We start from the raw sequence: 57,671 nt of genomic DNA on the forward strand, positions 1-57,671 counted from the left end.
ATCAAACAGAACAATATTCTCAGTTGGAGTTATCGGATATTATCGAGGCTCGTGTAGAGGAAATTTTAATGTTTGTTCAAGATGAAGTACGTAAGTTAGGAGTAAAGCAAGTAGCTTCTGGGTATGTACTAACTGGTGGAATAGCTTCTATGCCAGGTGTTCTTGATCTTGCATATGATATTTTACATGAAAATGTTCGTGTAGCAACTCCTGACTATATTGGTGTGCGTGAGCCCCAATATACAAGTGGAGTTGGATTAATTAAACATTCATATCAAAAAGCTAAATTACGTGGGAAAAATGTGCAGGAAAAGCAAGAACATTTTGAACCAGTACCAGCACCAGCACCAATGCCGGTACAACAACAACCTGCGAAACAAAAAACCCGTAATCAAAACAATAATAATCAAAATGATGACCGTATGATGTCAAAAGTAAAACGTGTATTCCGTTATTTATGGGATTAAAATTGGACACGAAAAATGAGGTTCTAGGGGGATTTCGACATGTTAGAGTTTGATACTACTCAAGATCAATTAGCGAATATAAAAGTTATCGGTGTCGGCGGTGGCGGAAACAATGCTGTAAACCGTATGATTGAGCACGGTGTACAAGGTGTTGACTTTATCGCTGTGAATACTGATGCACAAGCGTTAAATCTATCAAAAGCTGAAACAAAAATGCAAATTGGTGGAAAATTAACGCGTGGACTTGGTGCAGGCGCAAACCCTGAAGTAGGGAAAAAAGCGGCAGAAGAAAGTAAAGAACAGATCCAAGAAGCACTTCGTGGTGCAGATATGGTATTCGTAACTGCTGGTATGGGCGGCGGAACTGGAACTGGTGCAGCTCCAGTTGTTGCTCAAGTTGCAAAAGAACTAGGTGCATTAACAGTTGGTGTTGTAACACGTCCATTTACGTTTGAAGGACGTAAGCGTGCAACACAAGCTGCGTCTGGTATTGCGGCATTTAAAGAAAATGTAGATACACTTATTGTAATTCCAAACGATCGCTTATTAGAGATTGTTGATAAAAATACGCCAATGTTAGAAGCGTTCCGTGAAGCAGATAACGTATTACGTCAAGGTGTACAAGGTATTTCTGATTTAATTGCTACACCAGGTCTAATTAACTTAGACTTCGCAGACGTAAAAACAATTATGTCTAATAGAGGTTCTGCTTTAATGGGTATCGGTTCTGGTAATGGGGAAAATCGTGCTGCTGAAGCTGCGAAAAAAGCGATTTCTAGTCCATTACTAGAAACATCTATTGATGGAGCTCAAGGTGTTATTATGAATATTACGGGTGGAGCTAACTTAAGCTTATACGAAGTACAAGAAGCAGCAGACATTGTAGCTTCAGCTTCGGATCCAGAAGTAAATATGATCTTCGGTTCTGTTATTAATGAAGGATTAAAAGATGATATCATTGTAACTGTAATTGCAACTGGTTTTGATGATAGTATTGCAACTCAACCACCAAAACCAATGATTCGTCCGAATGCGAATCACGCGCAACAACAGCAACAACCAGTAGCTCAGCCTTCAAAACAACGTGAAGTAAAACGTGAAATGAAGCGTGAAGAGCCGGTTGTACATGAGCGTCATTCAGATTCAGATGATATCGATATTCCAGCATTTTTACGTAACCGTCGTAGACGATAAAAAAAAGGGGCATTCATGCTCCTTTTTTGTTTCTGAATGGAAAAGACCTGCTGAGCAGGTCTTTTTTTATTTTGTATATTTAAATTTATCTCGCATTAACGGCCCGTAAAAGCTCGGTTTATGTGGGTTAAAAGGAACCGATTCTACTGATTAAAATTGCGCGTTAAAGTTGTAGTACAGGATTTTTAATTTTCGTTACATATAGTTCAGCCCATCTGTCGGTAAAAAATAAAAACATATCATTCTATGAAACTATACTTTTATTTTTTACCGACAGATTATGTCTAGAAATCACAAAATAACAAAAAAACACCTCCGCAAATTGACACACTTTCCCATTGGATATGCATTATACTAGTCTCAACTTAAAAAAAGAGGTGAATTGTTTGGTTGTTTACGCCGACGTTGTTTGGTTGTTAAACGCCTGCATTGATTTTCTTTTACTTTTATTAACAGCTACCGTGTTAAAAAAGAAGATCAAAAGATGGAGGCTTGTGTTAGGGGCATTTATAGGTTCCACCATTGTTATTTTTGCCTTTACTCCTTTTGCTTCTATGATGACACATCCGATTATGAAACTACTGTACTCGTTACTTATTGTGTATACAGCCTTTGGGTTTACAACGTTTAGAAATTATACACAAACTGTTTTTACTTTTTACTTTGTCACTTTTATGGTTGGTGGAGGATTAATGGGAACTCATTTCTTTTTGCAAACGAATGAGATGGTAAATGGATTGGTTCAATCTCAATCGATTTCTTACGGTGATCCAATTAGTTGGTTGTTTGTTATTTTAGGTTTTCCAGTAATTTATTATTTTTCTAAAAAGCGTATTGAAAGCGTAGAAATCACGAAAATACACTATGACCAAATCGTGAAAGTGAAAATTCAATTAGCTGAAGAAGAATTGGAACTAGCAGGTTTAATTGACAGTGGGAATCAACTTTACGACCCGTTAACAAAAACACCCGTAATGATTATGCATATTTCATCATTAGAACATTGTTTGCCATCTTGGTTAACAGAACAAATTTATTCCAAAACAGAAATTCCTCAAATACCAGAAAAAGATTCTGGATGGGCGACAAAATTACGCTTAATTCCTTTCCGAGCAGTAGGAGTAGAGAGTCAATTTTTGTGGGCAATTAAGCCTGATAGTGTGCAAGTTGATCATGAAGGTAGTTCAATCGTTGTAAACAAAGTATTGATTGGGTTAAATACACAACAACTGTCTACCAATGGAGAGTATCAATGCATTGTACATCCAAAAATGTTGATTTCGCAAAAAATGGTAATTGCTTAATTATGAGAGGCGGGATAATATGATGAAATTAAAATTTTATTTAGTATACCTTTGGTATAAAGTATTGCTGAAACTAGGAATTAAGACCGATGAAATTTATTATATTGGTGGAAGTGAAGCGTTGCCACCGCCGTTAACGAAAGAAGAAGAAGAAGTTCTTTTGAATAAATTGCCAAAAGGCGATCAAGCGGCAAGGTCATTACTTATTGAACGCAACTTACGGCTAGTTGTATATATAGCAAGGAAATTTGAAAATACAGGGATAAATATTGAAGATTTAATCAGTATAGGAACAATTGGCCTTATTAAAGCGGTAAATACATTTAATCCAGAAAAGAAAATAAAATTAGCAACATATGCATCTCGTTGTATAGAAAATGAGATTTTAATGCATTTGCGCCGAAATAATAAAAATCGTTCGGAAGTGTCTTTTGATGAACCGCTTAACATTGATTGGGATGGGAATGAACTGTTGTTATCAGATGTATTAGGTACAGATGATGATATTATTACAAAAGATTTAGAGGCTACTGTAGATCGTCATCTTCTAATGAAAGCATTGCACCAATTAAATGATCGGGAAAAACAAATTATGGAGCTTCGATTTGGGCTTGCTGGAGAAGAGGAAAAGACGCAAAAAGATGTGGCGGATATGCTTGGGATTTCACAGTCATACATTTCACGTTTAGAAAAAAGAATCATAAAAAGGTTACGAAAAGAATTTAATAAAATGGTGTAAAGAATAAGACCAGCCTTTATGTAGGCTGGTCTTATTCTGTTTAGTTGTAGAAGAAGGGGGAATTAAAATGAAAAATGAAGAGAAAACCACATGCATAAAATCCCCTTCAAAGGAAATACTTTACACTGTACAGCAACTCCCGATAGGAGGGAACACTTTGACGAGAAACAAAGTAGAAATTTGCGGTGTTGATACAGCAAAACTTCCAGTACTAAAAAATGAAGAAATGCGTAAATTATTTCGTGAAATGCAAAGTGGAGAGATAAGCGCAAGAGAGAAATTAGTGAATGGAAACTTACGTCTTGTATTGAGCGTCATCCAAAGATTTAATAACAGAGGAGAATATGTTGACGATTTATTTCAAGTTGGTTGCATCGGACTTATGAAATCCATTGATAACTTTGATTTAGGCCAAAATGTAAAATTTTCAACGTATGCTGTGCCGATGATTATTGGAGAAATACGCAGATATTTGCGTGACAACAATCCGATTCGCGTATCTCGCTCGTTACGAGATATTGCGTATAAAGCGTTGCAAGTAAGAGAAAAATTGATCGCAGAAAATTCAAAAGAACCAACAGCAATGGATATTGCAAAAGTGCTAGAAGTGACTCACGAAGAGATTGTATTTGCTTTAGATGCGATTCAAGATCCAGTGTCATTATTTGAGCCGATTTATAACGATGGGGGAGATCCTATCTTTGTTATGGATCAATTAAGTGATGAAAAACAAAAGGACGAGCAGTGGGTTGAAGAGTTAGCGCTGAAAGAAGGCATGAAGCGTTTAAATGATCGTGAAAAGATGATTATTCGAAAACGGTTCTTTCAAGGAAAAACACAAATGGAAGTTGCAGAAGAAATCGGGATTTCTCAAGCTCAAGTATCACGCTTAGAGAAATCGGCTATTAAACAAATGAATAAAACGATTCAAGGATAAGGTCTCACCATTTATGGTGAGGCCTTTTTATATGTACTATTATAGTTTGCGTTCATAGCAATGAGGTCGTGTTCATATAATGAAAATAATATGAACCTTAGTAGCGGTTACTTCCTGTTAATATGAAATACAGTAGTCTGTGTACTTCCAATTCGCCATATAAGGGAGAGGATGAGAGTGATACGGATTTCAGAGTTACAGATGAAGGATGTTATAAATATTTCAGATGGGAAAAGGCTTGGAAATATTGGAGATATTGAGATTGATATCGATACAGGGAAGATTTGCTCTATTATTATTTCCAAACAGGCACGTATGCTTGGGATTTTTGGGAAAGACGTAGAAATTATAGTTCCTTGGGAGGAAGTTATGAAAATCGGGGAAGATGTCATACTTGTAAGAGTAAATCCTGTTAATTCTGTAACAGAATCAATACAAACAACGACAATTTCATAAAGAATATTACAAATTCCTCTTTTTTTTCTGTTGGTATTATGAAAAAATAAAAGTATGGTAAAATAGACAGGAAGTACCATGCTTTTTTCTGTTATTTTAATTAAAAAGGAGCCGCTTTATGAGAGAACCATTTAAATATGTGGACGGTATACTGTATTTACAAGCGTGGAAAGAACTTGGAAACATTACTGCTGGATTTACGACAAAAGATGGTGGGATAAGTACGGGCTCCTTTCATGCGATGAATTTAGGATTACATGTGAATGATATCGTGGAGAACGTTCATGAAAACAGACGCATTTTAGCAAATAAGTTACAAAAACCATTGGAAAACTGGATTTGCTCTGAACAAGTTCATGATCACCAGGTTGAAAAAGTAGGACAACAAGAAAAAGGAAGTGGCGTCTATTCATATGAGGATGGCATTTCAAAAACAGATGGCATTTATACGACTAATAACGATGTTCTTTTAACGTCTTGTTACGCGGATTGTGTCCCACTCTATTTTTATGCACCATCACATGGTATGATAGGACTTGCGCATGCTGGGTGGAAAGGGACTGTAAAAGAGATTGCAAATGAAATGATTCAAAAATGGAGTGCAGAAGGGATTTCAAGTGATGAAATTCATGTTGCAATTGGACCGGCAATCGGATCTTGTTGTTATGTTGTTGATGATAGAGTGTTAACAGCGGCACAGCAAGTAGTAAACGGTTCTGTCCCATATAAAAAAATTTCTGATGGACAGTACGCAATTAATTTAAAAGAAATTAATCGTATATTATGTGTACAAGCAGGCATAAAAGAAGAGCATATTGTAATGTCATCTCTTTGTACAAGCTGTGAAGAACAACTATTTTTCTCTCATCGTCGTGATCAAGGGAAGACAGGGAGAATGTTGAGTTTCATAGGTTTTAAGGAGGAAGAAAACAAGTGACAGTACAAGAAAATTTAATAATTGTAAACGAAGCTATTAAAGAATCTTGCACACGAGCTGGACGTTCGTTGCAAGATATTAAACTTGTTGCAGTTACAAAAACTGTAGGGATTGAAAAAACAAACGAAGTAATGGAAGCTGGAATTATCGATTTAGGTGAAAATAGAAATGAAGGTTTCTTACAGAAATACGAGCATTTTGGCTCAAAAGTTAATTGGCACTTTATTGGCTCATTACAAACGAGAAAAGTAAAAGAAATCATTAATGAAATTGATTATTTACATTCGTTAGATCGTCTTTCTCTGGCGAAAGAAATTCAGAAACGTGCTGATAAGAAAGTGAAATGCTTTATTCAAGTGAAAACCTCATCTGAAGAATCAAAGCAAGGATTGGCAATAGAAGAAACAGTTTCTTTTATTCAAAGTTTGCAAGAATTGGATAAGATTGAAGTGGTTGGACTAATGACGATGGCGCCATTTACAGAAGAAGAGGAAGAAGTTCGTCGCTGCTTTAAGGACTTGCGCAAGCTACAAATAGAGGTGCAGGAGCTAAATCTATTACATGCGCCATGTAAAGAATTATCAATGGGAATGTCCAATGATTACACGATTGCAATTGAAGAAGGTGCTACATATATTCGTTTGGGAACGATTTTAGTAGGAAAAGCGTAAAAGGAAGGAGAATCTTATTATGAGTTGGTCAAAAGTAAAATACTTCTTTTTTGATACACCAGAAGAAAAAGAAGCAGCTCAATATAGCTATGAAAAGGAGCAAACGGATATGAAGAAGCAGCAAGATCCGCCGGAACAACAAGATGTTACGTTTCCGAAAGCACAACCGAAACAAAATGTTGTGAGCATTGAAACGGCAAAGCAATCTTCAAAAGTTGTTTTATTAGAACCACGCACGTATTCGGAAGCGCAAGGTATTGCGGACCATTTGAAAGGTAGACGAGCTGTTGTAATTAATTTGCAAAGAATGTCTACTGATCAAGCAGTACGTATCGTTGACTTTTTAAGTGGTACTGTATACGCTATAGGCGGGGACATTCAAAAAATAGGACCGAAAACATTTATGTGTACACCTGAAAATGTAGATATTGTTGGTGCAATTTCAGAATTATTCGGCGAAGAAGAAGAAACAAATATAAAGAGGTGGTAATACGCCATGACAACCGTTTTAAATGTTTTACTTACTGCTATCGAGATTTACTCGTGGGCACTTATCATTTACATCCTCCTATCATGGTTTCCTGGTGCAAAGGAATCAACTTTTGGAGATTTTCTTGCACGTATTTGTGAACCGTATTTAGAACCATTTCGCAGATTTATTCCGCCGTTTGGTATGATTGATATCTCTCCACTCGTTGCGATTTTTGCGTTAAAACTTGCTAAAAGTGGTTTGTTCAGTTTGTTCAGCTATTTCTTGTAATAAGAGGCTAAATACATGAGCATTTACGAACATTTCAGACCTGATGAAGAGGTCTTTGTAGATAAAGTGCTAGAGTGGAAGCGAGCAGCAGAGTACCATCAAGTGAAACTAACAGATTTCCTTGATCCAAGACAGCAACAAATTGTTTCTATGGTAATTGGACAAGGAGATGTTGCTGTGCAATTTGACGGTGCAACGCCTTACGCAGAGCGTAAAAGAGCACTTATTTATCCAGACTATCTAGAATTAAATGAAGAAGAATTTCAAGTAGAAGTATTAGAAATTGACTATCCTTCCAAGTTTTATACGCTAGAACATAGGCAAATATTAGGTACATTTATGTCACTTGGTTTAACGAGAGAAAAATGTGGTGATATTTTGCTTCAAGAAAATCGTGCCCAAATTGTAGTTGCGAAAGAAATCGTATCTTACATTGAGATGAACTTACAAGCAATAGGGAAAGTAAAAGTCTCCTTATCAGCAGTACAAGGAGAACAAATTCTACAGACTCATGAAACGTGGGGAGAGAAATCTGGAACGGTTTCTTCACTTCGCTTAGATGTTATGTTGGCTGAAATGTTACATATATCCAGACAGAAAGTGCAACCTTTCATAAAAAATGGTTTAGTAAAAGTCAATTGGAAAACAGTAGAGCAAACTTCTTATGAATGTTATCCAGGAGATGTGTTTTCGGTGAGAGGATATGGGCGAAGTAAATTGTTTTCTGTAGAAGGTAGAACAAAACGCGACAAATGGAGAATTTTGTATGGTATACTAAAATGATTGGTTTTTTAGAAGGAAATCCTCCTATTTTGTCGAAGAAAAGATATAATTGAAAGAGGAAATTTAGATAACTACTTGGAGGTGGCGTTGTGCCGTTAACACCATTAGATATTCATAACAAAGAATTTGGTCGCGGATTCCGTGGCTATGATGAAGATCAAGTAAATGAGTTTCTTGATCAAATTATCAAAGATTATGAATTAGTCATTCGTGAGAAAAAAGCTTTAGAAGAAAAAGTTGCGCAATTAGAAGGAAAGTTAGATCATTTTTCTAACATTGAAGATACGTTAAACAAATCTATCGTTGTTGCACAAGAAGCAGCGGAAGAAGTAAAACGTAATGCGCAAAAAGAAGCGAAATTAATCGTACGTGAAGCTGAAAAAAATGCAGATCGTATCATTAACGAAGCTTTAGTAAAATCAAGAAAAGTTGCTTTTGATATTGAAGAGCTAAAGAAACAAGCGAAAGTATTCCGAACTCGTTTCCGTATGTTATTAGAGACACAGCTTGAAATGCTAAACAACGATGATTGGGATAAACTAATTGAGTTAGAAGACGAAGTAGATGAGCTGTTGAAAAAAGAAGAAACAGTGTAAGCTTGACGTTTTTCTCATTATTACATATAATTTTAAACAACATATTTATTAAGAAAAACGAAGATAGGGATAAGTACCTTTTCAAACCTTATATAGCGAACTGAGGACGGTGTAAGCTCAGGATAAGGAGATTAGTGGGAATATCACCCTGGAGTTCCGCGCTGAACAAATAGAGTAAGCGTAGGCGTGTATTCGCGTTAAGAATATAAAGAGGGTTTTATACATATGTATAGAATCTACTAGGGTGGTACCGCGGGAGACTTTCTCGTCCCTTTTTGGGATGAGAAGGTCTCTTTTTTATTCCGTTTTTTAAGTATTTCTTTTATACATGTAAGGAGGAATTGAGCATGGAGTACAAAAATACATTACTGATGCCAAAAACAGAGTTCCCAATGCGTGGGAATTTACCAAAACGTGAGCCTGCAATGCAAGAAAAATGGGCTGAAATGAATATTTATGAAAAAGTACAAGAACATACAAAAGGGCGTCCTTTATTTGTATTGCATGATGGACCTCCATATGCGAATGGTGACATTCATATGGGACATGCATTAAATAAAGTGTTAAAAGACTTTATTGTTCGCTATAAGTCAATGACTGGTTTCAGTGCACCATATGTTCCAGGTTGGGATACGCACGGTTTACCAATCGAACAAGCGTTAACGAATAAAGGTGTAAAACGTAAAGAAATGACAGTTGCTGAGTTCCGTAAGTTATGTGCAGAGTATGCATATGAACAAGTAGAACGTCAACGTGAACAATTTAAGCGCCTAGGTGTACGTGCAGATTGGGATAATCCATATATTACTTTAGAGCCAGCTTATGAAGCACAACAAATTAAAGTGTTTGGTGATATGGCGAAAAAAGGTTACATCTATAAAGGGCAAAAACCAGTTTACTGGTCTCCAACAAGTGAGTCTGCTTTAGCAGAAGCTGAAATTGAATACCAAGATAAAAAATCAGCATCTATTTATGTAGCGTTCCCTGTAAAAGACGGAAAGAACGTATTAGAAGGTGATGAGAAATTTATCATTTGGACAACAACTCCTTGGACATTACCTGCGAACTTAGGTATTTCTGTTCATCCAGAGCTTGAATATAGCATTGTAAAAGTAAATGACGAGAAATATATTATCGCTTCTGAATTATTTGAGACAGTTGCAAAAACGTTAGAGTGGGAAAAAGCTGAAGTTGTGAAAACGGTAAAAGGTAGCGAACTTGAGTATACAGTTGCAAAACACCCATTCTACGAGCGTGATTCATTAGTTATGCTAGGAGATCACGTAACAACAGATGCAGGTACAGGTTGTGTTCATACAGCACCAGGACATGGGGAAGATGACTTCGTTGTTGGTAAAAAATATGGATTAGAAGTACTTTGCCCAGTTGATGATAAAGGTGTATTAACAAATGAAGCACCTGGATTTGAAGGCTTATTCTATGATAAAGCTAACAAGCCAATTACAGAAAAATTAGAAGAAGTAGGCGCGTTACTGAAACTAACATTCATTACGCATTCATACCCACATGATTGGAGAACGAAAAAACCAATTATTTTCCGTGCGACAGCACAGTGGTTTGCATCTATTGAAGCATTCCGTAAAGAGTTATTAGAAGCTGTTGCGGAAACGAAATGGGTACCAGCATGGGGCGAAACTCGTCTTCATAACATGGTTCGTGACCGTGGTGACTGGTGTATTTCTCGTCAGCGTGCATGGGGTGTGCCAATTCCTGTATTCTATGCTGAGAATGGTGATCCAATTATTACAGATGAAACAATTAACCATGTAGCAGATTTATTCCGTGAACACGGTTCTAACGTATGGTTTGAGCGTGAAGCGAAAGATCTATTACCAGAAGGATTTACACATCCAGGTAGCCCAAATGGTGAATTCCGTAAAGAAACAGATATCATGGATGTATGGTTCGACTCAGGTTCATCTCACCAAGCGGTATTAGAAGAACGCGATGACTTACAACGTCCAGCTGATTTATATTTAGAAGGATCTGACCAATATCGTGGTTGGTTTAACTCTTCATTATCAACAGCAGTTGCTGTAACAGGTAAAGCTCCATATAAAGGCGTACTAAGCCATGGTTTCGTACTAGATGGTGAAGGACGTAAAATGAGTAAGTCGATTGGAAACATCGTCGTACCGAAGAAAATTATGGATCAATTAGGCGGAGATATTTTACGTTTATGGGTATCATCTGTTGACTATCAATCTGACGTACGTATTTCAGATGATATTTTAAAACAAGTAGCAGAAGTGTATCGTAAAATCCGTAACACATTCCGTTTCTTATTAGGCAACTTAGATGACTTTAAGCCAAGTGAAAACACAGTAGCGGTAGCTGAACTTCGTGAAGTAGATCGTTACATGTTAGTGAAGTTAAATGACTTAATTACAAAAGTAAAAGAAGCATATGAAACATATGACTTTGCTGCTGTATATCATGCTATTCACAACTTCTGTACAATTGATCTAAGTTCATTCTACTTAGACTTTGCAAAAGACATTTTATACATTGAAGGTGCAAATCACGCGGATCGTCGTGCAATTCAAACTGTATTATATGACGTTCTTGTTGCATTAACGAAACTTGTAACACCAATCTTACCTCATACAGCTGATGAAGTATGGCCATATGTTCCAGGTGTAACAGAAGAAAGCGTACAGTTAACTAACATGCCGGAAGCTACAGAAGTAGAGGGTTCGGAAGCATTAAAAGCGAAATGGGATGCATTTATGACATTACGTGATGACGTATTAAAAGCGTTAGAAGTAGCTCGTAATGAGAAAGTAATTGGTAAGTCACTAAATGCGAGCATTACCCTTTATCCAACTGCAGAAATGAAAGTAATGTTAGAGTCTATTAGCGAAGACTTGAAGCAATTATTCATCGTTTCTGAATATAAACTTGGTGGTATGATGGAAGAAGCTCCAGCAGATGCGCCTAAGTATGAGCATACAGCGGTTGTCGTTTCTCAAGCAACTGGTGAAACATGCGAACGTTGTTGGGTAGTTTCAGAAACAATTGGTAAAGATGCTGAACATGAAACATTATGTGAGCGTTGTGCATCAGTTGTTAAAGAAAACTATGTAAAATAATAAAAAACTGACTGCTATGGATGCAGTCAGTTTTTTTATTGATGGTATATCGAAATAACTTTCAGGCTCTTTCCTGTGAAGGAAAAATGTGTGTGAGGTAAGCAAATAAATTTCGGACACACTAACTGTACATTACAGCTAGGAGGAATGTACACGTGAATGAAATTTACATGGAAATAAAAGAAGAATTGCAATTGATGAGAAAAGAGTTGCAAGAGAGACTAGCTAAAGAAGTAATGCACAAATATGATGCTGAGTTCAGCCAAGAGCTTGGATATGAAATTAAGGAAGGGATAAAGAAAAAATTGCTATTACATGATATAAAAGAGGACTTAAAGGATGTAGAACGCGCATTATTTAAAATGGAAATAGATATGTACGGTATTTGTGAAGAGACGGGGAGAGTAATTTCGACAAAGCAAATGAAAACAATGCCGACTGCCCGTACGATTCATGAATTTTTCTATGAAAAGGTAAATGTATGAATACGCACAACGATATTATATTACCTTTTTTTAATTTATTTTATTCTTCTATAAAGGTTCATTGTGAAAAGGTAGCAGCTATGCTAAAATTTTGAGGTACACTGTCTTTGTGGGGGAAATGAAAATGATATATTATGTAATAGCGTTATTTGTCATTGCCATCGATCAAATATCGAAGTGGCTAATTGTAAAGAACATGGAATTGGGTATGAGCATTCCGATAATCGATAATGTATTATACATAACATCACATCGAAATAGAGGAGCTGCCTGGGGGATTTTAGAAAATAAAATGTGGTTTTTCTACATTATTACGGTTGTCTTTGTAGTATTTATCGTAATGTATATGAAAAAATATGCAAAAACAGACAAGCTTCTAGGAATTTCATTAGGTCTAATTTTAGGTGGAGCAATTGGTAACTTTATTGATCGTGTATTTAGACAAGAAGTAGTGGATTTTATTCACGTGTATATTTTCTCGTACAACTATCCAGTATTCAATGTAGCTGATTCAGCGTTATGTATTGGTGTTGTATTAATTATTATTCAAACATTATTAGAAGGCAAGAAAACGAAGGAGTAATTGAATGAGTGAAGTAGTACAGGTAACAGTTGCAGAAGAACAAAAAAGTGAGCGAATCGATAAATTCGTTGCAGAAATTAACAGTGAATGGTCACGTTCACAAGTACAGCAATGGATTAAAGATGATGTTGTAACAGTGAATGGGAAATCGGTAAAAGTAAATTATAAAGTTAAAGAAAATGATGAAATTACAGTAACGATTCCTGATCCGGAAGAGTTAGATATTCAAGCGGAAGATATGAACTTAGAAATTTATTATGAAGATGCAGATGTACTTGTTGTAAATAAGCCACGTGGTATGGTTGTACATCCAGCACCAGGTCATACAAGTGGCACACTTGTGAATGGTCTTATGCATCATTGTACAGATTTATCAGGCATTAACGGTGTAATGCGTCCTGGTATCGTGCATCGTATTGATAAAGATACATCTGGTCTATTAATGGTTGCTAAAAATGATATGGCACACGAATCACTTGTAAATCAACTTGTAGCAAAAACAGTAACAAGACGTTACAAAGCGATTGTACACGGTGTTATTCCGCATGATAAGGGAACGATTGATGCTCCGATTGCTCGTGATAAGAAAGAACGTCAAAGTATGACAGTTGATGAAAATGGTAAGCATGCTGTTACGCATTTCCAAGTGTTAGAGCGTTTCAAAGATTTCACACTTGTAGAATGTCGCTTAGAAACAGGACGTACACACCAAATTCGTGTTCATATGAAATATATTGGCTATCCACTTGCAGGAGATCCAAAGTATGGACCAAAGAAAACATTAGACATGAATGGACAGGCACTTCATGCAGGTATTTTAGGATTTGACCACCCTCGTACTGGTGAATATATTCAGTTTGAGGCACCGATTCCAGAAGTGTTTGAAGAGACTTTAAATATTTTACGGAAATAGTATTGACAAATCATGAGAAAACTGAGATACTGACAACAGTTAAATAATGATCCTTTAACACAGCCCCGTGAGGTTGAGAAGGTAACGGTTTGAAATACTTAGGGTATGTTGTACCCTTTTTTCAAAAGTCCTCTCGCACACGCTGAGAGGACTTTTTTTATACCATTACTCTCACGCAAGAAAAATAGCTTGGAGGTGTAGAGCATGCAGGAAAAAGCTGTCGTTTTAGATGACCAAATGATTCGCCGCGCTTTAACACGAATTAGTCATGAAATCGTGGAACGAAATAAAGGTGTCGATAATTGTGTTCTTGTCGGAATTAAAACACGTGGAATTTTTATTGCACAACGTTTGGCAGAACGAATTGGTCAAATTGAAGGAAAAGAGATGGAAGTAGGAGAGTTAGATATAACTTTATATCGTGATGACTTAACACTTCAATCAAAGAATAAAGAACCACTAGTAAAAGGTTCAGATATTCCAGTAGATATTACGAAGAAAAAAGTAATCCTTGTAGATGATGTATTGTATACAGGAAGAACAGTTCGAGCTGCGATGGATGCTCTTATGGATTTAGGAAGACCATCACAAATTCAATTAGCTGTTCTTGTAGATAGAGGACATCGTGAATTACCAATTCGCGCTGATTATGTAGGAAAGAACATTCCAACATCAAGTGAAGAGCGTATCGAAGTTGATTTGCAAGAGACAGATCAACAAGATCGAGTAAGTATATACGATAAGTAAAGCCCTTTTAAATGTAGTCCTGTGAGGCTGCCAAAGGGTCTTGGCTTTCATATGTCGAATTTGGCATACGAAAGTATAGGACTCTTTGTGCACAGGCACAAAGAGTTTTTTTATTGCAAAGATTTAAACTGAAGGAGGATGTAACAATGGAACAAAAGCCAGTGTTAGACGTTAATGAAGTACCGAAACCGGGAAAATGGTTATTTTTAAGTATACAACATTTGTTCGCGATGTTTGGATCAACAGTGCTTGTTCCATTTTTAACAGGATTGAATCCGTCAGTAGCGTTAATATCAAGTGGATTAGGAACGCTAGCGTTTCTTCTTATAACGAAAGGTCAAGTACCTGCGTATTTAGGATCATCATTCGCCTTTATCGCACCGATTATTGCAGCAAAAACAGCAGGTGGCCCCGGAGCAGCGATGCTTGGTGGTTTACTTGCAGGACTGGTGTACATCTTAATTTCAATCGGAATTAAGAAATCTGGATCAGCGTGGATTATGAAATTACTTCCGCCAATCGTAGTTGGTCCGGTAGTAATGGTAATCGGTTTAGCTTTAGCGCATACAGCAGTGAACATGGCGATGAACGGTACGGATGGTAAGTATAGCATTACACACTTTTCAGTAGCACTAGTAACATTAGCAATTACAATCATTTGCTCCATATTTGGAAGAGGATTTTTCAGCATCATACCGGTGTTACTTGGAATCATCGGCGGATATATCTTCGCTTACTTCCAAGGGCTAGTAGATTTAAAACCGGTAGCTGAGGCGAAATGGTTTGTCGTACCTGATTTCACAGTACCGTTTGTAACATACACACCAGAGTTTTCGTGGAAGATTGTACTCTTAATGGTGCCAGTAGCACTAGTAACAATTTCAGAACATATCGGACATCAAATTGTACTTGGAAATGTTATTAAAAGAGATTTAATTGAAAAACCAGGTTTACACCGTTCAATCTTTGGGGATGGGGTAGCAACATTAATCGCATCACTAATCGGTGGACCACCGAATACAACATACGGTGAAAACATCGGTGTGCTAGCAATTACGAGAGCGTATAGTGTATACTTATTCATCGGTTCAGCAGTATTCGCAATCATGTTTGGATTTATCGGGAAGATTTCAGCACTGATCCACTCGATTCCAACACCAGTTATGGGTGGTGTATCAATCTTACTATTCGGTGTAATCGCATCAAGTGGTTTACGCATGATGGTAGATGATAGAACAGATTTAAGTGACAAACGAAACTTAATGATTGCATCAGTTATACTAGTAATTGGTATTGGCGGAGCGGTACTTCACGTAGGAGAATCGTTCCAAGTAGAAGGAATGGCACTAGCAGCAATTGTAGGTGTACTGTTAAATCTACTACTACCAGAAACGAAACAAATAAAACAATCTAAGCAGATTGCTTCATAAAAACAACCTTTTAATTCAGTCCTGTGAGACAGAAAAGGGTGGCTTCTTCCTTGCACCCTAGTCTCACATGACTAGGGTATTTTTATACAAATGTTGTTATAAATATCCATAAATGCTATCATAAAAATCAGAAAGACGAGGGATGACGATGAGCCATTTGTTAACGATGAGTGAATTATCGGAACTAGAAATTTCAGAAATCCTAAAAGACGCAGAAGATTTCGCGAATGGGAAAGAGAGCAAAACAACAGAGCAAACTTTTGTTGCGAACTTGTTCTTTGAGAATAGTACGAGAACGAGATTTAGCTTCGAAGTTGCTGAGAAGAGATTAGGACTTGACGTATTAAACTTTTCAGCAGATTCATCTAGCGTACAAAAAGGAGAAACGTTATACGACACGATAAAAACACTGGAATCAATCGGAACAAAAGCGGTAGTCATCCGCCACGAGCAAGATCGTTACTTCGATGAGCTAAAAGATCAAGTAAACATTCCAATCTTAAATGCTGGAGATGGATGCGGAAATCATCCAACGCAATGTCTGCTCGACCTTCTAACAATTAAACAAGAGTTTGGAAGTTTTGAAGGTTTAAAGATTGCAATTGTTGGAGATATTCGCCATAGCCGAGTAGCACGATCCAATGCTGAAACATTAACGAAGCTTGGGGCAACGATTTATTTTGCAAGCCCAGAAGAGTGGAAAGATGAAAAAAACACATTTGGAACGTACAAAAACTTAGATGAGCTAGTTCCAGAAGTTGATGTAATGATGTTACTTCGTGTACAGCATGAGCGTCATGATCATTATGAAACAGACATTATGAAAGAGTATCATGAAAAACACGGATTAACGCTTGAAAGAGAAAAACGTATGAAAGAAGGAAGCATTATTATGCATCCAGCTCCTTTCAACCGGGATGTGGAAATTGCAAGTGAACTTGTTGAGTGTGAGCGTTCACGCATATTTAAACAAATGGAAAATGGAGTTTACGTAAGAATGGCTGTACTAAAACGCGCCTTACCAAATGTATTAGGAGGAATGAAACATGAATTATTTGTTTAAAAATGGTCGTTATATGAATGAAGAAGGAATAATCGTAGCAACAGATCTTCTCGTACAAGACGGTAAAATTGCGAAAGTAGCAGAAAATATTACGGCAGATAATGCTGAAGTAATCGATGTGAACGGAAAGTTAATCGCACCTGGATTAGTAGATGTACATGTACATCTTCGTGAGCCAGGTGGTGAACATAAAGAAACAATTGCAACAGGCACACTAGCAGCGGCAAAAGGTGGATTCACTACAATTTGCGCAATGCCAAATACACGTCCAGTACCAGATTGCAGGGAACATATGGAAGACTTACAAAAACGTATTAAAGAAAAAGCACACGTAAATGTATTACCATATGGAGCAATTACAGTACGTCAAGCAGGTTCTGAAATGACAGATTTCGAAACGTTAAAAGAGCTTGGAGCATTCGCTTTCACTGATGATGGAGTAGGCGTACAAGATGCGAGCATGATGCTAGCTGCTATGAAGCGTGCAGCGAAGTTGAATATGGCAGTAGTTGCACACTGTGAAGAAAATACACTTATTAATAAAGGTTGTGTACATGAAGGGAAGTTTTCTGAGAAACACGGATTAAACGGTATCCCATCAGTATGTGAATCTGTACATATTGCAAGGGATATACTGCTTGCTGAAGCGGCAGATTGTCACTATCACGTATGTCACGTAAGTACGAAAGGGTCTGTACGTGTAATCCGTGATGCAAAACGTGCTGGAATTAAAGTAACAGCAGAAGTAACACCGCATCACTTAGTGTTATGTGAAGATGATATCCCATCAGCTGATCCTAACTTTAAAATGAACCCACCGCTTCGTGGAAAAGAAGACCACGCAGCGTTAATTGAAGGGCTATTAGATGGAACGATCGATATGATCGCAACTGACCATGCACCGCATACAGCGGAAGAGAAAGCACAAGGAATTGAAAGAGCACCATTCGGAATTACTGGTTTTGAAACAGCATTCCCACTTCTATACACAAACCTTGTGAAAAAAGGAATTATTACATTAGAACAGTTAATTCAATTCTTAACAGAAAAACCAGCTGATACATTCGGTTTAGAAGCAGGTCGCCTGAAAGAAGGTAGAGTAGCTGATATTACAATCATTGATTTAGAACAAGAAGAAGAGATTGATCCAACAACATTCTTATCAAAAGGAAAAAATACACCATTCGCAGGTTGGAAATGCCAAGGATGGCCGGTAATGACAATCGTTGGCGGTAAGATCGCATGGCAAAAGGAGAGTGCATTAGTATGAAAAGACAACTTATCTTAGAAGATGGAACAGTATTAATTGGAAAAGGTTTCGGAGGCGAAATCGAAAAGTCAGGTGAGGTTGTATTTACAACAGGAATGACTGGATATCAAGAAACATTATCTGATCCATCATATTGCGGTCAAATCGTAACATTTACGTACCCATTAATCGGAAACTACGGCATTAACCGTGACGATTTTGAATCCATTCACCCATCTGTAAATGGTTTAATCGTAAATGAAATTTGTGATCATCCATCAAACTTCCGTAATGAAATTTCGTTAAATGATTACTTAAAAGAAAGAAACATTCCAGGATTAGCAGGAATTGATACGAGAAAATTAACGAGAAAAATTCGTCAATACGGTACATTACGCGGACGACTTTGTAACATGGATGCAGATGTAGAGTACATTGTGAGCCAATTAAAAGCGACAGTATTTACAGATCATGTAAAACGCGTATCAACGAAAGACCCATACCCAAGCCCAGGCCGTGGTCATCGAGTTGTACTTGTAGACTTCGGAATGAAACATGGTATTTTAAGAGAATTAAATAAGCGTGACTGTGATGTAATTGTAGTACCTTACAATACAACAGCAGAAGAGATTTTACGCCTTAGCCCAGATGGAATTATGTTAAGTAATGGACCTGGGGATCCAAAAGATGTACCAGAAGCAATTGAAATGTTAAAAGACATTATCGGTAAAGTTCCTTTATTCGGGATTTGCTTAGGACATCAGTTATTCGCCTTAGCATCTGGTGCAAATACAAGTAAGTTGAAGTTCGGTCATCGTGGTTTAAATCATCCAGTAAAAAATCTTGCAACTGGAAAAGTAGCAATTACTTCTCAAAACCATGGATACGCAGTAGAAGAAGAGTCAGTTGAAAATACAAATCTTGAAATTACACATGTTGCTTTAAATGATGGAACAGTAGAAGGTCTTCGTCATACGAAGTTTCCAGCATTTACAGTACAATACCATCCAGAAGCTTCAGCGGGACCAGAAGATGCAAATGATTTATTCGAAGATTTCTTAGAAATGATTGAAAACTTCAAGAAAGAAGGGGAAGAGTTATGCCAAAACGCCTAGACATTAACACAATTTTAGTAATCGGATCAGGACCAATTGTAATTGGGCAAGCAGCAGAGTTTGATTACTCTGGTACACAAGCTTGTCAATCTCTTAGAGAAGAAGGTTACAAAGTAATCCTTGTTAACTCTAACCCAGCAACAATTATGACAGATACTGCAACAGCAGATAAAGTATATATAGAACCATTAACATTAGAATTCGTAAGCCGTATCATTCGTAAAGAACGTCCAGATGCAATCCTACCAACATTAGGTGGTCAAACAGGCCTAAATATGGCTGTTGAACTTGCGAAATCAGGCATACTTGAAGAATGCGGAGTTGAAATTTTAGGAACAAAATTATCAGCAATTGAGCAAGCGGAAGATCGTGATTTATTCCGTACATTAATGCAGGAATTAAATGAACCAATTCCATCTAGTACCATTATTCATACGCTAGAAGAAGCACATGAATTTGTAAAAGAAATTGGTTATCCAGTTATTGTTCGCCCAGCATTTACAATGGGGGGAACAGGTGGCGGAATCTGTAGTAATGAAGAAGAACTAATTGAAATCGTATCAGGTGGATTAAAACATAGTCCAGTAACACAATGTTTATTAGAAAAGAGCATTGCTGGTTGTAAGGAAATTGAATATGAAGTAATGCGTGATTCGAATGATAACGCGATTGTAGTATGTAACATGGAAAATATCGATCCAGTTGGGGTTCACACAGGTGATTCAATCGTTGTAGCACCGAGTCAAACATTAAGTGACCGTGAGTATCAAATGTTACGAAACACTTCATTACGAATTATTCGTGCATTAGGAATCGAAGGTGGCTGTAACGTTCAGCTTGCACTAGATCCGCATAGCTTCCAATACTATGTAATCGAAGTAAATCCGCGTGTGAGTCGTTCATCTGCACTAGCATCTAAAGCAACTGGATATCCAATTGCGAAGTTAGCAGCGAAAATTGCAGTCGGTTTAACATTAGATGAAATTGTAAATCCAGTAACACAAAAAACATACGCTTGTTTCGAGCCAGCATTAGACTATGTCGTTTCAAAAATTCCACGTTGGCCATTTGATAAGTTCGAATCAGCAAACAGAACGCTTGGTACACAAATGAAGGCAACTGGTGAAGTTATGTCAATTGGACGTAACTTAGAGCAATCATTATTAAAAGCGGTTCGTTCTTTAGAGCTAGGGATTTATCACTTAGAATTAGACCATTTAAAAGAACATGATAAAGAAACAATGAAAAAACGTATTATAAAAGCTGACGATGAGCGTCTGTTCGTTGTAGCAGAAGCAATCCGTCAAGGTGTAACGAAAGAAGAAATTAATTCATGGTGTGAAATGGACTTCTTCTTCTTACAAAAAATTGAAAACATCGTAAACATGGAACACGAAGTAAAAGAAAATGCAGGAAATATGGAAGTGTTACAATCTGCAAAAGAAATGGGATTCAGTGATCATTACATCGCCAATGCTTGGAACAAAACAGAGCGTGAAATTTACGATATGCGTAAAGAAAGTAATATGACTCCTGTTTATAAAATGGTAGATACTTGTGCGGCAGAGTTTGAATCTGCAACACCTTACTACTACAGCACATACGGTGACGAGAATGAATCGGTTATAACAGATCGTAAGAGTGTGGTTGTACTAGGGTCTGGTCCAATCCGTATCGGTCAAGGTGTTGAGTTTGACTACGCAACAGTTCACTCTGTATGGGCAATTAAAGAAGCTGGATATGAGGCAATCATTGTAAATAACAACCCAGAAACAGTTTCAACAGACTTCAGTATTTCTGACAAATTATACTTTGAACCATTAACGATTGAAGATGTAATGCACATTATCGATTTAGAAAAGCCAGAAGGTGTTATCGTACAATTCGGTGGACAAACGGCAATTAACTTAGCGGCGAAATTAGAAGAACACGGTGTGAAAATTTTAGGAACATCACTTGAAGATTTAGACCGCGCAGAAGATCGAGATAAATTCGAAGCTGCATTAACAAAATTAGGAATCCCGCAACCAGTTGGTAAAACAGCAACAACTGTAGAACAAGCGGTAGCAATCGCTGAAGAAATTGGTTACCCAGTATTAGTAAGACCATCTTACGTACTAGGTGGACGTGCGATGGAAATCGTATATCGTCAAGAAGAACTACTGCACTACATGAAAAATGCAGTTAAAGTTCATGCAGAGCATCCGGTATTAATCGACCGTTACATGGTTGGTAAAGAAATTGAAGTAGATGCAATTTCAGACGGTGAGAATGTGTTCATTCCAGGTATTATGGAACATATTGAACGCGCTGGAGTTCACTCTGGGGATTCAATTGGAGTATATCCACCACAAAGCTTATCTGACGAACTAAAAGAACAAATTATTGAACATACAATTGCACTTGGAAAAGGATTAAACATTGTTGGATTACTAAATATCCAGTTTGTAGTATTCAAAGATCAAGTGTATGTAATTGAAGTAAACCCACGTGCGAGCCGTACAGTACCATTCTTAAGTAAAATTACAGGCGTACCGATGGCGAATGTTGCAACGAAAGTTATTTTAGGTCAAAACCTAATAGAGCAAGGATACGGAACGGGCTATCACCCAGAAGAGAAAGAAGTGTATGTAAAAGCACCAGTATTCTCATTTGCGAAACTACGCTCAGTTGATACAACATTAGGACCTGAAATGAAATCAACAGGGGAAGTAATGGGGAAAGACTTAACGCTTGAAAAAGCATTATACAAAGGGCTAGTTGCCTCAGGAATTAACATCCCAACGCACGGATCCGTAATCATCACTGTAGCGGATAAAGATAAAGAAGAGGCGATGGAAATTGCAAAACGTTTCCATGAAATCGGCTATAACTTATTAGCAACAGCTGGAACGGCACAAACATTAGCAGAGCAAAATATCCCAGTACAAGTTGTAAACAAAATTGATTCTGAAGACTACAACTTACTAGATATTATCCGCCAAGGAAAAGCACAGTTTGTAATCAATACATTAACAAAAGGAAAACAACCAGCGCGTGATGGTTTCCGCATTCGCCGTGAATCAGTAGAAAACGGTGTGGCTTGCTTAACATCACTTGATACAACGAGAGCAATCTTACGAGTATTAGAATCTATGACATTCTCAGCTCATTCAATGAAAGAAATTACGCAAACAAAGCGTCACGAGGTGGTACATGCATGATGCAAAAGCAAAATATGATCGTCGTTAACCAAAAAGAAATCGCAAAAAACATTTACGAATTAGTGCTTCAAGGAACGTTAGTACAGCAAATGAACGAACCAGGGCAGTTTGTACACGTTAAGGTAGCAGAGGGCATTGCGCCCCTTCTGCGCCGCCCGATTAGTATTTGTAATGTAGATCAAGAGAAGAACGAGTTTACAATGCTATATCGTGCGGAAGGACAAGGGACAAAAACATTAGCAACTAGAAAACAAGGTGAAATGGTAGATGTACTAGGACCACTAGGACACGGTTTTCCTGTAGAAGAAGCAGAAACAGGACAAACGGCTTTATTAGTAGGCGGGGGAATTGGGGTACCACCACTTTATGAATTATCACAGCGCCTCGTTGCAAAAGGTGTACGTGTGATTCACATCTTAGGTTTTCAAACGAAAGATGTTGTTTTCTATGAAGAAAAATTTGCAGAACTTGGTGATACGTACGTTGCAACAGTAGACGGCACACACGGTACAAAGGGATTTGTTACAGATGTAATTGATAATTACGGAATCGACTTTGACATTCTTTATTCATGTGGCCCGTTAGCGATGCTTCGTGCATTAGAGGGACGTTACAAAGAGAAAAAAGCCTATATTTCATTAGAAGAACGTATGGGTTGTGGTATTGGAGCTTGTTTCGCATGTGTATGCCACTTACAAGAAGATCCAAGTGGACATTCTTACAAGAAGGTGTGTAGCGACGGACCGGTATTTCCAATTGGGGAGGTTGTACTATGAACAGATTGCAAGTTGAATTACCAGGATTGTCATTAAAAAATCCAATTATACCGGCATCTGGATGCTTTGGATTTGGTCGTGAATATGCACAGTTTTACGATTTAAGTGTACTAGGATCAATCATGATTAAAGCGACGACAGAACAACCACGTTATGGAAATCCGACGCCTCGTGTTGCTGAAACACCAGGCGGCATGTTAAATGCAATCGGACTTCAAAACCCAGGTTTAGAAAAAGTAATGAATTCTGAATTACCATGGTTAGAACAATTTGATCTTCCAATCATTGCGAATGTTGCGGGCTCACAAGCTGAGGATTACGTAGCAGTTGCAAAGGAAATTTCTAAAGCGCCTAATGTCCATGCACTAGAATTAAATATTTCTTGTCCGAACGTAAAAACAGGTGGTATCGCTTTTGGTACAAATCCTGAAATTGCTGCTGATTTAACGAAGCGAGTAAAAGAGGTTTCTGAAGTACCTGTATACGTGAAATTGTCACCGAACGTGGCAAACATTGTGGAAATTGCAAAAGCGATTGAAAATGCAGGTGCAGATGGTTTAACGATGATTAATACATTGCTTGGTATGCGTCTAGATTTAAAAACAGCTCAACCAATTTTAGCAAACCGTACGGGCGGACTATCAGGTCCTGCGATTAAGCCAGTAGCAATTCGTATGGTACATGAAGTAAGCCAAGCGGTTAACATTCCAATTATCGGAATGGGTGGTATTGAGTCAGCAGAAGATGTAATTGAGTTCTTCTACGCTGGTGCAAGCGCAGTTGCAGTAGGTACAGCAAACTTCATAGATCCGTTCGTATGTCCGACAATTATTGAAGAGTTACCAGCATTACTAGATGAATTAGGATTTGATCACATTTCGGAATGTCAAGGAAGGAGCTGGAAGCAAACATGTCACAGTCGTTAATCGTTGCACTAGATTTTCCGGGGAAACAAGATGTAGAACAATTCTTGCGCCACTTTGAAGGGGAAGAGTTATTTGTCAAAGTTGGTATGGAGTTATTTTACAAAGAAGGCCCTGCGATTATTACGTACTTAAAAGAAAAAGGACATAAAATCTTTCTAGATTTAAAACTTCATGATATTCCGAATACAGTAAAAAGCGCTATGCGTAGCCTAGCTAGTCTAGATGTTGATATGGTAAATGTTCATGCTGCTGGGGGAAGCAGTATGATGAAAGCTGCGATTGAGGGATTAGAGGAAGGTAAGCAAGAAGGAAAAGAGAGACCGATTTGTATTGCAGTTACACAACTAACAAGCACTTCGGAAGCTATGATGAAAAAAGAGATCGGCATTGAGAAAACGTTAGAAGAAGCGGTTGCTCATTATGCAAAATTAACGAAAGAAAGTGGACTTGATGGCGTTGTTTGCTCAACGCTTGAAGTTCCAAAATTACGTGAAGTATGCGGGAATGAATTTGTAACAGTAACACCGGGGATCCGTCTTGCAAGCGATGATGTGAATGATCAGGTGCGCGTAGCAACACCGAAACGTGCGAGGGAACTTGGCTCAAGCTACATCGTAGTTGGACGTAGTATTACAAAAGCAGAAAATCCGCTTGAAGCGTATAAAACAGTAAAACAACAGTGGGAAGGTGTAACAGTATGAAAAAAGAAATCGCATCGCATTTATTAGAAATTGGAGCAGTATTTTTACAACCGAATGATCCATTCACTTGGTCTTCAGGTATGAAATCACCAATTTATTGTGATAACCGTTTAACTTTATCTTATCCAAAAGTACGTCAAGCGATTGCAGCTGGATTAGAAGAGTTAATTAAAGAGCACTTCCCAACTGTAGAAGTTATTGCAGGAACAGCAACTGCTGGTATTGCGCACGCTGCATGGGTAAGCGATCGTATGAATTTACCAATGTGCTACGTACGTAGTAAAGCAAAAGGCCACGGTAAAGGGAATCAAATTGAAGGAAAAGCTGAAAAAGGTCAAAAAGTTGTAGTAGTAGAAGACTTAATTTCAACTGGTGGTAGTGCAATTACATGTGTAGAAGCACTTCGCGAAGCAGGCTGTGAAGTATTAGGAATCGTATCAATCTTCACATACGAGTTAGAAGCAGGAAAAGAAAAACTAGAAGCAGCTAACGTAGCATCATACTCTTTAAGCGACTACAGTGCATTAACTGAAGTAGCAGCAGAAAAAGGTATGATCGGACAAGCTGAAACGAAAAAATTACAAGAGTGGCGTAAAAATCCAGCTAACGAAGCTTGGATCACAGCGTAATATGAAAAAAGACGACTGCGGGGGAACGCGGTCGTCTTTTTATATAAATTCAAGCAAATTCCCATCAATATCAAAGCCCCTTACTACTAACTACTTAGTGCTTTCTACAAATTCATATCCTTTCACAAACAAGAGAGTCATATAAGAAACAATAAATGAGAAAATGCTATACATGCCAATCCAAAAGAAAAATTTTGGAGTAAAAGCGATGACACCTAGTATTAAAAAACTAGCAAACGTTACAATCGGCATTACGTAATATGTTTGCGTCTTGCGGGTTCCAATAACAGAAACGATAAAGATAAGTAATGGACAAATTAATAAGACAAAAATCAATTCATTCATAGTTATGTCCCCTTTTCGAATGGAAGTAATCTGTTTCTCGTAAACGTTTTGAAATAAATACTCTCCTAATATAACTTCGCTAACATATACATAATCCCTTTTGAAAGTCCGTAATAAATGATTGATTTCACAATAAAAAAGTAAGCAAGAGAACACCTGCTTACTTTATAGAATAAACATCGCAACGATTGTGGTGACAATTAAGCCAATTATAACTGGTAAAAAGTTTCGGCGTGCAAGTTCAAATGGATCTACTTTACAAATGGCAGCGGCAGGAATAAGCGCCCAAGGAATTAAAGTCCCGCCTCCGGTCCAGATTGCAGCAATTTGCCCAAGTGCTGTTAATGTAGCTGTTCCATTCCCCAGTGCTGTGCCGAAAAGATTGGCAATCGAACCAGCAAGTGATATACCGGAAAAGCCAGATCCATCTAACCCTGTTATGACACCAACGATAGTTAGTGTTCCCGCTGATACATATTGGTTTAAAGGAACAGTTTGAGATAAGGCGATTCCTAAGTCGTTAATGATTCCGTGTGAACCTTTCGGTAAATAGTCCCCGATAATTTTTACAAATCCGCTATCCCCTAAATAAAAAAGTGCAGCAATTGGGATAACTGGACCAAAGATTTTAAATCCAAATTGGAGCCCTTCTATAAAATAATCGGTCGTTTTATTCAGGCCATTTCCTTTGTAGGCGATGAGAGCAATAATGATAATCATAATAACAGTCGTCCCGCCAATAAGTGCTGTTGCATCGCTTCCTTGTAGTTTAAATTGAATCATGCAAAGGATATCAATGATATATACGATAGGGATACATATGGCGAGCCATTTCTTTATGTGAGGAGATAATAAAATGATAGTTTTGGATGGTTCAGTTGCTGAAGAAGAGTCTTGCAACGATAAGCCTGTATGAAATTCTTTTCGTAAGAAGAAAAAAGCAACAGAAGTTGTAACAACGCCCATAACGATAACGAGGGGGACACTTGCAGATACGACGCTAGAAACTGGTAAACCAGCTGCATCCGCTGTTAATTTCGGGGCACCTTGAATAACGAAGTCGCCGGATAAAGCAATTCCGTGTCCAAATAAGTTCATAGCAATTGAAACACCAATTGGTGGCAGGCCGACGCGTACAGCGACGGGTAATAAAATAGCCCCCATTAACGCGACAGCTGGGGAAGGCCAAAAGAAGAAAGAAATTGTCATCATTAAAAGGCCGATAATCCAGTAGGCAAGTGTAGGTGTACGAATCATCTTTGTAAATGGTGAAATCATCGTATCATTTATGCCAGTATGAACGAGTAGGTTACTCATCGATACGATAATGGAGATGATCAATATAGTTGGTAATAGTTCAGTTATGGCATAAATAAAACTTTGAAAAATACTGCTAACGGCAAGAGGGATAGAACTTGTAGCGGTTAATGCTAATAAAAAGATAAAAATGATACAAATAATCGTTGTATCTTTTCTAAAAATAAAAAAGGTAATAATAGTGAGTAAACAAAGAATATAGAGAGCATGTAAAAGCGTTAATTCAACTCCCACAACATTCACATCCTTTAGGCGTTCGTGTAGTTCATTGTATGAAAGCGGTGAATGTATGTGAGTATAGGGAAAAAATAAAATTTCATGTACTGTAATGGTAAGGGTATAAAATGGATTTTACAATACAATTAATCCTAAAAATGGAATTAGAGGAGGGCGTATGCGCAAAAAAAGTTGGTTTTTGGGGATTTATCCCGCATTAACGGGCAGTAAGATTCCCACTTTAAAAGTTGGCGAATGCGAGGGAGTTAGGGAGGAAATCAACTGCCCGTAAAAGCCCGATTGGTTCAACTAATAATCCGTGGGGGACACCCCCACGGATTAAAGTTTCACTTTATCATTTCTTGTAGTCTATTAATTATTTTAGATCTATTTACAAACAATGAATGGATAAGTATTATGCCTGTTCTCGGGTTTGTGTTTTTGCTTTTATCTCGCTGGGATGACATGAAACAGCATAGTAAGAAAAGTATTGGAATTATGATAGATATCATTGTTGTTAGTTCATTTGTAGTAGGTTTTATTTTAATAGAAGGTCAGAAGCAAATGGAGCAAATGTCTATTTTTCAACAATGGATGTCGTCTGCGAAAGGTCTTTATTTTGTAATTGTAGTCGTTATTTTCCTAAGAGTCATGATAAGAATAGGGAGTTATATAGTAAAGAGCGAATAGAATGGGGGTAGTACGAATGAGAGAGAAAGTAGGGTATTATGGTGTGCTCGGTTGTTTAATAGTATCTATCATTTCAGCACAATTTTTAAAAAGTGAATGGACACCATTTATATTATGTATAGGCATATTCATTTTTGCTCCTTTGTACCGCTGGAAAGAGTGGAAAACGTATAGTCGGAAAAAGAAAATTATTTATAGCATTGAGTTTGTTATTATAATTAGTACAATTCCGTTCTTGCTAAAAAAAGGTTATGAACAAATGAATGACATAGCAATTTTTCAAGGGTGGTTACTTGTTGCAAAATGGTTATACTTACTATTCATTTTAATAGTGGTAACAGCTATTGCTAAAAAAGCAAACAGGAAAATATTTGTAAATGAATAAAAGAAAGTGCCACCGGATAAGGTGGCACTTTCTTATTTTACTGAATGAGCTTTTTGCATCTTTTTTATTAAACGAATTTGTCCACGATGGTTAATTTCATCTTCAAATACGTGGAACCATTTAAAGTAGTTATTTGCTGGTTTGTCATGCCAAAAGTCTGTCGTTTTAAATAACCATTCCTCAGGTAAGGATTGAAAAGTTTCAATTGTTTTAGAGCGTACTTCTTGTAATGTATGGATGTAAAATTCGATGGAGTTTCCTTTTATTTTTTCTCGTCCAATAGCCCCTAACTCTACAGCAGGTAACCAACGTTCTAATTCGGCATCTGTCGGTTCACGATCCTTAAAGGTATGAATTTGGTAATAAAATTCAATAGCAGCCATGTGATATAATAGCATGCCAATTGAATTTGCTTCTTCGTCATATAAATAATCAAGTTCATCAATTGTTAAACCTTCCACTGCTTGCATCGTTGTGTAACGGGCGTAATTCATCATGGAAACAAGTTTTGAAAATTCAAGCTGTAAACCATCTATCTTATCGATTACAAAATTCAATTTAAATTCCCCCTCTTTAAACGAATACTCCAGAGAAGGAATTCTATGTGTAGAGAAAAACTCCTTTTAAAAAGGGCCATGATTTTAACAAGGGATAACAATTAGTTCTCTATTTGATTTTGTAATAACTTCATAGCCTTCTTTTGTAATGACGATATCGTCTTCAATTCTACAACCGCCCCAGTTTGGTATGTAAATGCCCGGCTCAACTGTAACAACCATACCTTCTTGTAAAGTTGCCTTACTTTCTTGGGATAGGCGAAGCGGTTCATGTATTTCTAACCCAAGACCGTGCCCGGTAGAGTGGCCAAAGTATTGACCGTATCCATGTTCTGTGATGTAATCTCTCGTTACATCATCGATACTTTTCGCAGTTTCTCCAGGCTTAATTGCTTCAGTTCCACGTTTTAATGCTTCTCGTACAACATTGTATATTTTTTTGAATTCTTCTGACGGTTCTCCGATCGCTACAGTACGTGTTATATCGGAACAATATCCGTCGTAAAGTGCACCGAAGTCTAATGTAACGATATCGCCTCGTTCAATTATTTTATTTGATGCAACGCCATGAGGAAGAGAAGAACGAACGCCAGAAGCTACAATGATTTGGAATGATGAAGATGTAGCTCCTTTTTTTCGCATGAAAAATTCTAACTCATCTCGTACATCAGTTTCACTTATTCCTGGTTTTAGAAAGGTAAGGATGTGGTGAAATGCTTCGTCAGCAATAGTAGCTGCAATTTTCATTGTTTCTATTTCAGGCGTGTCTTTAATAATACGAATATTTTCGATAATTTCGCACACTTGAATCATTTCCGCATGTACGTATTTTTGTAAGTTTTTATATTGTTGCAATGTCATGTTATTTTCTTCAATTCCAAGTTTTTGAATGTTTAATCTGGATACTTGATTGGCAACTTCTTCTTCCAAATTCCCTTTATGCATAATGATTTCCGCGTCTTTTATTTGTACTTTGGCTTGATCTACATAGCGAAAATCAGTTATGAAAACAGCTTGATCTGCAGAGAGTAAGACGACACCAGCACTACCTGTAAAGCCTGTTGCATATTGGCGATTTTCTTTTTTTGTAATAAGTAATCCGTCAAGTCCATAATGATGTAGTTGATTTTGGATTTTATCAATTTTTAAAGTCACGTTAATTCCTCCTTTTCACAGTATTGAATAAAGCAAATAGCGTGCCAAAATATATATTAGGGAAAATAAACGATTATCCAGCTATTTTGTGGGAGGCGTGCCGTTAATAAAATTCAGATTGCAATTAGTAGGGGATAAAAACATTGACTTGAGTTGAACTTTATATACATACTGTAAAAAAATTTATACAAATGCGTAATGACACTGTCAATCTTTTTGACAATATATAAAATGACAAAAGAAAGATAGTGTGAATTAGTTAACGGATATAGGAACGAATGTGAATGAATATAAAAAATGCGTTGCTATCTAGCAACGCATTTTTTATATTTACGCTTTTAATTTCATTACGATGTCAGCATCTGGTGTTACATATACTGTTTGTTGGTTATCATACGTAACGAATCCAAGCTTTGCACCACTCGGTTTTTTCACATGGCGTATTTTTGTAAAATCAACAGGTACAGAGCTAGACTCTTTTGCTTTACTGTAATAAGCGGCAATTTTTGCAGCTTCTAGTAAAGTTTCTTCAGCAGGTTCTAAAGAACGAATGACAACGTGAGAACCAGGTATGTCTTTCGTATGTAACCAAATTTCATCCCGACGGGCAAATTTCGTTGTTAAATAATCATTTTGCTTATTGTTTTTACCAACGAAAATCTCTGTACCGTCACTAGCTACATATTTATCTAATACTGGTTTTGTAGGCTTTTTCTTTGCATTTTTCGTCTTACGATTACGCACATATCCTTCTTCGGCTAATTCCTCACGAATTTCTTCAATATCTTTTGAAGAAGCAGCTTCCATTTGTTGAAGTAAGCTATCAAAATAAAGAATTTCTTCATTGGTTTTTTCGATTTGTTCTTCTACCATAACAACTGAATTTTTTGCTTTTTGGTATTTTTGGAAATAGCGTTGTGCATTGTCAGACGGTGTTTTTAACGGATCTAATGTGATTTTTACAGTACCGCCATTTTCATCGTAATAATTAACGACCTCAATATCTTTATCGCCTTTTTTCAAAGCGTACATATTGGCTGTAAGTAGCTCTCCAAATAGTTGATATTTATCTGCTTTTCCAGCATCTTGTAATGTTTTTTCAAGTTTAATAAGTTTTTTCTCATTTTTGTTTTTTTCGTTTTGCATAAAGCGTTCTAAATCATGAGCTTGTTGTTTTACACGGTCTCGCTCCGCTTTTCCGAAAAAGAAACGGTCTAACAATTCACTAACAGATGAGAATGTTTTTTCTTCTCCTTGCAAGTGTGTAAGAGGGAAAAGATAAAAGAATTCTTTTCCGTTTGCAGTAATCATTGTTGGTGAATATGTATGAGTTAGTAATGGTTTTTGTATGGAGAAAAACGCTTCAGATAATGCTTTTTCATTTGCCATACCTGCTTTTTTTACAACTTCTTTTGCGAATAATGGGGAAATTCCCATAAATGCTCCGACAAGTTGTTTGTCCATGTTTCCGGATAAAAAGTCTAGCGGTCTAATAAAATCAGCTGCTGTTTCGATAAGAAGCGGATTAACCTTATGTTGTGCTGGAGGGGCAACATATCCAGCTCCAGCATATACAGTACGATGGCGGTTTACCGCTAAAGATATGTGTTTTAAGCTATCTAAAATAACATTTGTTTTCGTATCTACTAAGATAATGTTACTGTGTCGTCCCATTATTTCGATTACTAATGTTTTTAATGATTCGTCTCCGATTTCATTCCGACTGCGAACTGTAATTTGAATAATACGTTCTAAGTCAATTTGTTCAATTTTTTCAATAAATCCGCCTTCTAAATGTTTACGAAGAAGCATACAAAACATCGGCGGTATTGCTGGTGAATCGTAGTTTTGATTCGTTAAGTGCATACGCGCATATGTAGGGTGAGACGAAAGAATTAGTTTTTGGTTCTTTCCGTTTGCTCGAATATGTAATAAAATCTCGTATTTTGAAGGTTGATATATTTTGGAAATTCTTCCTGTGTAAAGAGAATTTGCAATTTCATGTGTAATTGCTCTTGTAAATAATCCATCGAATGCCATAAATGAACACTCCTTTCTAACTAAAAGTTAATTATAGCATTTTTTTGGACGAGGCTGAATAAGCTTTCAATAGAGTATGTCTGGAATCAGGAGGTCGATGGCAGGATGAACTGGTATGGAATGCGGGCACATGAAGTGGAAGAAAGAACGAATACGAATGTAAAAGTTGGACTAACAGAGAAAGAAGCAGAAGGGCGAATTAAGAAATTTGGTACAAATGAATTAGAAGAAGCAAAAAGGCCTTCTGCACTAATGGTATTTTTAGCACAATTTAAAGATTTTATGGTACTTGTTTTATTTGGAGCAACAATTGTTTCTGCATTTTTAGGTGAATATATTGATTCTATAGCTATTGTTGCCATTGTCATTATCAATGGTATTCTAGGTTTTTTTCAAGAAAGAAAGGCTGAAAAATCATTGGAAGCTTTAAAAGAACTAGCCGCCCCACAAGTTACGGTAATGAGGAATGGAAAGTGGGTAAAGGCACCATCTAAAGCACTTGTTTTAGGTGATGTTATTAAATTTTCCAGTGGTGATCGTATTGGGGCTGACGTCCGTCTCGTTGAGGCATCGAGTTTATATATCGAAGAGTCTGCCCTGACAGGAGAGTCAGTACCTGTACAAAAGAAGATAGAAGCATTGCAAGGGCAAGATGTTTCAATTGGTGATCAAAAAAATATGGCTTTTATGGGTACGATGATTACGCGAGGATCTGGAACAGGAGTCGTTGTAGCGACTGGTATGAATACCGCAATGGGCCAAATTGCAAATATGTTGCAAAATGCAGAGCAAATGGAAACACCACTGCAAAGAAGATTAGAGCAACTCGGGAAAATATTAATTATTGTAGCTCTTATTTTGACAGCACTCGTTGTATTAGCAGGTGTGTATCAAGGGAATGAAGTATACCATATGTTTTTAGCAGGTGTATCCTTAGCTGTTGCTGCTATTCCAGAAGGATTGCCCGCAATCGTTACAGTAGCTTTATCACTTGGTGTACAGCGTATGATAAAAAAGAGAGCAATTGTAAGAAAGTTACCAGCTGTAGAAACATTAGGTTGTGCTTCTGTAATTTGTTCTGATAAAACAGGAACAATGACACAAAACAAAATGATGGTAACACATATGTGGTCAGGTGGAGAGTTGTGGAAAGTGACTGGTCAAGGATATGAACCTAATGGATCTTTTATGAAAGGTGAAATAGAAGTTAATCCAGCTAAGACAAAAGCGCTTTATCAGCTACTTACATTCGGTTCACTATGTAACAATGCGAATATTATTCAAAAGAAAAAGGCGTATGTATTAGATGGGGATCCAACAGAGGGAGCACTTGTAGCTGCAGCAATGAAAGCGGGAATAACACGTGATGCACTGAAAGGGAAGTTCGAGATTATTCGTGAGTTCCCATTTGATTCGACTCGAAAGATGATGAGTGTTATTGTCCGTGATCGAGATGGGAAAAAGTTTGTTGTTACGAAAGGAGCTCCAGACGTCCTCCTGCAAATGAGCCAAACAATCTTATGGGGTGATAAGCAGCAACCGATGAGTGAGTTATATAGAAAAGAAGTACAGGCGGCTATTCATAGTTTAGGTAGCCAAGCGCTTCGAACAATTGCGGTTGCATTTAAGCCATTAAAAGTAACAGATTCCACTGAACATGAGAGAGATGTTGAAAAAGATTTTATGTTAATCGGGATACAAGGTATGATCGATCCGCCAAGACCAGAGGTAGCGCAGGCGGTAAAAGAGTGTAAAGAAGCTGGTATTCGAACAGTGATGATTACAGGAGATCATAAAGTAACAGCGATGGCGATTGCGGAACAATTAGGGGTTTTACCACCAGGAGGTCGTGTGGTGGAAGGTGTTGAGCTAGCAAATATGGATATAGAGGAACTAGAAAATGTTGTAGAAGATACTTACGTATTTGCTCGTGTATCACCAGAACATAAATTAAAAATTGTTAAATCATTGCAAAATAAAGGGCATATAGTAGCGATGACAGGAGATGGAGTAAACGATGCACCAGCTATAAAAACAGCGGATATTGGGATAGCGATGGGTATTACAGGAACAGACGTTGCGAAAGAAGCTTCTTCGCTTGTATTGTTAGATGATAACTTTGCGACGATTAAATCAGCGATTAAAGAAGGTAGAAACATATACGAAAATATTCGAAAGTTTATTCGATATTTGTTAGCATCAAACGTCGGCGAAATTTTAGTTATGTTATTTGCGATGTTACTGGCACTGCCATTGCCGATGGTTCCAATTCAAATATTATGGGTGAACTTAGTTACCGACGGTTTACCAGCGATGGCATTAGGTTTGGATAAGGCGGAAGGAGATGTGATGAAGAGAACGCCGCGGCATCCGAAAGAGGGGGTATTCGCCAGAGGGCTTGCCTGGAAAATTATAAGTCGAGGGTTCCTCATTGGAGCAGTGACGTTAGTAGCGTTTATTATCGCATATAATCAACATCCGAATGAACTGAAATATGCACAGACAGTAGCATTTGCGACTTTGGTACTTGCGCAACTTATTCATGTGTTTGATTGCCGAAGTGAACATTCTGTCTTTCATCGCAATCCATTTGGGAACGTGTATTTAGTAGGGGCTGTTATCATTTCATTGTTGTTAATGCTCGTTGTTATTTATTATCCACCGTTACAACCAATTTTTAGTACAATGCCAATACAAGCAAGAGATTGGTTGTTAATTGGAGGTTTGTCATCAATTCCGACTTTCTTATTAGTAGGTTCTTTATTAACAAGGAAAAAAGGTAAGGAGAAAAAGCCACTTTTATATAAGAAGGGATTAAACTTGAAATAGTCAATGATATGAAAATGTGATATAATTTACAGAAGGTAGTAGAGCCTTGTCTCTATTACCTTTTTCATTGAGTTATTTCATGGCTTGGATGTGATAAAAATGATTTCTAGTATGACAGGGTTTGGAAGGTCGAAAGTAGAAAGTGATACTTTTCAGATTACAGTAGAAATGAAATCGGTGAACCACCGTTTTCTTGAGATGAGTATTCGACTTCCGAAGCAAATGATGGTATTTGAAGACAAAATTCGTAAAATAATCGCACAGCAAGTTCGACGTGGGCGCATTGAAGTGTCTATTAGTATAACGGGTGAAGGGCTTGTTGAAAGAAAATTAAGTGTGAATTGGTCGCTTCTCAAGCAGTACCAATCGATGATGGAAGATATAAAAGGAAAATTTCAATTGCAAGATTCTATTACACTTGGGCAATTAATGGCAATGCCAGAAGTAACGGCAATTGAAGAAATAGAAAACGTAAATGAACAATTTGAGAATAGTTTATATGAGGCTGTTCGCCAAGCTGCTCATATGTTGAAAACGATGAGAGATGGCGAAGGAGAACGATTACATAAAGATATGTCGTATCGTTTACAAGAGATTCACAATTGTGTAAATGCAATTATTCCACATGCACCGATTGTTACACAAAAATATCGTGAACGATTAGAAAATCGCTTAAAGGAATTACATAATCAAGATCTAGACGAACAAAGATTGCTAACAGAAGTCGCGATGTTTGCAGAGCGTTGTGATATTCATGAAGAGTTAGTTCGTTTACAAAGTCATTTAGAACAATTTCGTGAAACACTGCAGATTGAAGAGCCTGTTGGAAGAAAAATGGACTTCATCGTGCAAGAGATGCATCGAGAAATTAATACGATTGGTTCGAAGGCAAATGACTTAACAATTTCAAAATATGTTGTAGAAATGAAAAATAACCTTGAAAAAATTCGTGAACAAGTACAAAATATTGAGTAGCTTTCAAAAAATATATAAAGTTATACGTGGTGGAGAAATCGGATAGACTTACTAGGAGGCGCAAACTATGGCCATGCGGTTTTTAAATATTGGATACGGAAATATTGTATCTGCTCATCGAATTATTGCTATTGTAAGTCCGGAGTCAGCTCCTATTAAACGAACAGTACAGGAAGCACGTGAACATAATGCTTTACTAGATGCTACGTATGGGAGAAAAACAAGGGCGGTTATTGTTATGGATGATGGGCATGTTGTATTAAGTCCAATTCAGCCAGAGACGATTGCACATCGTTTGAATAATAAAGAAGATTTAAGTGAGGAAGGGTAGGTTTTACATATTTATGAGAAGTAGAAGAGGATTGCTCATCGTACTTTCAGGACCTTCTGGGGTTGGTAAAGGAACGGTTCGAAAAGAGCTGTTTAGCCATGAGGATACACGTTTTCAATACTCTATTTCAGTAACGACACGTAAGCCGCGTGAAGGTGAAGTAGATGGTGTGGATTATTTCTTTAAAGAGAGAGAAGAATTTGAGGAAATGATTCGTAATGAAAAATTACTTGAGTGGGCTGAGTTCGTAGGTAATTATTACGGAACACCGATTGACTATGTTGAAAAAACATTACAAGAAGGAAAAGATGTATTCTTAGAAATTGAAGTGCAAGGAGCAATTCAAGTTAAGAAAGCTTTCCCAGAAGGTGTATTTATTTTCTTAGCACCCCCAAGTTTATCTGAGCTAAAAAACCGAATTGTCGGCCGTGGTACAGAAACTGAAGATGTTATTGAAAATCGCTTAACTGTAGCGAAAGAAGAAATCGAAATGATGGACGCTTACGACTATGTTGTAGAAAATGATCAAGTTGAATTAGCTTGTGATAGAATTAAAGCAATTGTGGTTGGTGAACATTGCCGCCGCGAAAGAGTAGCAAAATATTATAAAGAAATGACGGAGGGTCTATAATTATGTTAAATCCATCAATTGATTCATTATTAACAAAAATCGATTCTAAATATACACTTGTAACAGTAGCTGCAAAGCGTGCACGTGAAATGCAACTTGCTAACAACTGTGTTATTGAACAGCCTGTTTCTCATAAATGTGTAGGTAAAGCATTAGAAGAAATCGATGTAGAAGTGTTAAAATATGTACCAAGCGAAGGCAAAATAATTGATTAAGATATTATTTTCGACAAATTAAAACATAGACTTTATAATTTTCTATGTAACGGTAACAACCTATTTACAAGTAGGTTGTTATTTTTTTACGATAGGATGAAATATTGGTACTGAAGAGCTGAGAAACCTGTTTCAGTATTATAAGTTTGAAAAAGAAAGAGGACGAGCCATATGCTAAAAGGGAAAAAGATACTCCTATGTGTAACAGGAGGCATTGCGGTCTTTAAAGCGGCTGCGTTAACTAGTAAATTGACACAAGCTGGTGCTATTGTAAAGGTGATCATGAGTGAGTCGGCAATAAAATTTGTTACGCCTCTTACATTCCAAGCACTTTCTCGTCATGATGTATATACAGATACATTCGATGAGAAAGACTCAGCTGTTATTGCTCATATCGATTTAGCAGATTGGGCAGATGTAGTACTTGTTGCACCTGCTACAGCCAATTGTATCGGGAAGTTAGCTGGTGGTATTGCGGATGATATGATTACAACTACTTTATTAGCTACTACAGCTCCAGTATGGATTGCACCTGCTATGAATGTGCATATGTACGAAAATAAAATTGTTCAAAAAAATATGATGACGTTAAAAACGTTAGGATATACATTTATTGAGCCTGGGGAAGGCTTTTTAGCGTGTGGTTATGTAGCGAAGGGAAGACTAGAGGAACCTGAAGCAATTATTGCGCGGTTAGAAGAAGCATTCACGGAACAAAAACCACTACAAGGTAAGAAAATGTTAATAACTGCTGGCCCGACGCGTGAAAAGATTGATCCAGTTCGTTTTATGACGAATTTTTCTTCTGGAAAAATGGGGTATGCGATTGCAGAAGTAGCAGCGAACTTAGGGGCTGATGTCATACTTGTTTCGGGGCCGACGGCATTAAATCCGCCACTACATGTAACAACGATACAAGTGGATTCAGCGCAGGATATGTTAGAAGCAGTCCTTCAACATTATCAAAATGTAGATGTTGTCATCAAAACAGCAGCTGTTGCAGATTATCGCCCGAAATATGTTCATGATAATAAAATGAAAAAGCAGAATGATGATGCTGTAATTGAATTAGAGAGAACGGTAGATATTTTAAAAACGCTAGGTGAGAAGAAGGGTAAACAGTTACTTATCGGTTTTGCTGCTGAAACGACAAACGTAGAGGAATACGCAACGAAAAAGTTACGTGAGAAAAATGCGAATATGATTGTTGCGAATGATGTAAAAGCGCAAGGAGCTGGATTTGGCACAGATACGAACATTGTAACAATGTATAGAAAAGATGGAAAAGTTATTGAGTTGCCACTTTTAACGAAGAAAGAGGTAGCTCGCGAAATATTAAAGCAAATTGAAATGATGTTAGAAGATGATCGTTTATGAAATTTGCAAGTGTAATTGTTGATGTACCTGCCCGTCAGACAGATAGACCGTTTGATTACATTATCCCTAGAAAATGGGAAGATATTGTACAGACAGGAATGCGTGTAGTAGTTCCATTTGGTCCAAGAAAATTGCAAGGTTTTATTATTGAGATTAAAGATTCGGTTGACGTGGAAAGTAAGAAATTAAAGACAATCCATGAAATATTAGATGTAACACCGGTTTTAAATGATGAATTATTAAAGCTTGGATATTGGCTTACAAGTGAAACGTTATGTTATATGATTTCAGCATTTCAAGTCATGCTTCCGACAGCGATAAAAGCAACGTATAAAAAGCGTCTACAACTTCGTAAACAAGAAGAAGTAGCACCTGCAATACTGTATTTATTTCAGGATAAGGAAGCAATCAATTGGGAAGTTATTGAGGCGCAGCCACATTTATACCGCGCTATTCAACAAGAAATTAAAAATGGTACGATGGAAGTCGTATATCAAGTGAAAGATAAAGTGCAGAAGAAGAAACAAAGAGTCGTTCAGCCAGAGTTGCCGGAAGATAAATTAGAATTAGCTGCATTTGAATTGAAAAGTAAAAAACAACAAGATGTACTTTATTATTTTGTGGAAAATTATAAAAGTGTACCGTTGAAATTGTTAACAGAAGAGCTACAAATAACAGATGCTCCAATAAAATCACTTGTTAAAAAGGGGCTAATCTCAGAAAAATATGTGGAAGTATACCGGAATCCGTATGACGATGATGATTTTGAACAAACGAAACCATTTCCACTTACAGAGGAACAAAAGCAAGTTATTACACCTATTTTATCATCAATTACAAATGAAACTTACAATCCATTTTTACTATATGGTGTTACAGGAAGCGGAAAGACAGAAGTATATTTACAATCTATAGCAGCGGTGCTGAAGAAGGAAAAAGAAGCTATTGTACTCGTTCCTGAAATTGCGCTAACGCCTCAAATGGTAGATCGTTTTAAAGGTAGATTTGGCTCGCAAGTAGCGGTTCTTCATAGTGCACTGTCTGTTGGTGAAAAATATGATGAATGGCGTAAGATTTTAAGAAAAGAAGTGAAAGTGGTAGTTGGTGCCCGTTCAGCTATTTTTGCTCCTTTTGAAAATTTAGGGATTATTATTATTGATGAAGAGCATGAATCGAGTTATAAGCAAGAAGATAACCCGAAGTATCATGCAAGAGATGTAGCGGTGTGGAGAGGGCAATATCATAAATGTCCAATCGTTCTTGGAAGTGCAACGCCTACACTTGAATCATTTGCAAGAGCGACAAAAGGTGTTTATGAACTATTAACGATGGAAAAACGTATGAACGAACAAGCTTTACCAACAGTAGAAATTGTTGACATGCGTGAAGAACTTCGCGACGGGAATCGATCGATGTTTTCGAAGGCGTTGCATGAAAAAATAGCAGATCGACTAGAAAAGAAAGAACAAATGGTTCTCTTTTTAAATAGGAGAGGTCATTCAACATTTGTGATGTGTCGTGATTGCGGGTATGTTGTACAATGTCCACATTGTGATATTTCGCTGACGTATCATAAAATGAACCATCGTTTAAAATGTCATTATTGCAGTTATGAGGAGAATATGCCAACTGCGTGTCCAGCTTGTCAAAGTACATATATTCGTTTCTTTGGTACAGGCACACAAAAAGTAGAAGAAGAAATTACAAAACTATTTCCAGAAGCGCGAGTCATTCGAATGGACGTAGATACGACAAGTCGCAAAGGAATGCATGAGAAGTTATTAAAGGCATTTGGTGAAGAGAAAGCAGATATATTACTCGGGACACAAATGATCGCCAAAGGACTTGATTTTCCGAAAGTAACGCTCGTTGGTGTTTTAACTGCAGATACGATGCTTCACTTACCTGATTTTCGGGCGAGTGAAAAAACATATCAATTATTGACGCAAGTAAGTGGACGGGCAGGTAGACATGAATTGCCAGGGGAAGTTGTAATTCAAACGTATACGCCAGAACATTATAGTATAGAGTTAGCAAAGAACCAGCAATATGATGTGTTTTTTGACCAAGAAATGCAAATGAGACGAACAAGACAATATCCACCTTATTACTATGTTGTACTTGTAACGGTATCTCATCCAGAATTATTAAAGGCAGTGCAAGTGACGGAAAAAATTGTCGGTCATTTACGAATGCATTGTTCGCAGCAAACGATGGTGTTAGGGCCAGTTGCTTCAGCAATTCCAAGGATAAAAGATAGATATCGTTACCAATGCATGATAAAATACAAACGGGAACCAAACTTAAAGAACGTGCTCAAAATGGTAAATGAACATTATCAAGCAGAAATGCAAAAAGAGCTACAAATCTCAATTGATTTTAATCCAACAATGTTAATGTAGCGGAGGGAAATATGGCAGTTTTAGAAATAGTAAAGCATCCAAATGAAGTGTTAGAAACACCATGTGAAAGAGTAATTAACTTTGATAAAAAGTTAGTGAAATTGTTGAAAGATATGCATGAAACAATGTTAATGGCGGACGGAGTCGGTTTAGCTGCACCTCAAGTAGGGGTAAGCTTGCAAGTAGCAGTTGTTGATGTCGATGATGATACTGGGAAAATCGAGTTAATCAATCCATCAATATTAGAAAAACGTGGTGAACAAGTAGGTCCCGAAGGCTGTTTAAGCTTCCCGGGACTTTATGGTGAAGTGGAACGTGCAGATTATATTAAAGTAAGAGCACAGAATCGCCGAGGTAAAGTGTTTTTATTAGAAGCGGAAGGATTTTTAGCGCGTGCAATTCAACATGAAATCGATCATTTACACGGTGTTCTATTTACATCGAAAGTGACAAGATATTATGAAGAAAACGAATTAGAATAGGTGTTAAAAGGAGCGGTTTTTAAATGATTAAAGTAGTATTTATGGGAACACCGGACTTTTCAGTGCCGGTGCTTCGTCGTCTTATCGAAGATGGCTATGATGTAGTAGGTGTTGTGACGCAACCAGATCGTCCGGTAGGTAGAAAAAAAGTATTAACACCTACACCTGTTAAAGTTGAAGCGGAGAAACATGGTATTCCGGTGTTACAACCACTGAAAATTCGTGAAAAAGACGAATATGAAAAAGTATTAGCATTAGAGGCGGATTTAATTGTAACAGCTGCGTTCGGTCAGATTGTACCAAACGAAATTTTAGAAGCGCCAAAGTACGGATGTATTAATGTCCATGCCTCTTTACTTCCAGAACTACGCGGTGGTGCACCGATTCATTATGCAATTATGGAAGGTAAAGAAAAAACAGGAATTACAATTATGTATATGGTAGAAAAATTAGACGCTGGTGATATTTTAACGCAAGTAGAAGTGGAAATTGAAGAGCGTGAAACGACGGGCTCGTTATTTGATAAGTTAAGTGAAGCCGGTGCACATCTTCTATCTAAAACAGTACCTTTATTAATTCAAGGTAAGTTAGAACCGATTAAACAAAATGAAGATGAAGTGACATTCGCATATAATATAAAACGTGAGCAAGAGAAAATTGATTGGACAAAAACAGGTGAAGAAGTATACAATCACATTCGCGGATTGAACCCATGGCCAGTTGCATATACGACTTTAGCAGAACAAGTTGTTAAAGTATGGTGGGGAGAGAAAGTTTCTCTAGAAGCGAAAGCTGAACCAGGTACAATAGTTGGTCTTGAAGAAGATGGATTTGTTGTTGCAACAGGGAATGAAACAGGTGTTAAAATTACTGAATTGCAACCGTCGGGTAAAAAGCGTATGAGTTGTTCACAATTTTTACGTGGGACAAAACCTGAAATTGGCACGAAGTTAGGAGAAAATGCATGAGACAAAATGTTCGTGAATTAGCTCTTGATGGTTTAATTCAAGTAGAAAAAAGTGGTGCATATAGTAACTTACTTTTAAATAATCTAATTGAAAAAAATGCAATTGATAGAAAAGATATTGGTTTATTAACTGAAATTGTATATGGAACGATTCAACGTCGTGACACATTAGATTATTATTTACAGCCTTTTTTAAAAAAGAAGGTTGAGGCGTGGGTAAGAGTATTGCTTCGCTTATCTTTATATCAAATGATATATTTGGACCGAGTGCCAGAAAGAGCGGCTATTCATGAAGCGGTTGAAATAGCAAAGCGTCGTGGGCATAAAGGGATTTCAGGCATGGTGAACGGAGTATTGCGTTCAATTCAGCGAGAAGGTGTACCTTCATTAGATGAAATCAAAGATCCAGTGGAACGTCTTGCAATTGCAACGAGTCACCCAGTTTGGTTAGTACAAGATTGGGCATCTGAATATGGTTTAGAGACAGCAGAGAAAATGTGTGAAGTAAACATGTTACCACCAGTACCTACAGCACGTGTGAACGTTGATAAAGTAACGGTAGAAGAAGCAATTGAGTTGTTGGCAAGTGAAGGAATAGAAGCAAAGTCTGGCGATTTGTCAGATGATGCAATTCAAATTGAAAGAGGGAATGTAGCGCATACAGAAGCGTTTAAAAAAGGGTTCCTTTCTATTCAAGATGAAAGCTCTATGCTTGTTGCACGTGCTTTAGAACCGAATGAGGGAGAGACAGTTCTTGATAGTTGTGCTGCTCCTGGTGGTAAAACTACGCATATAGCTGAGCGTTTAAAGGGAACTGGTAAAGTAATGTCTCTTGATTTACACGCGCATAAAGTGCGTTTAATTAAACAACAAGCAGAGCGACTTGGTCTAGAAAATGTAGAAACAAAAGCGTTAGATGCTAGAAAAGTGCAAGAGCACTTTTCAAATGAAACTTTTGATAAAATATTAGTAGATGCACCATGTTCTGGATTTGGGGTAATTAGACGTAAACCTGATATTAAGTTAGGAAAAGATAAAGGCGATAGTGAAAGATTATCGACGATTCAACTTGCGATATTAGAAAAGATAGCACCATTATTAAAACAAGGCGGTCGTCTTGTTTATAGTACGTGCACAATTGAGAAAATAGAAAATGAACAAGTAATAGATAAATTTTTAAAAGAACATCCTGAATTTGAATGGGATACTACGATAAAAGAACGTATGCCAGAAAAATTAAGTCCGTATATTAATGAAGGTCAAGTACAAATTTTACCGCATTATTTTGCAACGGATGGCTTTTATATTGCTTGTTTAAGGAAGAAGGTGTAGCATCATGGAAACGACTGTAAAAAAACAAAAGAAAAATGTAGAAACGAAAAAACCATCAATTTACTCTTTACAACTTCATGAAATGCAAGATTGGTTAAAGGAACAAGGAGAACCGAAGTTCCGTGCTGGACAAATTTTTGACTGGCTATATAAAAAACGTGTAAAAAATTATGAGGATATGTCAAACCTTTCTAAAGGATTGCGTGATAAATTGTCGAATTCCTTTGATATTACTACTTTAAACACGTTAGTAAAACAAACGTCTTCGGATGGAACGATTAAATTCTTATTCCAGTTATATGATGGATATTCTATTGAAACGGTATTAATGCGACATGAATACGGAAATTCTATTTGTGTAACAACACAAGTTGGTTGTCGTATTGGCTGTACGTTCTGTGCTTCTACACTTGGCGGGTTAAAACGAAACCTAGAAGCTGGAGAAATTGTAGCGCAAGTAGTAGAAGTGCAACGCGCGCTTGATGAAACGGAAGAACGTGTAAGTTCTCTTGTTGTTATGGGAATTGGAGAACCATTTGATAACTATGATAATTTAATGGGATTTTTACGCATCACTAACCATGAAAAAGGACTTCATATTGGTGCAAGACATATGACAGTTTCGACGAGTGGTATTATTCCGAAAATTTACAAGTTTGCTGAAGAAGAGTTACAAATTAATTTTGCGATTTCATTGCATGCTCCAAATTCAGAATTACGTTCAAAATTAATGCCGATTAACCGTGCTTATAAGCTACCTGATTTAATGGAAGCTATTAAATACTATGTAAATAGAACAGGGCGTCGTATTACATTTGAATATGGACTATTTGGAGGAGAAAATGACCAAGTTGAGCACGCTGAAGAACTTGCTGCGCTCTTAAAAGGTGTAAAGTGTCATGTGAACTTAATTCCGGTTAACTACGTACCAGAACGTGATTACGTACGAACACCACGTGAGCAAATTTTCTTATTTGAAAAAACGCTTAAAGATCGTGGAGTGAATGTAACAATTCGCCGTGAACAAGGTCACGATATTGATGCTGCCTGCGGTCAGTTGCGTGCGAAGGAGCGCAAAGAAGAGACGAGGTGACGAGATGAAAGCCGTGTTTCTATCGGATAAAGGGAAAGTTCGTCAACATAATGAAGATAGTGCAGGAGTTTTTCACAATTTAGATGGAAATATTTTAGCGGTAGTAGCAGATGGAATGGGAGGTCATCGAGCTGGCGATGTAGCTAGTTCGATGGCCATTCAATTATTCCATGATTATTGGAAGCAAACGCATAATATGAATGAGCCTAAAAAAGTAGAAGAGTGGTTACATACTAGTGTTGGAATTATTAATGAACGCATTTTTGAATATTCTAAACAACACGTAGAGTGTGATGGTATGGGAACAACGATTATCATAGCAATTTGTACGCCTAATTTTGTAACAATAGGTCATATAGGAGATAGTCGTTGTTATATGGTATCAGAGGGAGTAATGTCACTCGTAACGGAAGATCATTCACTTGTAAATGAACTTGTGAGACATGGTGAAATTTCAAAGGAAGATGCAGAATACCACCCGAAAAAAAATGTTTTGTTAAGAGCGCTAGGAACAGAAGAAAAAGTCGGATTAGATGTTAAAACATTGGTACTTGAAGAAGATGATCAATTGCTTCTTTGCTCTGATGGATTGTCTAATAAAGTCCCTATGACTGATATGCAACAAATTTTACAGTTAAATGAACAGCTCGAAGCTAAGGTGCAAAGTCTCATTCAATTGGCGAATGATCGTGGTGGAGAGGATAATATTACTCTTGTTCTTATTGATTATGCGGATTCGACAAACGAAAGTAGGTGAAGTGCAACGTGCTGATTGGAAAACGCTTAAATGACCGTTATAAGCTGCTAAAAATGATTGGCGGTGGAGGGATGGCCAATGTATATTTAGCTCATGATGACATACTCGGCCGAGATGTAGCGGTGAAAATATTAAGACTCGACTATTCCAATAACGAAGAGTTTATTAAACGTTTCCATCGAGAAGCGCAATCTGTTACAACGTTGTCGCATCCAAATATTGTGAATATGTATGATGTTGGAGAAGAAGATGGTATATATTATCTTGTAATGGAGTATGTACCTGGACAAACATTAAAGCAATACATAATTGAGCAAGGGATGTTACCTATAGGGGAAGCTCTTGATATTATGGAGCAATTAACATCCGCCATGGCACACGCTCATCATTTTGAAATTGTGCATCGTGATATAAAACCGCACAATATTTTAATTCGAGCTGATGGAGTAGTAAAAGTAACAGATTTTGGAATTGCGACAGCTACAAGTGCAACAACTATTACACATACAAATTCAGTACTTGGTTCGGTGCATTATTTATCACCAGAACAAGCGCGCGGCGGGATAGCAAATAAACAATCAGATATTTATTCGCTTGGTATTGTTATGTTCGAATTGTTAACAGGAAGACAACCGTTTTCTGGTGAATCTGCTGTTGCAATAGCTTTAAAACATTTACAAAGTGAAATACCGTCTCCAAGAAGATGGAATGAAAATATTCCGCAAAGTGTTGAGAATATTATATTAAAGGCAACTGCTAAAGATCCGTTCCATCGATACCAATCTGCTAATGCGATGAAACGAGATATTGAAACGGCTTTATATCCAGAACGAATTAATGAACAGCCATTTTACATACCAGAAGATATGGAAGCGACGAAAGCGATTCCAATTATCCAACAAGAACAATTATTTGAAAATGTAACTGATGAAACGATTGTTTTAAGTGGAAGTAAAGTGGATGAACCAAAAAGAAAAGAACATACTGAATTAGATAAGAAGAAAAAACGAAGTAATAAATGGATTAAGGTTTTAATTACGACATTTTTACTTTTAGCAATTGGAATAACATTAGCTCTTACTGTTATTCCGGGATTCTTTATTCCGAAAGATGTAAAAGTTCCTGATGTGGCTGGTATGAAATATACGACAGCTGTAAATAAATTGGTAGAAAAAGGTTTTGAAGTGACAGAACCTAATATTGTATATACAGATGATGTGGAAGCTGGAGATGTAATAAAAACTGATCCTGTAGCAGGAAGAGTAGTGAAGGAAAGTTCTAAAATTACTATCTATCAATCAGGTGGAAAAAAGAAAAGTAAGATGAAGGATTTTACAGGTCAAAACTTTGAGAGTGTAAAACCCGAGTTAGAAGAAAGATATAAACAGGTTACTGAAAATTATATTGAAAATGATAAACCAAAAGGTGAAATTGTAGAACAAATACCGACACCTGATCAAATGGTTGTAGAGGCGGAGCAAGAACTGAAAGTTTGGATAAGTAAAGGTCCTTATCAAAATAGACCAGGTGATTTTTCAAGATGGACTGAAAATAGTGCAACTGGTGATTTGAATGAGAGAAAATTAACTCCAGATATAAAACGAGAGTATTCAGATACGGTTGATAAAGGTCTTGTAATTTCGCAATCGCCAAAACCAGGAACTCCGTTAAAAGAAGGAGATAAAGTGACACTTATCATCTCGAATGGCCCTAAGCCGAAAGTAACAAAAACAGTGAAGGTGGATAACATTTCTATCCCATATGAGTCTTCTATAATAGGTGAGAAAAAACCGCAAACAATAGAAATTTATAAAGAAGATATGCAACAAAAGATGGATAGACCAATTGAAACTAGAACGATTTCAGAGTCGGCAACAATTTCTTTAGAATTTGTAATTCAAGAAGGCTCAAAGGGTCACTATAAAATCGTACGGGATGGAGTAACGATTATCAATAAGGAAGTACCGTATCCAACTCAATAATAGTGAATTCCATTTTCTTTTTATAGAGAATGGAATGCATTACCCTTGCCTGTTATGCTGTCTACAAGGTGGACTGTATAACAGGCAAAAATATATGATTCAAAAAGCTATACAAGTGATATTGTTGTAAAAAATATTTCGAATTGATGGTAGAGATTAAATATATGAACCTGGTTATATATTGGTGGGTTTTAAAATAATTGTTTAAAGAACTCTAGTCTATTCGTTTTAATTACAGCTTCACTTTATACAAAATAAAGGAGAATTATATGCCAGAAGGAAAAATTGTAAAAGCTTTAAGTGGATTTTATTATGTACAACATGAAGAAGGGATTACACAATGTCGTGGGCGTGGTGTATTTAGAAAAAATAAAATTACACCACTTGTAGGAGACCAAGTCGTTTTTCAAGCAGATAACCCAACGGAAGGCTACGTGCTTGAAGTATTTGATCGAAAAAATGAACTTGTTAGGCCTCCTATTGCTAATGTGGATCAAGCAATCCTTGTTTTCTCTGCAGTAGAACCAGATTTTAATCCTGGACTGTTAGATCGATTTTTAGTGCTGATTGAATATCATAACATTAAGCCGATTATTTGTATTAGTAAGATGGATTTAGTGGATGAAAAGATGCGAGAAACCGTTGAAGCTTATGCAAATGATTATCGTGAAATGGGTTATGATGTATTATTTACTTCTATAAATACATCGGAAAGTATTGCTATTTTAAAACCATTTTTAGAAGGTTGTGTTTCTGTCGTTGCTGGCCAATCAGGTGTTGGGAAATCTTCGATGCTTAACGTATTACGTCCGGATTTAGAACTAAAAACAAATGATATTTCCTCACATTTAGGACGCGGAAAACATACGACAAGACACGTGGAATTAATTGCAGTTGGAAGTGGACTTGTTGCGGATACACCTGGTTTTAGTTCACTTGATTTCATAGATATAGAGGTAGAAGATCTTACATATTGTTTTCCTGAGTTGAAAGAAGCGAGCCAATACTGTAAATTTAGAGGGTGTACACATCTTTCTGAACCGAAATGTGCGGTGAAAGCTGCGGTTGAAGAAGGAAAGATTACAGAATATCGTTATAAGAATTACCAACAATTCGTAGAAGAAATTAGAGAGAGAAAGCCGAGGTATTAGTTATGATTAAAATTGCACCATCGATCTTATCAGCAGATTTTTCAAAATTAGGGGAAGAAATTAAAGATGTAGAAAAAGGCGGAGCTGATTACATTCATGTCGATGTAATGGACGGGCATTTTGTACCGAATATTACGATTGGGCCATTAATTGTAGAAGCGATCCGTCCGATTACATCATTACCGTTAGATGTGCATTTAATGATTGAAAATCCTGATAACTATATCCCAACTTTCGCGAAAGCGGGAGCGGATATTATTACTGTTCATGTAGAGGCGTGTCCTCATTTACATCGTACAATTCAGTTAATTAAATCTCATGGCATTAAAGCAGGGGTTGTATTAAATCCACATACGCCAGTTTCGGTGATTGAGCATGTGTTAGAAGATATAGATATGGTATTACTTATGACGGTGAATCCTGGATTTGGTGGACAGAAATTTATCCATTCTGTATTACCGAAAATTAAACAAATTGCAGAAATGGTTAAAGAGCGAAATCTAGAAGTCGAAATTGAAGTTGATGGTGGTGTCAACGCTGAAACGGCAAGACTTTGTGTTGAAGCAGGAGCAAATGTACTTGTAGCTGGATCAGCGGTATACAATCAAAAAGACCGCGGTGAAGCGATCCGTATCATTCGTGGATAATGAATGAACAGATCCCTATCCTAGTGAAGTTTCGGGTTTAGTAAGACTTCACTATTTAGACAGGATAGAGCGAAAAATATGTAAAAAGGCAATCTACCGAATGGCAGATTGCCTTTTTACAATAGAAGGGGAAGGAAAAATGATTATTCATATTTTAGCAGGAGGCCCTGCAGAATATTGCGCAGATTTTTCTCGATATGAAAATGAAGAAGTAGTGTGGGCGGCGGTTGATAGAGGAGTGTACCATTTACTAAAAAGAGGGATTACTCCATCTGTTGCGTTCGGAGATTACGATTCAGTAACTGAAGAAGAATTAGTATGGATGGGACAGCAAACAGATGAATTACATATTGTTCCACGAGAAAAAGATCAAACGGATTTAGAGATTGCAATTAGTTGGGCTTTAGAACAGAAACCCAAATTAATTCGTATTTTTGGTGCAACTGGTGGGCGGTTGGATCATGGTTTAGCAAATATACAGATGCTTTTAAAGGGTTTAGAAGCAAAAGTGGAAATGTGTATTGTGGATAATAAAAATGAAATAATGGTGAAAAAAGTTGGTACATATACAATTGGAATAAATAAAAATTTCCCCTATGTATCATTTGTGCCAGTTACTGAAAGTGTAGAAGGTATTACACTACAAGGATTTAAGTACCCTCTTACTAATAAAACGATAGAGTGGGGATCGACACTTTGTATTAGTAATGAACTCATTGAGGAAAAAGGTACTTTTTCATTCGCATCTGGCATATTAATGATGATAAGAAGCACTGATTGAAGAAACAATTTTGCTCCTTGCATCATATAGTGGGCAAGTGGAGTAAAGGGGATTAGGAGGGAAACCATGAGATTTTATACAATTAAGTTACCTAAATTTCTTGGTGGAATTGTTCGTGCGATGTTAAACACCTTCAAAAAAGACTAAAAAAAGCACCGATAATAGGTGCTTTTTCCATTGGTATAGTAAAAAAAGAGCCTAGCGGCTCTTTTTTTTATTATTAAACACGTTCGATTTTGCCAGATTTTAATGCTCTAGCAGAAACGTAAACACGTTGAACTTTACCGTCGATGCGTACGCGAACTTTTTGAAGGTTAGCGCCCCATTTACGTTTTGTAGCGTTCATTGCGTGAGAACGAGAGTTACCAGAACGAGCTTTTCTTCCAGTGATAGCACAAACACGAGCCATTTATATTTCCCTCCCTTGACACCTTACCATACGTAATTTTTCAATGTTAGTCTTTTTTGCGATGCTAAAAACACTACTATAATTTAACACAACTAAAAAGAGAATGCAACACTGTAGAAAAAAGAAATCAAGAAAAATTACTTGACACTATATGTAAGTGAAGAAAAGTTGAAATCAAGAAAATTTGCTTGACATATTATAGTGGTACATGTTGTATAATAACAATGGACTATTTTGCTCATCATAGAAAAGTGTAGTATAAAACATAAAATATGAGAGTGAAAAGAAAGAACGATGGAATTTTCTTTGAAAAGATTATATGATAGTAACTAAAGTAGTCTAGCTCACTTTCACCATTTATGAAGGGGGAAACGAGATGTCAATTGAAATTAAAACGAAGTACGGTCAAATTGATATTAGTACAGATGTAATTGCAACAATTGCTGGAGGTGCCGCGGTAGATTGCTACGGTATCGTAGGTATGGCATCAAAAAATCAGTTAAAAGATGGATTAACAGACATTTTACGAAAAGAAAACTTCACTAGAGGTGTTATTGTTCGTAAAGATGAAGATGAAGTACATATTGATATGTATATTATTGTGAGCTATGGTACGAAAATTTCAGAAGTAGCACATAACGTGCAGACGAAAGTGAAATATACATTAGATCAAACTGTAGGACTAGCAGTAGATTCTGTAAACATCTACGTACAAGGAGTTAAAGTAATAAACTTGTAATGTGCATTAAGGAGGAAAATCTGTGTCAATTCAAAAAATTGATGGGAAACGTTTATCACAAATGATCATGCAAGGAGCGAATAATTTAACAAATAATGTTCAGCTTGTTGATGCATTAAACGTATTTCCAGTTCCAGATGGCGATACCGGTACAAACATGAACTTATCAATGACTTCAGGCGCACGTGAAGTGAAAGCAAATCCTTCACAGCACGCTGGTAAAGTCGGTGTAAGTTTAGCCAAAGGATTATTAATGGGAGCTCGTGGTAACTCTGGTGTTATTTTATCTCAGTTATTCCGTGGTTTTTCAAAATCCATTGAACAAAAAGAAGAATTAACAACAGTTGATTTTGCTGCAGCTTTAGATGCTGGGGTAGAAGCGGCTTACAAAGCGGTTATGAAACCGATTGAAGGAACGATTTTAACGGTTGCAAGAGAAACGGGTAAATATGCAGTGACAGTTGCGAAAAAACAGCGCGACTTTGTTTTGTTTATGGAAGACGTTGTGAAAGAAGCCAATGCATCGTTAAATCGTACGCCAGATTTATTACCTGTATTAAAGCAAGTTGGCGTTGTAGATAGCGGTGGTAAAGGTCTTGTTGTTGTATATGAAGGATTTTTAGCTGACTTAAAAGGAGAAACAATTTCTTCTGATGTGTCTGCCCAACCATCTATGAATGACATGGTACGCGCAGAACATCACCGTAGTGTACAAAGCCAATTGAGTACAGAAGATATAAAGTATGGATATTGCACGGAATTCATGGTGAAATTAGAGCCTGAAAAAATGAAGGAACATAATTTCTCTGAACAAAAATTCCGTGAAGATATTAGTGTATACGGAGATTCACTACTTGTTGTATCAGATGATGAGGTTGTTAAGGTTCATATTCATGCGGAACATCCTGGAGATCCTATGAATTATGGGCAACGCTATGGTAGTTTAATTAAGATTAAAGTAGAAAATATGCGTGAACAGCATACCGCTTTATTAGATGAACCTACTATGGTTCCTGAGCAAACAACTCAATCGAAAGAAAAACAACCATATGGTATCGTAACTGTAGCTATGGGATCTGGTATTAAAACTTTATTTGAGAGCATTGGTGCAACGAAAGTAATCGAAGGTGGCCAAACGATGAATCCGAGTACGGAGGATATTGTGAAGGCGATTGAAGAGGCGAATGCTGAAAAAATCATCATCTTACCAAATAACGGAAACATCGTGATGGCAGCAGAACAAGCAGCGTCAGTTGTTGATCAAGAAGTTATTGTTATTCGTTCAAAAACAGTTCCTCAAGGTATGGCTGCAATGTTAGCATTTAATCCAGTTGGAACGTTAGAAGAAAATGAAGAAAACATGAAAGAAGCTTTATCTCATGTGAAAACGGGTCAAATTACGTATGCTGTTCGTGATACGGAAATTGACGGTGTAGCAATTCAAAAAGACGATTTCATGTGCATTGCGGATGGAAAAATCGTATCAACAAATGCTGAAAAAGTAGGAGCTGCAAAGCAATTATTAGAAGCATTGATTGATGAAGAGTCTGAAATCGTAACGATTCTACAAGGTGAAGATGCAACTGATGAAGAAGTAGCTGAGTTAGTTGCATTTGTAGAAGAGAAATTTGAAGATGCTGAAGTAGAAGTGCATGCTGGGAATCAACCGGTGTATTCTTTCATCTTCTCTGTAGAATAAAAAAGATTCGTTTTGAAAATAAATGGATCACTTACTTGCTAATGGATCAGAAGTAGTAATGTGAACGTTATTACTAGTTTTTATTCAAAAGGCTAGCATATGGAATAAAGAAAAGAGCCTTGCTGCTAATAGTGAGGCTCTTTTTTACTTGTTGTGTATAAGGGATTTGAGTAGTTTCTCTTAGAATGCCTATGATAGAATATATAAGGTGAAAGATAGCGATTGCAGATGTTAATTGATACTCAAATAGAGTGTAACAAAGAAAATAATGTGACGGAGTGTGAGAATCTTGAATGAAGTTGTACAAGTTCCTGTTACAGATGTAAAGGGAATCGGAGGAGAAACATCTGAATTACTACACGAGATGGGAATTTATACAGTTTCTCATCTATTAGAGCATTTTCCGTACCGTTATGAAGATTATGCGATGAAAGATCTTGCTGAAGTAAAGCATGATGAGCGTGTAACAGTTGAAGGGAAAGTTCATAGTGCTCCGTTACTACAATACTATGGTAAGAAAAAATCACGTCTTACAGTTCGTGTTCTTGTCGGTCGTTATTTAATTACGGCTGTATGTTTTAATAGACCTTACTATAAGCAAAAGTTAAATTTGGATGAAACGGTAACGATTACTGGTAAATGGGATCAACATCGTCAAACAATTGCTGTATCAGAGCTTCATTTTGGACCAGTTGTTCGTCAACAAGAAGTAGAGCCTGTATATTCAGTGAAAGGAAAGCTTACAGTAAAACAGATGCGCCGTTTTATTGCACAAGCGCTAAAGGAGTATGGAGATTATATAGTCGAAGTGCTACCAGATGGTTTGTTAAATCGGTATAAATTATTACCACGTTATGAAGCACTCAGGGCGTTGCATTTTCCGGTAGGGCAAGAAGATTTAAAGCAAGCTCGTCGCCGTTTTGTATATGAGGAGTTTTTCTTATTTCAGCTAAAAATGCAAACACTAAGGAAAATGGAGAGAGAAAATTCAAAAGGTACGAAGAAGGAAATCCCGTCAACAGAATTACAAGAATTTATCGATGCACTTCCGTTTCCGTTAACTGGTGCACAGCGCCGGGTTGTAGATGAAATTTTAAAGGATATGACATCTCCTTATCGGATGAACAGGCTGTTGCAAGGTGACGTTGGTTCTGGGAAAACAGTTGTTGCTGCGATGGGTCTCTATGCCGCAAAATTAGCTCATTATCAAGGTGCTTTAATGGTTCCTACAGAAATTTTAGCCGAACAACATTATCAGTCGCTTGCGGAGACGTTTTCTCATTTCGGTATGACGGTTGAACTGTTAACGAGTTCTGTTAAGGGTGCGAGACGTCGGGAAATTTTGGCGAGATTAGAGCAGGGAGAAGTAGATATCCTTGTTGGGACGCACGCTTTAATTCAAGATGAAGTTATATTTCATAGGTTAGGTCTCGTTATTACCGATGAACAGCATCGATTTGGTGTAGCGCAGCGCCGGGTTTTACGTGAGAAAGGTGAAAGTCCAGATGTATTGTTTATGACGGCAACCCCAATTCCGCGAACGTTAGCTATTACGGCATTTGGAGAGATGGACGTTTCTATTATCGATGAAATGCCAGCTGGTAGAAAGGTAATCGAAACGTATTGGGCAAAACATGATATGTTAGACCGTGTTCTCGGCTTTGTAGAGAAAGAGATAAAAAAAGGAAGACAGGCATATGTTATTTGTCCTCTTATTGAAGAGTCTGAGAAACTTGATGTACAAAATGCTATCGATTTACATAGTATGCTGACTCATCATTATCAAGGTAAGTGCCAAGTTGGATTAATGCATGGGAGACTATCATCTCAAGAAAAAGAAGAGATAATGGGACAGTTTAGTGAAAATAAAGTGCAAATTCTTGTTTCGACAACAGTTGTTGAAGTAGGTGTGAATGTACCAAATGCGACTGTTATGGTTATTTATGACGCGGAGCGTTTCGGTTTATCGCAGCTTCATCAGCTCAGGGGGCGTGTTGGGCGTGGTAGTGAACAATCATATTGCTTATTAATTGCAGACCCGAAATCAGAAACAGGAAAAGAAAGAATGCGTATTATGACTGAAACAAATGATGGATTTGTATTGTCAGAAAAAGATTTAGAGTTACGAGGTCCTGGGGATTTCTTTGGAAGTAAGCAAAGTGGTCTACCAGAATTTAAGGTTGCTGATATGGTACATGATTATCGGGCGTTAGAAACAGCGAGACAAGATGCGGCGATACTAGTTGATTCAGAAGCGTTTTGGCATAATGATCAGTATGCTTCGTTGCGTACTTATCTTGACGGAACAGGTGTGTTCCAGGGAGAGAAGCTCGATTAAAAGTAGTCTGCAAAAGTTTTTGTTGCATTCTACTTTTAATGATTATATACTACTGTTAGTACCTAGTCATAAAAATGGATGGTGCGGTATGAAAAAGAGAAGAAGTAAAAAAGAAAGACAAGAATTATTACAACAAACAATAGAAACGAATCCTTTTATAACGGATGAAGATTTAGCAGAAAAATTTCAAGTGAGCATACAGACTGTTCGTCTGGATCGTATGGAGTTATCTATTCCTGAATTGAGAGAACGAATTAAGCATGTGGCTACAAAACAACATGAAGAAGATGTGAAATCTTTACCGTTAGAAGAGGTTGTCGGAGAAATTATCGATATAGAATTAGATAGACATGCGATATCTATCTTTGAAGTAAAGGTAGAACATGTATTTAAAAGAAATCAAATTGCTCGTGGGCATCATTTGTTTGCGCAAGCAAACTCACTAGCTGTTGCAGTTATTGATGAAGAATTAGCTTTAACTGCAAAGTCTACCATTCGATACATTCGTCCTGTAAAATTAGGAGAACGTGTAGTTGCAAAAGCGCGCGTTGAAGATGTAGAGAATGATAAAGGACGGACGGTTGTCAAAGTGCGTAGCTTTGTTGGAGAAGAACTTGTTTTTACAGGCACTTTTGAAATGTATCGATCTAGTAATAATAGTGAGGAAGGTAACAACTTATGAAAATCGCAATAGATGCAATGGGCGGAGATCACGCTCCAAAGGCTGTAGTATTAGGAGCAATGAAAGCTATTAAGGAATATTCAGATTTACATATTACGTTAGTAGGGAAAGAAGCAGAAATCCGTCAATACTTAACGAGTGAAGAGCGAATTACTATCCTTCATACAGACGAAAAAATTGAATCGACAGATGAGCCAGTAAGGGCGGTTCGTCGAAAAAAACAAGCTTCAATGGTACTAGCAGCGCAGCAAGTGAAAGATGGTATTGCAGATGCTTGTATATCAGCAGGTAGTACAGGGGCTTTAATGGCAGCAGGATTATTTGTTGTCGGTCGTATGGAAGGAATTGAACGACCAGCTTTATCACCGACAATGCCAACTGTTGATGGAGAAGGTTTTGTTATGTTAGATGTTGGAGCAAACGTTGATGCAAAACCAGTTCATTTATATCAATATGCAGTGATGGGTTCTGTTTACGCAGAGAAGGTAAGAGGAATAAAAAACCCTCGTGTTGGACTTTTAAATGTTGGAACAGAGGATGGAAAAGGAAACGAGCTTTCAAAACAGGTCTTTGCTATGCTCAAAGATGCACCAATTAATTTTGTTGGAAACGTTGAATCAAGAGATTTATTGCAAGGTGTAGCAGATGTTGTTGTGTGTGATGGTTTTACAGGGAACGTAGCTCTAAAATCACTAGAAGGAACCGCGCTTGCGCTATTCTCTATGTTAAAAGAGCAATTAATGAGTTCGTTTACGAGCAAATTAGCAGCAGCGGTATTAAAACCAAAACTTATGGTATTAAAAGATAAAATGGATTATTCGGAGTATGGAGGAGCGGCATTGTTTGGATTGAAAGCTCCTGTCATTAAGGCTCACGGTTCTTCAAATGACCAATCGATATTTAGTGCGATTCGTCAAACGAGAGAAATGGTAGCGAAAGAAGTAATTCCTACAATTTCAAGTGTAATGGAGAAGGAGCCGCTTCAATAAGAGGAGGATTTGAAATGGGAAAAATAGCATTTCTTTTTCCGGGCCAAGGTTCACAGGCAGTTGGAATGGGTAGACAGTTAGCGGAGAATAATAACGAGGTTGCGAAAGTGTTTGCGAAAGCAGATGAGGTGTTACACGATTCACTTTCAGAGGTGATTTTTGAAGGGCCGCAGGAAAAGCTTACATTAACGACAAATGCACAACCTGCATTATTAACAACGAGTTTTGCTATTTTGACAGCTTTGAAAGAGTATGACATTACACCTGATTTTGTAGCAGGACATAGTTTAGGTGAATATAGCGCTCTTGTGGCAGCTGGTGCTATAACTTTTGAAGATGCTGTATATGCTGTAAGAAAACGTGGCGAATATATGGAAGAAG

57 protein-coding genes and 1 other annotated feature (2 of these 58 only partly in view) are annotated in these 57,671 nt (G+C 37.2%); of the genes, 51 read left to right on the top strand and 6 right to left on the bottom strand.

Translation table 11 applies throughout. The features are described 5' to 3' along the window. The 26 genes from ftsA to pyrE all read left to right on the top strand — a co-directional run. A protein-coding gene (gene ftsA / locus JDS98_RS17715) for a cell division protein FtsA (protein WP_001087556.1) crosses the window boundary here: on the top strand, positions 1-467 show its 3' portion. It extends 841 nt beyond the left edge of the window; only the last 467 of its 1,308 coding nucleotides appear in the window; the start codon falls outside the window, past its left edge; the stop codon is at positions 465-467. Positions 468-506: 39 nt separating this feature from the next. Further along, positions 507-1,661 carry a cell division protein FtsZ gene (gene ftsZ / locus JDS98_RS17720; protein WP_000888976.1) on the top strand — a complete coding sequence of 385 codons (1,155 nt, stop codon included), beginning with the start codon at positions 507-509 and terminating at the stop codon, positions 1,659-1,661. Positions 1,662-2,047: 386 nt separating this feature from the next. Further along, positions 2,048-2,965, top strand: a complete 918-nt coding sequence (gene spoIIGA / locus JDS98_RS17725) for a sigma-E processing peptidase SpoIIGA (RefSeq protein WP_000261990.1) — start codon at positions 2,048-2,050, stop codon at positions 2,963-2,965. A 19-nt stretch (positions 2,966-2,984) separates the two neighbouring features. Further along, a complete protein-coding gene (gene sigE, locus JDS98_RS17730) occupies positions 2,985-3,704 on the top strand; it encodes an RNA polymerase sporulation sigma factor SigE (RefSeq protein ID WP_000976947.1) in 720 nt (239 codons plus the stop codon). A gap of 157 nt (positions 3,705-3,861) precedes the next feature. After that, entirely contained in the window at positions 3,862-4,641 is a 780-nt protein-coding gene (sigG, locus tag JDS98_RS17735) for an RNA polymerase sporulation sigma factor SigG (protein ID WP_000197755.1), read from the top strand. 171 nt (positions 4,642-4,812) lie between these two features. Continuing rightward, positions 4,813-5,097 carry a YlmC/YmxH family sporulation protein gene (locus JDS98_RS17740; RefSeq protein ID WP_033657297.1) on the top strand — a complete coding sequence of 95 codons (285 nt, stop codon included), beginning with the start codon at positions 4,813-4,815 and terminating at the stop codon, positions 5,095-5,097. Positions 5,098-5,215: 118 nt separating this feature from the next. Next, positions 5,216-6,034 (top strand): peptidoglycan editing factor PgeF, encoded by an 819-nt coding sequence (pgeF, locus tag JDS98_RS17745; protein WP_001209014.1) that lies wholly within the window; start codon positions 5,216-5,218, stop codon positions 6,032-6,034. After that, the gene (locus JDS98_RS17750; RefSeq protein WP_000218001.1) at positions 6,031-6,705 is read left to right on the top strand and encodes a YggS family pyridoxal phosphate-dependent enzyme; all 675 of its coding nucleotides are present in this window, start codon (positions 6,031-6,033) and stop codon (positions 6,703-6,705) included. Before pgeF ends, JDS98_RS17750 begins: the two co-directional genes overlap by 4 nt. Positions 6,706-6,724: 19 nt before the next feature. Continuing rightward, entirely contained in the window at positions 6,725-7,195 is a 471-nt protein-coding gene (locus JDS98_RS17755) for a cell division protein SepF (RefSeq protein WP_000119137.1), read from the top strand. Positions 7,196-7,201: 6 nt separating this feature from the next. Further along, positions 7,202-7,465, top strand: coding sequence for a YggT family protein (locus JDS98_RS17760; RefSeq protein WP_000214326.1), 264 nt, complete (start codon positions 7,202-7,204; stop codon positions 7,463-7,465). A 15-nt stretch (positions 7,466-7,480) separates the two neighbouring features. Then, positions 7,481-8,248: a YlmH family RNA-binding protein gene (locus JDS98_RS17765; protein ID WP_098137290.1), complete on the top strand. Its 768-nt coding sequence runs from the start codon at positions 7,481-7,483 to the stop codon at positions 8,246-8,248. An 89-nt stretch (positions 8,249-8,337) separates the two neighbouring features. Then, the gene (divIVA, locus tag JDS98_RS17770) at positions 8,338-8,844 is read left to right on the top strand and encodes a septum site-determining protein DivIVA (protein ID WP_001131611.1); all 507 of its coding nucleotides are present in this window, start codon (positions 8,338-8,340) and stop codon (positions 8,842-8,844) included. A 51-nt stretch (positions 8,845-8,895) separates the two neighbouring features. Continuing rightward, positions 8,896-9,120, top strand: a binding site (T-box leader). A 71-nt stretch (positions 9,121-9,191) separates the two neighbouring features. Further along, the gene (ileS2, locus tag JDS98_RS17775) at positions 9,192-11,957 is read left to right on the top strand and encodes an isoleucine--tRNA ligase (RefSeq protein ID WP_000455940.1); all 2,766 of its coding nucleotides are present in this window, start codon (positions 9,192-9,194) and stop codon (positions 11,955-11,957) included. A gap of 155 nt (positions 11,958-12,112) precedes the next feature. Further along, positions 12,113-12,442, top strand: a complete 330-nt coding sequence (locus tag JDS98_RS17780; RefSeq protein ID WP_098137289.1) for a TraR/DksA C4-type zinc finger protein — start codon at positions 12,113-12,115, stop codon at positions 12,440-12,442. Between the two features lie 124 nt (positions 12,443-12,566). After that, entirely contained in the window at positions 12,567-13,025 is a 459-nt protein-coding gene (gene lspA / locus JDS98_RS17785; protein ID WP_000642175.1) for a lipoprotein signal peptidase LspA, read from the top strand. A 4-nt stretch (positions 13,026-13,029) separates the two neighbouring features. Then, positions 13,030-13,938: an RluA family pseudouridine synthase gene (locus tag JDS98_RS17790; RefSeq protein WP_000005848.1), complete on the top strand. Its 909-nt coding sequence runs from the start codon at positions 13,030-13,032 to the stop codon at positions 13,936-13,938. Positions 13,939-14,142: 204 nt separating this feature from the next. Further along, the gene (gene pyrR / locus JDS98_RS17795; protein WP_001156491.1) at positions 14,143-14,685 is read left to right on the top strand and encodes a bifunctional pyrimidine operon transcriptional regulator/uracil phosphoribosyltransferase; all 543 of its coding nucleotides are present in this window, start codon (positions 14,143-14,145) and stop codon (positions 14,683-14,685) included. A 146-nt stretch (positions 14,686-14,831) separates the two neighbouring features. Continuing rightward, positions 14,832-16,115, top strand: coding sequence for a uracil permease (gene uraA, locus JDS98_RS17800; RefSeq protein ID WP_140158506.1), 1,284 nt, complete (start codon positions 14,832-14,834; stop codon positions 16,113-16,115). Positions 16,116-16,263: 148 nt separating this feature from the next. Continuing rightward, on the top strand, positions 16,264-17,178 hold the full coding sequence (gene pyrB / locus JDS98_RS17805) for an aspartate carbamoyltransferase (RefSeq protein WP_000018838.1): 915 nt from the start codon (positions 16,264-16,266) through the stop codon (positions 17,176-17,178). Further along, positions 17,162-18,448, top strand: a complete 1,287-nt coding sequence (gene pyrC, locus JDS98_RS17810; protein WP_001108362.1) for a dihydroorotase — start codon at positions 17,162-17,164, stop codon at positions 18,446-18,448. Before pyrB ends, pyrC begins: the two co-directional genes overlap by 17 nt. Then, a complete protein-coding gene (locus JDS98_RS17815) occupies positions 18,445-19,542 on the top strand; it encodes a carbamoyl phosphate synthase small subunit (RefSeq protein ID WP_000828672.1) in 1,098 nt (365 codons plus the stop codon). The genes pyrC and JDS98_RS17815 overlap by 4 nt, the downstream gene beginning before the upstream one ends. Next, entirely contained in the window at positions 19,527-22,745 is a 3,219-nt protein-coding gene (gene carB, locus JDS98_RS17820) for a carbamoyl-phosphate synthase large subunit (protein ID WP_098710813.1), read from the top strand. Before JDS98_RS17815 ends, carB begins: the two co-directional genes overlap by 16 nt. Continuing rightward, positions 22,742-23,521, top strand: a complete 780-nt coding sequence (gene pyrK, locus JDS98_RS17825) for a dihydroorotate oxidase B electron transfer subunit (protein WP_097956950.1) — start codon at positions 22,742-22,744, stop codon at positions 23,519-23,521. The genes carB and pyrK overlap by 4 nt, the downstream gene beginning before the upstream one ends. Next, positions 23,518-24,447 (top strand): dihydroorotate oxidase B catalytic subunit, encoded by a 930-nt coding sequence (gene pyrD / locus JDS98_RS17830; protein ID WP_001081058.1) that lies wholly within the window; start codon positions 23,518-23,520, stop codon positions 24,445-24,447. The genes pyrK and pyrD overlap by 4 nt, the downstream gene beginning before the upstream one ends. Beyond that, positions 24,432-25,148 (top strand): orotidine-5'-phosphate decarboxylase, encoded by a 717-nt coding sequence (gene pyrF / locus JDS98_RS17835; protein ID WP_000083496.1) that lies wholly within the window; start codon positions 24,432-24,434, stop codon positions 25,146-25,148. Before pyrD ends, pyrF begins: the two co-directional genes overlap by 16 nt. After that, a complete protein-coding gene (gene pyrE, locus JDS98_RS17840) occupies positions 25,145-25,777 on the top strand; it encodes an orotate phosphoribosyltransferase (protein ID WP_000711460.1) in 633 nt (210 codons plus the stop codon). The genes pyrF and pyrE overlap by 4 nt, the downstream gene beginning before the upstream one ends. A 90-nt stretch (positions 25,778-25,867) precedes the next feature. Here the strand turns inward: pyrE and JDS98_RS17845 are convergent, their stop codons facing one another. Further along, on the bottom strand, positions 25,868-26,122 hold the full coding sequence (locus JDS98_RS17845) for a YbeF family protein (protein ID WP_001003941.1): 255 nt from the start codon (positions 26,120-26,122) through the stop codon (positions 25,868-25,870). Between the two features lie 165 nt (positions 26,123-26,287). Next, positions 26,288-27,673, bottom strand: coding sequence for a hypothetical protein (locus tag JDS98_RS17850; protein ID WP_098225822.1), 1,386 nt, complete (start codon positions 27,671-27,673; stop codon positions 26,288-26,290). Positions 27,674-27,970: 297 nt separating this feature from the next. Between JDS98_RS17850 and JDS98_RS17855 the strand changes: the two genes are divergently transcribed. Together JDS98_RS17855 and JDS98_RS17860 are read left to right on the top strand one after the other, a co-directional pair. Further along, entirely contained in the window at positions 27,971-28,345 is a 375-nt protein-coding gene (locus JDS98_RS17855; RefSeq protein WP_033660283.1) for a YoqO family protein, read from the top strand. A 16-nt stretch (positions 28,346-28,361) separates the two neighbouring features. Beyond that, a complete protein-coding gene (locus JDS98_RS17860) occupies positions 28,362-28,730 on the top strand; it encodes a YoqO family protein (RefSeq protein ID WP_001208472.1) in 369 nt (122 codons plus the stop codon). A gap of 32 nt (positions 28,731-28,762) precedes the next feature. On the opposite strand, the gene JDS98_RS17865 is transcribed toward JDS98_RS17860, so the two are convergent. The 3 genes from JDS98_RS17865 to JDS98_RS17875 all read right to left on the bottom strand — a co-directional run bounded on the left by JDS98_RS17865 (position 28,763) and on the right by JDS98_RS17875 (position 32,482). After that, positions 28,763-29,287 carry a DinB family protein gene (locus JDS98_RS17865; RefSeq protein WP_097956952.1) on the bottom strand — a complete coding sequence of 175 codons (525 nt, stop codon included), beginning with the start codon at positions 29,285-29,287 and terminating at the stop codon, positions 28,763-28,765. 84 nt (positions 29,288-29,371) lie between these two features. After that, the gene (locus tag JDS98_RS17870) at positions 29,372-30,442 is read right to left on the bottom strand and encodes a M24 family metallopeptidase (RefSeq protein WP_000172783.1); all 1,071 of its coding nucleotides are present in this window, start codon (positions 30,440-30,442) and stop codon (positions 29,372-29,374) included. A gap of 330 nt (positions 30,443-30,772) precedes the next feature. Next, complete coding sequence (locus JDS98_RS17875; RefSeq protein WP_097956953.1) at positions 30,773-32,482, bottom strand: Rqc2 family fibronectin-binding protein; 1,710 nt, start codon at positions 32,480-32,482, stop codon at positions 30,773-30,775. Positions 32,483-32,587: 105 nt separating this feature from the next. On the opposite strand from JDS98_RS17875, the gene JDS98_RS17880 reads away from it, so the two are divergent. The 17 genes from JDS98_RS17880 (at position 32,588) to spoVM (ending at position 50,581) form a co-directional block, all read left to right on the top strand. Further along, on the top strand, positions 32,588-35,311 hold the full coding sequence (locus JDS98_RS17880) for a calcium-translocating P-type ATPase, SERCA-type (RefSeq protein ID WP_001104768.1): 2,724 nt from the start codon (positions 32,588-32,590) through the stop codon (positions 35,309-35,311). A gap of 99 nt (positions 35,312-35,410) precedes the next feature. Further along, positions 35,411-36,286: a YicC/YloC family endoribonuclease gene (locus JDS98_RS17885; protein ID WP_087969798.1), complete on the top strand. Its 876-nt coding sequence runs from the start codon at positions 35,411-35,413 to the stop codon at positions 36,284-36,286. Between the two features lie 67 nt (positions 36,287-36,353). Then, positions 36,354-36,617: an extracellular matrix/biofilm regulator RemA gene (gene remA / locus JDS98_RS17890; protein ID WP_001251456.1), complete on the top strand. Its 264-nt coding sequence runs from the start codon at positions 36,354-36,356 to the stop codon at positions 36,615-36,617. Between the two features lie 13 nt (positions 36,618-36,630). After that, entirely contained in the window at positions 36,631-37,248 is a 618-nt protein-coding gene (gene gmk / locus JDS98_RS17895) for a guanylate kinase (RefSeq protein ID WP_001257739.1), read from the top strand. Between the two features lie 2 nt (positions 37,249-37,250). Next, on the top strand, positions 37,251-37,463 hold the full coding sequence (gene rpoZ / locus JDS98_RS17900) for a DNA-directed RNA polymerase subunit omega (RefSeq protein WP_000933967.1): 213 nt from the start codon (positions 37,251-37,253) through the stop codon (positions 37,461-37,463). A 171-nt stretch (positions 37,464-37,634) separates the two neighbouring features. After that, on the top strand, positions 37,635-38,840 hold the full coding sequence (coaBC, locus tag JDS98_RS17905) for a bifunctional phosphopantothenoylcysteine decarboxylase/phosphopantothenate--cysteine ligase CoaBC (protein WP_199634166.1): 1,206 nt from the start codon (positions 37,635-37,637) through the stop codon (positions 38,838-38,840). Continuing rightward, positions 38,837-41,242 (top strand): primosomal protein N', encoded by a 2,406-nt coding sequence (gene priA, locus JDS98_RS17910; protein ID WP_199634167.1) that lies wholly within the window; start codon positions 38,837-38,839, stop codon positions 41,240-41,242. The genes coaBC and priA overlap by 4 nt, the downstream gene beginning before the upstream one ends. An 11-nt stretch (positions 41,243-41,253) precedes the next feature. Next, the gene (gene def, locus JDS98_RS17915) at positions 41,254-41,724 is read left to right on the top strand and encodes a peptide deformylase (RefSeq protein ID WP_000279472.1); all 471 of its coding nucleotides are present in this window, start codon (positions 41,254-41,256) and stop codon (positions 41,722-41,724) included. Positions 41,725-41,747: 23 nt separating this feature from the next. Then, positions 41,748-42,692, top strand: coding sequence for a methionyl-tRNA formyltransferase (fmt, locus tag JDS98_RS17920; protein WP_000598798.1), 945 nt, complete (start codon positions 41,748-41,750; stop codon positions 42,690-42,692). Beyond that, positions 42,689-44,023, top strand: coding sequence for a 16S rRNA (cytosine(967)-C(5))-methyltransferase RsmB (rsmB, locus tag JDS98_RS17925; RefSeq protein ID WP_097956954.1), 1,335 nt, complete (start codon positions 42,689-42,691; stop codon positions 44,021-44,023). The genes fmt and rsmB overlap by 4 nt, the downstream gene beginning before the upstream one ends. 4 nt (positions 44,024-44,027) lie before the next feature. Then, positions 44,028-45,116 (top strand): dual-specificity RNA methyltransferase RlmN, encoded by a 1,089-nt coding sequence (gene rlmN / locus JDS98_RS17930; protein WP_000450536.1) that lies wholly within the window; start codon positions 44,028-44,030, stop codon positions 45,114-45,116. 4 nt (positions 45,117-45,120) lie between these two features. Continuing rightward, positions 45,121-45,873 (top strand): Stp1/IreP family PP2C-type Ser/Thr phosphatase, encoded by a 753-nt coding sequence (locus tag JDS98_RS17935; protein WP_000648690.1) that lies wholly within the window; start codon positions 45,121-45,123, stop codon positions 45,871-45,873. An 8-nt stretch (positions 45,874-45,881) separates the two neighbouring features. Continuing rightward, complete coding sequence (gene prkC, locus JDS98_RS17940) at positions 45,882-47,855, top strand: serine/threonine protein kinase PrkC (RefSeq protein WP_199634168.1); 1,974 nt, start codon at positions 45,882-45,884, stop codon at positions 47,853-47,855. A gap of 269 nt (positions 47,856-48,124) precedes the next feature. After that, positions 48,125-49,006: a ribosome small subunit-dependent GTPase A gene (rsgA, locus tag JDS98_RS17945; protein ID WP_001113944.1), complete on the top strand. Its 882-nt coding sequence runs from the start codon at positions 48,125-48,127 to the stop codon at positions 49,004-49,006. A 2-nt stretch (positions 49,007-49,008) separates the two neighbouring features. Beyond that, a complete protein-coding gene (rpe, locus tag JDS98_RS17950; RefSeq protein ID WP_199634169.1) occupies positions 49,009-49,653 on the top strand; it encodes a ribulose-phosphate 3-epimerase in 645 nt (214 codons plus the stop codon). A 100-nt stretch (positions 49,654-49,753) separates the two neighbouring features. Beyond that, positions 49,754-50,434, top strand: a complete 681-nt coding sequence (locus JDS98_RS17955; RefSeq protein ID WP_002039429.1) for a thiamine diphosphokinase — start codon at positions 49,754-49,756, stop codon at positions 50,432-50,434. 66 nt (positions 50,435-50,500) lie between these two features. Next, positions 50,501-50,581 carry a stage V sporulation protein SpoVM gene (gene spoVM, locus JDS98_RS17960; protein ID WP_001213599.1) on the top strand — a complete coding sequence of 27 codons (81 nt, stop codon included), beginning with the start codon at positions 50,501-50,503 and terminating at the stop codon, positions 50,579-50,581. Between the two features lie 73 nt (positions 50,582-50,654). On the opposite strand, the gene rpmB is transcribed toward spoVM, so the two are convergent. Beyond that, positions 50,655-50,843, bottom strand: coding sequence for a 50S ribosomal protein L28 (gene rpmB / locus JDS98_RS17965; protein ID WP_000124776.1), 189 nt, complete (start codon positions 50,841-50,843; stop codon positions 50,655-50,657). Between the two features lie 376 nt (positions 50,844-51,219). Between rpmB and JDS98_RS17970 the strand changes: the two genes are divergently transcribed. From JDS98_RS17970 to fabD, 6 genes are all read left to right on the top strand, one after another. Continuing rightward, positions 51,220-51,582 carry an Asp23/Gls24 family envelope stress response protein gene (locus JDS98_RS17970; protein WP_000021109.1) on the top strand — a complete coding sequence of 121 codons (363 nt, stop codon included), beginning with the start codon at positions 51,220-51,222 and terminating at the stop codon, positions 51,580-51,582. 22 nt (positions 51,583-51,604) lie between these two features. Then, positions 51,605-53,281 (top strand): DAK2 domain-containing protein, encoded by a 1,677-nt coding sequence (locus tag JDS98_RS17975; protein WP_000027119.1) that lies wholly within the window; start codon positions 51,605-51,607, stop codon positions 53,279-53,281. 289 nt (positions 53,282-53,570) lie between these two features. Next, complete coding sequence (gene recG, locus JDS98_RS17980) at positions 53,571-55,619, top strand: ATP-dependent DNA helicase RecG (protein WP_199634170.1); 2,049 nt, start codon at positions 53,571-53,573, stop codon at positions 55,617-55,619. Between the two features lie 88 nt (positions 55,620-55,707). Beyond that, positions 55,708-56,301 carry a transcription factor FapR gene (gene fapR / locus JDS98_RS17985; RefSeq protein WP_000747351.1) on the top strand — a complete coding sequence of 198 codons (594 nt, stop codon included), beginning with the start codon at positions 55,708-55,710 and terminating at the stop codon, positions 56,299-56,301. Next, entirely contained in the window at positions 56,298-57,290 is a 993-nt protein-coding gene (plsX, locus tag JDS98_RS17990; protein WP_000684090.1) for a phosphate acyltransferase PlsX, read from the top strand. The genes fapR and plsX overlap by 4 nt, the downstream gene beginning before the upstream one ends. Before the next feature lie 14 nt (positions 57,291-57,304). Next, a protein-coding gene (fabD, locus tag JDS98_RS17995) for an ACP S-malonyltransferase (protein WP_061529569.1) crosses the window boundary here: on the top strand, positions 57,305-57,671 show its 5' end (the start). 578 nt of this gene lie beyond the right edge of the window; the window shows 367 of its 945 coding nt (coding positions 1-367); its start codon is at positions 57,305-57,307; its stop codon lies beyond the right edge, outside the window.

This window comes from Bacillus cereus group sp. N11, from assembly GCF_016483605.1.
In the GTDB taxonomy this organism is placed as follows: Bacteria; Bacillota; Bacilli; order Bacillales; family Bacillaceae_G; genus Bacillus_A; species Bacillus_A toyonensis.

Excerpts from the sequence above, each read along its gene's own strand:
- ftsZ (WP_000888976.1), top strand. The coding sequence starts at position 507 with ATGTTAGAGTTTGATACTACTCAAGATCAATTAGCGAATATAAAAGTT.
- sigE (WP_000976947.1), top strand. The coding sequence starts at position 2,985 with ATGATGAAATTAAAATTTTATTTAGTATACCTTTGGTATAAAGTATTG.
- JDS98_RS17740 (WP_033657297.1), top strand. The coding sequence starts at position 4,813 with ATGAGAGTGATACGGATTTCAGAGTTACAGATGAAGGATGTTATAAAT.
- pgeF (WP_001209014.1), top strand. The coding sequence starts at position 5,216 with ATGAGAGAACCATTTAAATATGTGGACGGTATACTGTATTTACAAGCG.
- JDS98_RS17755 (WP_000119137.1), top strand. The coding sequence starts at position 6,725 with ATGAGTTGGTCAAAAGTAAAATACTTCTTTTTTGATACACCAGAAGAA.
- JDS98_RS17760 (WP_000214326.1), top strand. The coding sequence starts at position 7,202 with ATGACAACCGTTTTAAATGTTTTACTTACTGCTATCGAGATTTACTCG.
- JDS98_RS17765 (WP_098137290.1), top strand. The coding sequence starts at position 7,481 with ATGAGCATTTACGAACATTTCAGACCTGATGAAGAGGTCTTTGTAGAT.
- ileS2 (WP_000455940.1), top strand. The coding sequence starts at position 9,192 with ATGGAGTACAAAAATACATTACTGATGCCAAAAACAGAGTTCCCAATG.
- lspA (WP_000642175.1), top strand. The coding sequence starts at position 12,567 with ATGATATATTATGTAATAGCGTTATTTGTCATTGCCATCGATCAAATA.
- JDS98_RS17790 (WP_000005848.1), top strand. The coding sequence starts at position 13,030 with ATGAGTGAAGTAGTACAGGTAACAGTTGCAGAAGAACAAAAAAGTGAG.
- pyrR (WP_001156491.1), top strand. The coding sequence starts at position 14,143 with ATGCAGGAAAAAGCTGTCGTTTTAGATGACCAAATGATTCGCCGCGCT.
- uraA (WP_140158506.1), top strand. The coding sequence starts at position 14,832 with ATGGAACAAAAGCCAGTGTTAGACGTTAATGAAGTACCGAAACCGGGA.
- pyrB (WP_000018838.1), top strand. The coding sequence starts at position 16,264 with ATGAGCCATTTGTTAACGATGAGTGAATTATCGGAACTAGAAATTTCA.
- pyrC (WP_001108362.1), top strand. The coding sequence starts at position 17,162 with ATGAATTATTTGTTTAAAAATGGTCGTTATATGAATGAAGAAGGAATA.
- JDS98_RS17815 (WP_000828672.1), top strand. The coding sequence starts at position 18,445 with ATGAAAAGACAACTTATCTTAGAAGATGGAACAGTATTAATTGGAAAA.
- carB (WP_098710813.1), top strand. The coding sequence starts at position 19,527 with ATGCCAAAACGCCTAGACATTAACACAATTTTAGTAATCGGATCAGGA.
- pyrK (WP_097956950.1), top strand. The coding sequence starts at position 22,742 with ATGATGCAAAAGCAAAATATGATCGTCGTTAACCAAAAAGAAATCGCA.
- pyrD (WP_001081058.1), top strand. The coding sequence starts at position 23,518 with ATGAACAGATTGCAAGTTGAATTACCAGGATTGTCATTAAAAAATCCA.
- pyrF (WP_000083496.1), top strand. The coding sequence starts at position 24,432 with ATGTCACAGTCGTTAATCGTTGCACTAGATTTTCCGGGGAAACAAGAT.
- pyrE (WP_000711460.1), top strand. The coding sequence starts at position 25,145 with ATGAAAAAAGAAATCGCATCGCATTTATTAGAAATTGGAGCAGTATTT.
- JDS98_RS17845 (WP_001003941.1), bottom strand. The coding sequence starts at position 26,122 with ATGAATGAATTGATTTTTGTCTTATTAATTTGTCCATTACTTATCTTT.
- JDS98_RS17860 (WP_001208472.1), top strand. The coding sequence starts at position 28,362 with ATGAGAGAGAAAGTAGGGTATTATGGTGTGCTCGGTTGTTTAATAGTA.
- JDS98_RS17875 (WP_097956953.1), bottom strand. The coding sequence starts at position 32,482 with ATGGCATTCGATGGATTATTTACAAGAGCAATTACACATGAAATTGCA.
- JDS98_RS17880 (WP_001104768.1), top strand. The coding sequence starts at position 32,588 with ATGAACTGGTATGGAATGCGGGCACATGAAGTGGAAGAAAGAACGAAT.
- JDS98_RS17885 (WP_087969798.1), top strand. The coding sequence starts at position 35,411 with ATGATTTCTAGTATGACAGGGTTTGGAAGGTCGAAAGTAGAAAGTGAT.
- remA (WP_001251456.1), top strand. The coding sequence starts at position 36,354 with ATGGCCATGCGGTTTTTAAATATTGGATACGGAAATATTGTATCTGCT.
- gmk (WP_001257739.1), top strand. The coding sequence starts at position 36,631 with ATGAGAAGTAGAAGAGGATTGCTCATCGTACTTTCAGGACCTTCTGGG.
- rpoZ (WP_000933967.1), top strand. The coding sequence starts at position 37,251 with ATGTTAAATCCATCAATTGATTCATTATTAACAAAAATCGATTCTAAA.
- coaBC (WP_199634166.1), top strand. The coding sequence starts at position 37,635 with ATGCTAAAAGGGAAAAAGATACTCCTATGTGTAACAGGAGGCATTGCG.
- priA (WP_199634167.1), top strand. The coding sequence starts at position 38,837 with ATGAAATTTGCAAGTGTAATTGTTGATGTACCTGCCCGTCAGACAGAT.
- def (WP_000279472.1), top strand. The coding sequence starts at position 41,254 with ATGGCAGTTTTAGAAATAGTAAAGCATCCAAATGAAGTGTTAGAAACA.
- fmt (WP_000598798.1), top strand. The coding sequence starts at position 41,748 with ATGATTAAAGTAGTATTTATGGGAACACCGGACTTTTCAGTGCCGGTG.
- rsmB (WP_097956954.1), top strand. The coding sequence starts at position 42,689 with ATGAGACAAAATGTTCGTGAATTAGCTCTTGATGGTTTAATTCAAGTA.
- rlmN (WP_000450536.1), top strand. The coding sequence starts at position 44,028 with ATGGAAACGACTGTAAAAAAACAAAAGAAAAATGTAGAAACGAAAAAA.
- JDS98_RS17935 (WP_000648690.1), top strand. The coding sequence starts at position 45,121 with ATGAAAGCCGTGTTTCTATCGGATAAAGGGAAAGTTCGTCAACATAAT.
- rsgA (WP_001113944.1), top strand. The coding sequence starts at position 48,125 with ATGCCAGAAGGAAAAATTGTAAAAGCTTTAAGTGGATTTTATTATGTA.
- rpe (WP_199634169.1), top strand. The coding sequence starts at position 49,009 with ATGATTAAAATTGCACCATCGATCTTATCAGCAGATTTTTCAAAATTA.
- JDS98_RS17955 (WP_002039429.1), top strand. The coding sequence starts at position 49,754 with ATGGCAGATTGCCTTTTTACAATAGAAGGGGAAGGAAAAATGATTATT.
- spoVM (WP_001213599.1), top strand. The coding sequence starts at position 50,501 with ATGAGATTTTATACAATTAAGTTACCTAAATTTCTTGGTGGAATTGTT.
- rpmB (WP_000124776.1), bottom strand. The coding sequence starts at position 50,843 with ATGGCTCGTGTTTGTGCTATCACTGGAAGAAAAGCTCGTTCTGGTAAC.
- JDS98_RS17970 (WP_000021109.1), top strand. The coding sequence starts at position 51,220 with ATGTCAATTGAAATTAAAACGAAGTACGGTCAAATTGATATTAGTACA.
- fapR (WP_000747351.1), top strand. The coding sequence starts at position 55,708 with ATGAAAAAGAGAAGAAGTAAAAAAGAAAGACAAGAATTATTACAACAA.
- plsX (WP_000684090.1), top strand. The coding sequence starts at position 56,298 with ATGAAAATCGCAATAGATGCAATGGGCGGAGATCACGCTCCAAAGGCT.